Source organism: Brevibacillus sp. SIMBA_040, assembly GCF_046535075.1.
In the GTDB taxonomy this organism is placed as follows: Bacteria; Bacillota; Bacilli; order Brevibacillales; family Brevibacillaceae; genus Brevibacillus.
On sequence record NZ_JAWRXI010000027.1, the window covers coordinates 1 to 57,671 of the forward strand.

The following is a 57,671-nucleotide window of genomic DNA, read 5'->3' on the forward strand; positions in this document are numbered from 1 at the left end:
CCCTGTTCAATACAGAGATCATCTTCTTGGAGCTGCCTAGACTTTTTAAAAGTGTCCTTTACAAAGGGTACATTTTACTGAGTCCATGCCTTTTTTCATCCCTGTGCGAATCAATGATGCTCCTTCAAGCTGTTTACAGGGACATCTTGTTCGTTTTCGGGTTCGCCGATCGGATAGATTCTCGCCATATCCGTTGCTTCATCCACATGCTGAATATAGATGGGCAAGCCGTTGCACGTTACATTTGCCATGACAGGGGAAGCTGCAATCTCTTTTGCACGTTCATTTGTCATTTGAGAGACCTCCTGTGAAATGGATAACGGCTATAATATGTACCCCATGCCAAGCACCTATGCGAATGATAGAGAACGAAAAAGAACGCCAGCACCTGAAAGCTAAGGTCCTGGCGTATTTGCTCTATTTCAATAATCGCTTGATGACTTCGTCAGTTACAGAGGGGACGACTTCTGTGGAATAGGCGATCTCCATTCGTTCAAAGCGGTTATGCGCATCGTATCCGTAGGGGCCGATGTTGATACAGGGCACATTGATGTCGCGGATATCCTGATACTCTACATAATGCTTGCTGCCCCAGCTCGGATTGTTTTCCTCAATGGCCAGAATGCCCTCCTCATCGTCAGAGAGGGCTACACAGCTCATATCACAGACGTACGGGAAGAAATTGCGAGTCACGATCGGATGCGGGTAGTGTTGCTGGACGCTTTCCACTGCCTCCTCCAGCGCGGCAATCAGGTTTTGCTCCCGCTCATCCTTGCCCACAAGCTCGATACGAGGCGAATAAAGCGAGGAATAGAACAGAATAATGGCCGGGCTTCTGTCCTTCATCCACTTCACTTCTTCCTCGACGACACGGGCAGAGAACATCCGTACATCCAGATTCTTGTCTTGCAAAAGCTGCTCTTTGAACTGTCTCATATGCGAGAGGAAGACTTCGCCATGTTCTGCAACCAGCTCTTTTTTCATGTCCTCGTAAATCAAAATGCGCGTCTTCCAAGGGAGAGGAGTCCAGGCTTGACCGCTCTTTTCGCAGAAGCGGCGATGTCGGTCACGCAGCAGCGTCAGGGCGTTTTCAAAAGCGATCTCAGCCTGTTCCTTCAGCATACCGAGGACCTGTTTCGGTGACCATGTATGAATGAAAAAATTGTAGTATACATAGGCAGACAGTGCAGTTTGGATCGTGTAGGTCGGTTTGAAATCGGTCTGTTTCAAGGAAACGGGAGGAACAGGCGTTTCCCCATATGCTTCGTCACATAAATCAGGATTATAGCTGATTTGGCGTGTCAGCTCAGCAGCGATAAAGTTGGGATCGAGACCCTCAAAGGCAGAGCCTGCATGCGTTTCGTAGCCAGTGATATAAAAGGACGGCAGCAGCTTGCCCACTGTTCCTTTGTAAATATAGCGATTCGGGTCGCCATCGTAACGCGGCGCAACGAAGTCAGAGTTAATGAGCGCAATATATTCAAAACCGTGCTCCTCCCGCCATTTTTTCAAATCCTTCAAGGAAGAAAGAACGCCGTGCGAGCTATCTTCTTCGTCGCACTCGGCCAGAAGCAGCAAATTGCCCACCAGCTCTTCCGGGTGCTCGGAATAGTACTGCAACAAAAAGACGTGGCTGGCTACGCCGCTTTTCATATCGAGCACACCGCGGCCAAAATGCCAGTCGCCAGACTCTAGCTGCTGTTTGACCAGCTCCGGCAGCGGTTCTTCTTTCAGCGCTTCCATGAGTGAAGTGGGATAGCAGGCTTTGTCCTTTAAGTGATTGTAGTCCTCGATGCCCACTGTATCGGTGTGGCCCATCAAAATGACAGTTTTACCGCTAGGTCGCTTCGTGCCTTTGACGAACGCAAGCACGTTGTAGCGTTCTACCTCGTCATTTACGGTTCGCGAGATGATCAATTGATCAGGATTTTGCTGAAAATACGGGAACGATTTCAGGTGCTCGTAAAGATGAGTGGCAACATTGATTTCACCCGTTGTGTTGACTACGCTTTCTATTTGTACTAGGTCATCGGTTAATTTTATGATTGCGTCACGGCTTTGCAGCATTGCATCCACCTCGTTTAGTTTATAGGATTTGTTGGAGGAATCGTCGTGTCCGATCGTGCTGCGGGTTGGAAAAAAGAACGCTTGGATGGGCATCTTCGACCATTTCTCCGTCAGCAAGCATGATGACGCGGTCCGCAACTTCGCGGGCAAAGCCCATCTCATGCGTAACGACGACCATCGTCATGCCTTCGCGGGCCAAATCCTTCATCGTCGCTAGCACCTCTCCCACCAGCTCAGGATCGAGGGCAGAAGTAGGCTCGTCAAACAGCATGACGTCTGGTTCGATTGCGAGAGCCCGTGCAATCGCCACCCGCTGCTTCTGTCCGCCAGAGAGCTGCTCAGGGTAGACGTGTGCCTTGTCGGTCAGTCCCACGCGTGCCAATAGCTGCATCGCTTTTTCCGTTGCCTCGGCCTTCGTTTTTCGTTTTACATGGACCGGGGCTTCGATGACATTTTCCAGAACAGTCATATGCGGGAACAGATTGAAATGCTGAAACACCATACCTACATGTTCGCGCACCTTGTTCAGATCGGTGTTTTTGACATTAATCAGCTGATTGTTGATCTCGATTTCGCCTGAGTCCTTCATCTCCAGGAAGTTCAGGCAGCGCAGCAGCGTGCTTTTCCCTGAGCCGCTTGCCCCGATCAGTACCACGACTTCTGATTTTTTAATCTCCAGTGAGATGCTTTTTAACACCTGCAGGCTACCAAATGATTTCGCCAGATTACGCACCTTAATCATGCTGCCACCTCTTTATGCTTGCGAGTAGGGAGGGGAGTTTTACTGGTATCGAGCCGTTTTTCCAAGCGATTCAAAATAAACGAAAAAATAGCGACGAGCGCCAGATAGTAAAGCCCGACGACAAAATATGTTTCAAAGGGCATGAAGTTGTCTGCTTGTGCGGACAGTGCACGGTTAAACAGCTCGGTCACGGCGATGTAGGCAACGAGGGAAGAATCCTTCAAGCCGATGATAAACTGGTTGCCAAGAGGTGGGATCGCCCGCTTGAACGCTTGCGGCAGGACAATACGCCGCATCGCCAAACCATAAGGCATCCCGAGAGAACGTGCCGCTTCCATCTGTCCGCGATCAATCGACTGGATTGACCCGCGGAAGATTTCCGCAATATAAGCTCCGGAGTGGATGCCGAGCGCGAGAGCACCCGCAGTAAAGTCAGAGAGCACGATGACACTGGAAATACCGTAGTAGAGGAACATGAGCTGTACAATCAGCGGCATGCCTCGTACGACGAAGATGTATGTGTCTGCCATTTTTTGTAAAACAAAAACACCGGATACCTTGAAAAAAGCAAAGACGAGTCCAATTACAGAAGCCATGACGAGAGAAACGGCGGTCAGAGAAACGGTGACCCAGGCCGCCTCGAGAAACGCTTTTCCGTGATGCGTGATAATGTCCGTGATATTCATGAAAAAATCCATTGTTGACATACCCCCGTAGCAAGTATGGAAGGTGCGCCAGAAATCCCGGCGCACCAGCTTTTACAAACGTGTTACTTCAACAGGTTTGCACCAAACCATTTCATGCTGATTTGCTCATACGTGCCGTCGTCAATCATGGATTTGATGGCTTCATTGATTTTTTTGGTCAAAACGGGATTGTCTTTGGTAACAGCAATCGCGATGTTCTCTTTGTTTAACACCTCGTCGATAGGCTTGATTTTCAGCCCTTGGTTTTTAATCGCCGAAGTACCGACGACGCGGTCCGTGATAACAGCCGCGACACGACCTGGGACCAGATCCTGCAAGGCGTAGATATCCGTTGGGTAGCCTTTTACTTTTTCCTTGTCCGTTAACGTTTCAGCGACATCCTTATGTGTGCTTGCTTGTACGACACCGATGATTTGACCTTTCAAGTCATCTTTGGATTTGATCGTGTCGTTTGACTCAGCGATGAAAATTTGTCCGCCGGAAATGTAGTAGGGCTCGGTGAAGTCTACCTGCTTGGCGCGTTCCTCCGTATGGGTCATACTGCCGATGATGGCATCGTACTTGCTTCCTTTTAGCCCTTGGAGGATGGTTTCCCATGGATTCGTGACCGGATTTGCCTCCAGGCCGACGCGCTTGGCTATTTCTTTGCCGATTTCGACATCGAATCCGGTCAGTACATTATTTTCGTCCTTGTAATTGAGCGGTTTGAGCAAGCCACTCATCGCAAACGTCAGCTTTCCTTCGTGTACGAGCTTCATTTTTTCTTCGGAAGCAGGCTGCGCAGATGTCGAGGAGCTGTTATTCGTGGAAGCGCTTGCATCAGTTGGCGCAGCTTGCGGTGTATTGCTATTTGATGACGGAGCTGCATTGGAGCCGCAGCCAGCTAGAAGAGAGAGCACGAGAGAGCCTACCAGCAGTGCGACAGGAAACAATCTTTGTTTCTTCATACGAGAATCCCCCAGACAGATATGGATTAAAAAGCGCCTTGCTTGGTTTGCCTGTGCTGCGTATGAAAGAGGAGAGGGCTTTATGTTTCTATGCCCTCTTCTCGAATCACTTGTGCAGTGCTATTCATTTATCGCGGTTTTTTTCAGGTAGGCTCTCCATGTGATGGCCCACTGGTCGGGATCATCGAGCACCGACTCTTCTACGCGGTGGCCTGTGCTGTTGTGTGGCGCTGTTTTTACGATTTCGGGCGTTGCGTATGCTTCCTCCGAGATTTGTGTGAGAGCAGCAATGTATTCGTCCAGCTCTGCTTTGGAGTAAGATTCGGTCGGCTCCAGCGTGAACGGCTCGGGAACGACATAAGGGTGATGACTGGTCCAATAGTGGTGCGCAAAATCACTCATGCGGCGCTGAACATCGTACGTGGTGACACCTGTCTCTTCTTTTAGCTGCTGCCAGCTATAGCGCACCTGTTCGAGACGGCGGCCTTGTATATACGGGGCGCTTGCTCCGCGAATTTGCAAGATTTTATGATACAAATAGTTGTTGTTGAGGCACGCGATTTGGGCGACCTCCGTCAAGCCGTCTGCACCGAGCGCACGAACCCACGCATATGCACGCAGGACTGCTGGTGGAACCCCGTAAAAGCTCCGCACCTTGCCGATGGAGCTTTTCAGCTCGCGGCGGTAGAAATACTTGTCTCCATCGAAGTCGACTAATGGACTAGGGAGGAACTCCTCCAATGCTTTCGTAACCCCGATGGCACCAGTCGCCGGACCTCCGCAGGCGTGCGGAATGGAGAAGGTTTTGTGGAGGTTAAAGAAGCACATGTCAAAGCCTGCTTCCAGTGCGCGCGTAATACCTAGCAGGCCGTTGGCATTCGCCTGATCGTAGCAGCAAAGACCACCGGCAGCGTGCACGATGTCCGTAAACTCCTTGATCCGGGAATTGTAGATGCCAGTATCCTCGGGATTTGCAACGGCAAAGGCGGCTGTTCGCTCCGATACGAGTCCTTTTAATGCTTCCAAATCAGGGTAGCCGTTTTCGTCCACGGGTACATAAATGATCTTGAACCCTTTGACCGCGGCTGTCGCAGCTTGGGATGGATGGGAAAAATGGGTGGTAATGAATTCGTTGCGCTGCGCTCCTTCGCCACGTGCCTCATGGTATTTGCGGACGATGGAGGCTTGGGTAAACAAAGCTTGGGTGCCACTGCCCGGCTGAAACGAGAATTTGTCCATGCCTGATACTTCGCGCAGGAACAGATCGAGCTTGTAGGTCATTTCCAGCATGCCTTGCACAGTGGATTCATCCTGCAGCGGATGCAGCTCAGCCATTTTCGGCGAACGGGCAAAGCGCTCGTTGATTTTTGGAGAGTATTTCATCGTGCAGGTGCCTTGGCCCATCTCTACGTTAAAATCTGCACCCAGCACCTCCTGCGAGAGGCGAGAGTAGTGGCGAATGACGCGAAACTGGCTGATCTGAGGGAGGTTCGGGCGTTTTTTGCGGCGCAGGCCATCCGGTAATTGCGACACGCCATCGCCTACGATGGCGGTAATTTCTCGTTCTACTGGCGGTACTTCCACGCCGCGTTCCCCGGGCTGGCTGAGCTCAAAAATGACTGGTTCATCCCATTTGGCTTGATGGAAGCGTCTTACTTTATGGTCTCTTGGAATTCGTTTCATCTCGTCGATCGTCTCCTTCGCTGATTGTGGTGATTACACTTTTTGAACGTATAAGAATTTATAAGCGAGACGCTTATGAATTCTGGAGCGCATGAAAACTTTCCGCTAAACGCGGTCGCTCCTCATTGAAGAAGCAGCGATAGAGGTTTTCTTAACTTGCATGACACTCTGAATGGCAGCTGCTAGCTTGTCGATTTCTTCTTGGGTATGCACCTCGGTTACACAATAGAGTGCGCATTGTCCCAGCTCTGGGAAGTGCTCTGTCAAATCGACACCCCCGAAGATGTCTTTGGCAAGCAGTGCCGCATTGATTTCTTTTACGGTTTTGCCTGTTTGCGTGAAATCGACGACAAACTCTTTGAAAAAGGGAGCAGTGAATTTGATAGCGACTCCGGGAATGGATGAGAGCTGCTTGGCTGCATACTGGGAGCGCTGCATAATGCCTTGGCCCACTTCTTCCATTCCATCTGGTCCCATCGTAGCCAGGTACACGCCTGCGGTGATGCCCCAAAGCGCCGTTTGCGTACCGACGGATTCCTTGCCGTTTTCTCGTTTGGCAAAGGAGGTACGGTCGTAGGCCACATCTCCGAAGCCATATTCACCCTCGACGACTGTTGGTGCAATTCCGAACAGACGGGATGGATATTCCATGACGTAGGTAGGGTCGTCATGTGTGGCGATAAAGCCCGATTGTCCCCCGCCGTAATGCATGTGCACACCTAGAGGCTGCAAATCGCCGCAAACGATATCTGCTCCGTAATTAGCGGGTGCTTCCATGACGCCGAGCGAGATGGGATCTACACCAACGACACAAATAGCGCCCGCAGCATGAGCCAAATCTGCGATAAGCTGACCGTTTGCTTCCACTGATCCGAGGAAAGTCGGGTTTTCAAAGTAGACGGCAGCTGTGTTGGCACTGAGCTTGGCTTTGAGATCACTCAGGTCCAGAGCGCCCGTTTCGTTTTCAAAGTCAACCAACGTAACACTCAGATCGGGAGACGTATAGTTCTTGATAATTAAAAGCTTGTCAGGGTTTATGTTTTTCGGAATTAACAACTCGGTGCGTTTGGTGATGCGAGCAGCCATGCGCAGCGCGGTAGAGGCTGCCTGCGCCCAGTCAAATGTCGGAACGTTTACGACATCCATGTCTACAAGCTCAGCCACCAAGCTCTGGTATTCAAATAGTGCCTGGAAACGACCCTTGTCTTCGTAAGGCTCCCCTGCATAGGCTGTCAAAAATTCTGCTCGTGAATTGACCTCGTCACATACGACAGGAACGAAGTGCGGCCAGCAGCCTGCGCCGAGGAAGCTGATATTTTCTTTGGTCGTTTGATTTTTGTTCAGGAGCGAGTTTACGTGTCGATCCAGCTCATACTCAGTGAGTGCTGGTGGAATGTTCATCTTTTCTTGCAGGCGCAGCTCCTGGGGGATATCCGCAAAAATATCCTCAATGCTGGAAAAGCCGATTTCACGCAGCATCTGTTCCTTTACTTCGGGAGCAGAATTGGGAATATAGGGGTGAGCAAAACGTTTTACACTCATTTTTTCGTACCCTCCGTCTGTTGTTTGTTCAAAAAATTCAGTCATAATAATTGTTGGGAAATGCTAGGCGAGTCCCCCGCCATCAACCACTAACACGGAACCGGTTACCCAAGCGGACAGGTCGCTGGCAAAGAAGAGAACGGCATTGGCGATGTCCTGCGGCGTGCCGAGACGCTCCAAAGGACGTCCCTGAGCGGATGATACGAGGAACGCGCTTTCCTCTTTGTTCAGTTGACGGGCTTCCTCACGCAAAAGTGGCGTATCCGTATCGCCTGGCGAGACGCAGTTGACACGAATATTCTCGGGTCCGTGATCAATCGCCATGGCGCGTGTCAGATTGACGACGCCGGCTTTGGCTGCGCAGTAAGCTGCTGCTTTGTCGCCGCCCTTGATTCCCCAGCCAGAGCCTGTATTGATGATACTGCCGCCGCCCGATTTTGCCATGATGGGAATCACAAATTTGGAGAGGTTGTACGCACCTTTGAGGGAGACGTTTATCACCAGGTCCCAATCCTGCTCCTCCAGCTCTACCACCGTTTTGCGGCGAATGACACCCGCGTTGTTAAAAAGGATATCGATACGGCCGCAGGCTTCCTCGATGGCTTCAGTCACGTGGCGGCAGTCTTCCTGCGACACGACGTTACATTTGAAAAACCGTGCGGCACCACCTAGATCTTGTATATGACGAGCAGCTGTTTCACCAAGCTCGTCGTTGATATCAAGCAGCATGACGTTCGCGCCAAATTCGGCTAATCGCTTTGCTGTCGCAAATCCGATTCCAGAAGCGCCACCTGTGATTAAAGCTACTTTTCCTTCTAATTTGAACAGGTCGTTGGTACGTAGCAAGTAGGATCATTCCCTTCGTGAAATGAATCTTTTTGTGATAGTGATGGTGATGCTTTGCTTTTTGAATAATGCAAGCACTGTGCCAAATCAGTTATGTTTCGCCCGGAAGCTGTTGTATTACGTGATTGTGCAACTAAATCACTGTTTTGCAGGTTCATTTTCAGAGAGGAAATCCCACAGTTATTGCCATTGTTGTCAAACTATTTGTCTGTTTTGGCAAGCCAGCATCCCTTTTTTCCAAAATCATTGACATCATTGGCAAACAATTTGTCAGATGTCAAAATATTTAATAAACTTTAGAGGGAAGATGCGGAAAGGATGGATTTCCATGGTCTCGTTGGAACGATGCAAGCCAGCTATCGAAAAAGTCATTACGGGCATCTCGGATATATTGAATGTGGATGCTGCTGTGATCAACGAGAGTGGCTTATTGGTTGTGAGCACCGAGCGTTATCTGAAGCAGAAAGGGGAAAACGTACATATCCCGTCCATCGAGTTCGTCTTGTCACGGGGAGATTTTCTGGTTGATAAACCAGGCTCCATGGAGATGTGCGTCGGATGCAGGTTCCTGGAAAGCTGTCCAGCCAAGGTGGAACTGCTGTCATCCATAAAGGTAGCGAATCATGCCATCGGCGTTGTCTCGCTCACATCCTTTACAAAGGAAGGACAACATCGTCTCTCGAAGCATACCGAAAAATATCAGCAAATTTTGACAAAAGTAAGTGGGATGATTACAACGATCATTCAAACCCAGACAGTGAAGCACGAGCCGTACCATCCATACGACCAGCTGCTGGAGGGAGTGCTCGATACTGTATCTGATGCTTATCTCACCTTTGATCCAAGCGGCAATGTCATACACGCTAATGCAAGTGCCCGTTCACTTTTGGCACAAAAAGACCTGCTGCCAGCAGATATCTCCCAGATGTTTATGCCATCGTTGTCCTCTCTGTCTACTCAGTCCTTGCCTGTCGCGAACTGTCTGATTGAAAAACTGAATGCTCCGGTAGAAGCGACACCGATTGTAGTTAATGATCAGTTCATTGGAGGTACGCTGCGTGTTACGAGTGAATGGCTGACGCCATCTATGCGGTCGATGACACAGGCAGGGGGGAGTCTGGATCAGATTGTAGGCAAGAGCAGTGCGATCAGACAGCTAAAGGAAAAGGCCGAGCGAATCAAGAACAGCAGCTCCACCGTACTCATTACGGGTGCAACGGGCACGGGCAAGGGACATCTGGCAAAAGCGATCCATGAAGCAAGTACTCGTGCCTACTATCCGTTTGTTGCGATTAACTGTGCAAGCATTCCAGAGAGCTTGTTCGAGAGTGAATTGTTCGGGTATGAGGAAGGCGCTTTTACGGGGGCAAAAAAGGGAGGCAAGCCAGGACGATTTGAAATGGCCAACAATGGTACGCTTTTCCTGGACGAGATTGGGGATATGCCCCTACCCTTGCAAGCAAAGCTTTTACGGGTATTGCAGGATATGGTGATCGAACGGGTTGGGGGTACTCGCTCGATCCCGATCAATGTCAGGGTCATTGCTGCGACCAATCAAAATCTGGAGGAGCTAATCGAGCAGAAAGCTTTTCGGGCAGATCTTTTTTACCGATTGAATGTCATCCCGATCCATGTCCCAGCACTTTCCGAGCGAAAGGAGGATATCGAGCTGCTCGCTTTGTCTTATTTACAAAAATGCAGGGAAAAGACAGGGCGTGCCTTTGCTGGTATCGCTCCGAAAACGATGGAGATATTGGGCGCTTACCAGTGGCCGGGTAATGTGAGGGAACTGGAGAACGTCATCGAGTACGCGATGAACATGGAGACAGGAACGTCGATTACGCCGGACAGCTTGCCACCCAGGTTATTGGCAGGAACGGGTAGCGCGTCCAGTGGTTCAGCGATCAGGGAACGCCTAGCGGATGTGCAGGCTGATGCCATTCGTGCATCTCTAGCGAGGCATGGCACGGATTTGAAGGGGAAGATGGAGGTTGCCAGTGAGCTCGGGATAGGCATTCGAACCTTGTATCGAAAGCTGAAGGCATTAGGCATTTCGTGATCGACAGGAACGGGATCGTCGTATGTATAAAAGGACAGCCTGAGCATGGGCTGTCCTTTTTCTGCTTTGAGAAAAGAGCAATGAAAAAGCTAGTTGCTTGCAGCTATGTCTGCCAACACTGCCAGGGGATCGACAGCTGTACCATCTTTTATCAATTCAAAAAAGAGATGGGGGCCGGTGCTTTGTCCGGTGCTTCCCAACAAGCCGATGAGCTGTCCCTGCGATACAGTGGCGCCGGGAGCGACCTCCAGTTTTTCCAGATGAGAATACACGGTCTGATAGCCGCCCTCATGCGACACGATGACCTGATTACCTGCTTTTCTGTCGTAATCTGCAGCGATGACGGTGCCTGCTGCGGCTGCATGAACAGGGGTGTTCAGGGCGTTGACGATGGTAATTCCTTTCGCTGTAGGGGAGCTGTTAATCGTTCCCTCAACAGGTGCGATAAAGGCTGGCTGTTTGCCGAAAACCTGCTTGGCATCAGTCAGAGTGAATACACCTAGCGCCAAAACAACGATGATCCCGGAAGTAGTCCACGTATAAGCCTTCTTCTTAAAGCTACTGATCATTTTGATTCTCCTTTTCAAATGGTTTCGGGAGCTGGAAAAGCTGGCAGTGAGCGCAGTAGTCCTTTGCCTGCTGCAGAGCTCCAGCAGCTTGATCATGGTAAACCCGTATTTTTGTACCTCTGCTTCTTTCATGTAGGTAAGGGCCAAAGCGTCACACGCAATTTCCTGATCCCGGCGCATACGGGATGCTGCATACCAGAGCAGCGGATTAAACCAGTTGAGGATGAGTAAAAAGCTCATCAGGCTGTTTACAGCGATATCGTGTCTTTTCCAATGAGATAATTCGTGGAGGAAGATATGGCGTAGCTCTTGCTCGTCTAATATATCGATGAGTCGATCCGGCAGCAAAATGCGCGGCCGCCAGATTCCTGCCAACGTGGGACTCGCAAGGGTTTTGCTCCGCAATAAGGGCAGTTTTTGGGAAATGCCCATCTGCTCCTTGCAGTGAGCTAAGATCGTAAGAACACGCTGCTCCAGAACAAGGGCTTCATCTTTGAGCGTTTGGCTCAATTTGTACATGGTGCGTATGGTTGTGATCAGGAGCACGATAACACCGCAGAGCCAGAGCGCTGCAAGCAGATGAAGCCAGGAAACCATCGAGCCATCAGACTGGGTAGCTTTTGGTTCGCTAGCCAGATCACCTGTAGGGTGAGCAACGGCAGCTGCTGTGTATGTGTAGCTAGATGTACTGGCTGCGGGTTGCCCTTGAACGGTTTCCCAACCCAGTGGAGGCAGCCAATTGTACAAGCTGATGGAGCTGTCTGGCGACCATGGAATAGCCAATTTCATGATCAGTAGAAACCAGACGGTATAGTGCCATCTTGCGGTCAGATGCTTTTTGCCAGCCAGCTTGCACAGCAAAATGAGGATGACGAGGATGCTGGCTTGCAGGGAATTGTTTAGCACCCAGGAAAAAGAATGAGTGAGAAGATATAGAAGTGTCTCTACCACATTACTTCTCCTTGTCTGACAGGATTTTCTTGAGCTCAGCTATCTCTTGGGAGGAAAGCTTTTCTTCCTGTAAGAAGTGCACCAGCATAGGCTTGAGTGCCCCACCATAGACGCGTTGCAAAAAGGACTCTCGCTCCGTCCGTTTACATTCCTCCTCACTGATGGTAGGGCTGTAATAATAGACACGGTTGACTTGCTCGTATGTAAGAATCCCTTTTTGCAGCAAGCGGCTAATCAATGTTTTGATCGTTTTTTCTTTCCAGCTCTTGTTGTCTCGCAAGGCGTGAATGACATCAGCGGCAGTTGCAGGTGATTTCGCCCAGATGACCTTCATGATTTCCCACTCGGAATCCGAAATGCGCGGGAGCTCGTCCAAGGTGATGTACCTCCTTTGATTATCGATTACAATTGTAGTCGTTTATGCTTTTTAGATTACAACTGTAATCGTCAGTTGTCAACCATGTTTTTACAAAAATACAAAAAGCCCTCAGCCGAGGGGGGTATCTTCACTGAGGGAATTCTTCCGAGATTGTCAAACAGCTCTTTGGGTGATTTGAATAGCGTTGCAGAAAATGCTCGATGAAAAATGGAATCTCTACTTTTCGTTCACGCAGTGGAGGAATCCCTTTGCCCGCTTGCTTCAGTGGTGGATGTCCTTGTCAGTAATAATGACGCCGTCGAAAAAAAGCTCCAGGAGACTGTCTAGGTTGTTCAGGGCAAACATAGGGATGACCCCCTTTCTAGCAGGTAGACGCTAAATGCCACTAGTATAGCATGTTAGAATGAGAAAAAAACAAAGGCAGGGATCGAACATGAGTCTCGCTGAGCAGTTTGGCAATATCGATATTTATTTGTTTGATCAGTTGTTAAAAGGGCGAATTACAAAGGATATGCGCATTCTCGATGCCGGCTGTGGCAGTGGACGCAATCTGGTCTATTTTTTGCGCAATGGCTATACGGTACACGCCGTAGATCGCTCGGAGGAAGCAATACGTGCGGTTCGGGAGCTTGGAGCGGCGCTTGCTCCAGACTGGTCAGAGGAGCAGGCGCGTGTAGAGGCGGTTGAGCGTATGAGCTTTTCCTCCGAGAGCTTTGATTTTGTCATAAGCAATGCGGTGCTACATTTTGCCGAGGATAAAGCTCACTTTCTACAAATGATTCAGGAGCTGTGGCGGGTTCTTGCACCAGGGGGAATGTTGTTTATCCGTTTGGCTTCATCGATTGGTATAGAAGATAGGATCAAACCGCTGGGAGAGGAACGCTATTTGTTACCTGACGGCAGCACCCGTTTTCTAGTGAACGAAGAAACGATGCTGGAGACTACGGCGGCACTCAAGGGTACGCTGTTTGAGCCGATTAAAACGGTAAATGTCGCTGGACAGCGTTGTATGAGTACGTGGTGCCTGAAAAAGCCCGTCACCTGACAGAGGGATGCGCAGTTCATCAAATTCTGTGAACATACTTTTGCCGACTACCGAGTCCTGCCTGATCACATACGTAGTCTACTGGTTGTAGGTGTTGGGCGATTCTCCTATAATGAAGAAAATATATGTAAAAGCGATGGGGATACAGCGGCAGTCTTGTGTCCCCTTTTTAGATAGAAAGACCGAATCACCAACCTTGACTCAGGAGGGGAGGCAGCAGGATGAAGAGCAATGAGAGCCAGGATAAATGGATGAGCCGCGTATTGGAAGGGATTATTGACACCTCTCGTGACCACCTGTTGATTACCGATGGGGAAGGGTATATTCAGCTGGTCGGTGATTCCTGCTACGAGATGTACGGTCTGGAAAAAGAGCAGCTGCTGGGCAGAAACGTCATTCAGCTCGAAAAAGAAAAGGTATTCTCTCCCTCTGTAACACGTAAAGTAATCGAGGCGAGGACACCACAAACAACGATGCAGGAAATCACCGGCGGGAAAAAGCTGATGGTAACAGCCTATCCTGTATGGAACGAGGACGGCTCCCTGCATTCGGTCATTAGCTACTCCCATGATTTGACAGAGATTTTGGAGCTAAAGCATCGTTACGAGAGTCTGACAGAACAGCTGAAGCAATTTGAAACCGAGATCGAGGAGCTGCGCGAAAAAAACAACGAGGGCTTCGTAGCTGTCAGTCAGCCGATGCAGGTCATCGAGCGTTTGATCAAAAAGGTCGCGGTAGTTGATTCCACAGTGCTGATCCTGGGCGAGTCAGGAGTCGGAAAAAATGTCATTGCCAAAGAAATACACCGTCACAGCCGACGCGCAGGTGGTCAGTTCGTAGAGATAAATTGCGGTTCGATCCCCGAGGGCTTGCTGGAGTCGGAGTTGTTTGGCTATGAAGCAGGTTCTTTTACAGGGGCTGGAAAGAATGGAAAGCCTGGCATTATTGAACTGGCGAATCAAGGAACACTGCTCCTGGACGAGCTGGGAGAGCTGCCGCTGCCGCTGCAAGCAAAGCTTTTAAAGGTCATACAGGAAAAACGGCTGCAGCGAGTAGGCAGTATGCAGTACCGGGATGTGGATTTTCGCTTGATTGCTGCCACCAACCGCGATCTGGAGAAGATGGTGAAGGATGGCAAGTTTAGACAGGACCTTTATTTTCGCTTGAATGTCGTGCCGATTCAGGTGCCAGCGCTGCGCAACAGGCCGGAGGATATCGCTGCCCTGATCAAGCTCGTCATACGCACACTCAACGAGCGGTACGGCATGGATAAGCGGTTAGACCCCCCGGCGACACACGCTTTGATGCACTATTCCTGGCCGGGAAACGTTCGAGAGCTGGAAAATGTGTTGGAGCGAATGGTCGTAACGGCTGATGAGGATGTGATTACACCGCAGCATCTACCTGCCGAAATTAGTGTCGCAGGTGAGGAGCAAGCGATGTTGGAGCCGGGGATCGCTTCGATATCATTAAAGGAAGCGCTGGAGCAGGTAGAGGAAAAATGGCTCCGCTACGCGTCAGAGCGTTGTCGGACGACGGCAGAAATGGCTCAGCTTTTAGGGATTAGCCAGCCATCGGTCGTCAGGAAGCTGCAAAAATATCAGGTCAGGTCAACTTGATTCAAAAGTAAATAATCAATTCAAAAATGAATCGAGATTTCCTGCGTATTTGATTCATTTTTGAATTTTGAGGGTAAAACACCAACTAAAAATGCAGATAAAATCAGGCTTTTTTCGTTGGCACAGGTATTGCTATATTTACGTAGCTGAAGGCATAACTCTTACAATAAACCATTCATTTATAGAAGGAGAGATACGATATGTCCAAACAGCGTAAATTCGTAAATGTAGCTGCAGGTGTACCTGGTCCAAAAGGAGCGGCTCTGATTGAAAAAAGAAAGCAGTACGTTCCAAAGGGCGTTGGCAACAATTCGCCAATCTTTGTAGAAACAGCTTCTGGTGCACTGGTTAATGACGTGGATGGCAATACCTACATTGATTTCGCCGGGGCGATCGGTACGCTGAATGCAGGCCACTGTCCAAAAGAAGTGGTAGATGCACTCAAAGAACAGCTCGACAAGTATATTCACCCATGCTTCCACGTAGGCATGTATGAGCCATATGTAGCACTTGCTGAAAAGCTGACGCAAATCACTCCTGGCAGCTTTGAAAAGAAAACGATGCTGGCAAACAGCGGTGCGGAAGCAGTAGAAAACGCGGTGAAAATTGCTCGCAAATATACAGGGCGCCCAGGAATCATCTCCTTTAGCCGTGGCTTCCATGGACGTACGCTGCTCGGCATGTCGCTCACCTCTAAAGTAAAGCCGTACAAATTCCAGATGGGTCCATTTGCTCCGGCTACGTATAAAGCACAGTTCCCATATCCGATGAACAAGCCAGCTTCTATGACGGATGATGAGTACGCGCAATTTTGCGTTCGTCAATTTGAAGACTTCCTGCTAACAGAAGTAGCTCCTGAAGAAGTAGCTGCGGTCATCATGGAGCCAATTCAGGGCGAGGGCGGATTCATCGTACCACCTGTATCCTTCGTGCAAGCGGTCTATGAAATTTGCAAAAAGCACGGTATTTTGTTCATCGCCGACGAGATTCAAACAGGCTTCTGCCGCACAGGCTCGATGTTTGCTTCTACACAGTTCGGAATCGAACCAGACATTATCACCATGTCAAAATCGATCGCAGCTGGTCTGCCAATCTCGGCTGTTACAGGTCGCGCTGAAATTATGGACGCTCCGAATGCAGGTGAAATCGGCGGTACCTATGGAGGAAGCCCGCTTGGCTGCGTAGCGGCACTCGCTGTTATCGAGAAAATGGAGCGCGAAAACCTGGCAGCACGTGCGCAATACATCGGCGACACCATTAAACAGCATTTCACTGCACTGCAAAAAGATTTCCCTGTGATTGCAGAGGTTCGCGGTCTTGGTGCGATGTGCGCAGTAGAATTTGTCGATCCACAAACAAAAGCACCTGCAAAAGAGCTGGTAGCTGGTCTGACAAAAGGCTGCTACGAGTCCGGTGTTATCGTGCTTTCCGCTGGTGTACACAGCAACGTGCTTCGTTTCTTGTCTCCACTGGTCATTACCGACGAGCAGCTGGAGGAAGCGCTTGATATTATGACGGATGTACTGAAAAGCCAATACGTAACGAACTAATTTGCGCGGGAGGTCACTATGAAAAAGCATCTCTACATCAATGGACAATGGAAAGAAGCAAAAGAATATGCACCTCTCTACTCCCCTTTTTCTGGCGAGCTGCTGGCGGAGATTGCTCAAGCGGACGAACGCGATGTAGATGAAGCAATCGAGGCAGCGAAGGCAGCGAGTAAAGTGATGGCGAAGATGCCTGCTAGCCAGCGTGCACTGATTTTGGAAAAAGCAGTTGCCATCATGGAGGAACGCAAGGAGGAGCTGGCGGTCATTCTGGCGCAGGAAGCTGCGAAGCCAGTGCGTACAGGACGCGGAGAAATCGCCCGTACGATCCAAACCTACAAATTCGCTGCGGAGGAAGCCAAGCGCATTCACGGAGAAACCGTACCACTCGATGCGGCTCCGGGTGGCGAAGGACGTCTGGCCTTTACCGTTCGCAAGCCGATCGGTGTCGTGGGAGCGATCACTCCGTTTAACTTCCCGTTCAATCTGGTTGCACACAAAGTAGGACCAGCGATTGCGGCTGGAAATACAGTGGTTTTGAAGCCAGCTAGCCAGACGCCACTCAGCTCGCTGATATTGGCGGACATTTTTGCCGAAGCTGGTTTGCCGGCGGGTGCTCTCAATATTTTGCCTGGAAAAGGTGCCGTTGTGGGTGAAAAGCTGGTGGGCGACAGTCGCATCGCCGCCATTACGTTTACAGGCAGCCCTGCGGTCGGTATCGCGATGAAAAACAAGGCAGGACTCAAGCGCGTGACTCTGGAGCTCGGCTCCAACTCGGCTGTTATCATCGATCACAATGTAGAAATTACGCAAGCGCTGATTGACCGCTGCGTGATGGGGGCGTTTTCTTTTAGCGGTCAGGTGTGCATTTCGCTCCAACGCGTCTACATTCACCAAAGCAAGTACGAGGAATTCCTGAATAAGTTCAAGGCAGCCACAGAGAAATTGGTGCTGGGTGATCCGCTGAAAGAGGAAACAGACATGTCCTCGCTCATCTCTTTGAAGGATCATGAGCGGATGGGTGCATGGGTACAGGAAGCAGTCGATGCAGGGGCACATGTCGTAACCGGAGGCAAAGCTGTTTCGGATCGCCTCTATGCACCTACGATTCTGACCAACGTAGGAGCACATGTTTCTTGCTCTTGCCAGGAGGTATTCGGTCCAATCGTAGTCGTAACACCATTTGAGACCATCGACGAGGCGATCGAAGCCGTCAACGATTCCCGTTTTGGCCTGCAGGCAGGGATCTATACGAGTGATATTCACGCAGCTATGCGCGCAGCCGAGGAGCTGGAAGTGGGCGGCGTGATGATCAATGATATCCCAACCTTCCGTGTAGATAATATGCCATACGGTGGAGTAAAAGATAGCGGCTTCGGCCGTGAAGGCATCAAATATGCAGTAGAGGAATTAACGGAGCTGAAATTAATCGCAATCAAGCTATAACCATTTATTGACGAGTCCTTGGAGGCTCGTCTTTTTGTTTCCCAAAATAAACCAAGTAACGTTCTTTTGAGACGTTCGTCCTATTTACAGGATTGCTTTGTTCAGAAATGGTATATTTCCTTATCGTAAAATAGAGAGTGTTATATAACGCGCTAGATATGGAGATCCCTTATTCTGGTTGTTGTTTATATGACATTCTCTTCTTATGCTAATCAGTAGATAAGTAGGTTCACGGTTACGGAAAGAAGGAGCAAAAAAGATGACAGAATGCAATAAGGCAGCCAGGAAAAAAGGCTTCTTTATGAACGGAATCTGGCTGGTATGTATGTTGGCCTTGCTGGCAGGGTGTGCTCCATATGGGCGAAGTGACACCCCGCAGGAAAACGATGACAACCAAGCACCTGCCCAAAAAATTGTTCGCTACGAAGGGGAAAAGAGTAAGGCAGTATCGCTTGTGTATACGACGAAAAGGCAGCTGTCTCTCACCTTTAATGGCATGGGTGACAAAGAGACCATGCTGAAGCTCTTGGATGAGCTGGATCGGTATCATATTCAGGCTACTTTTTTTCTGCCGGGTATGCGCGTAGCGGAGGAGCCTGATATTGCCAGAACCATTTTATCCAGAGGCCATGAAATTGAGAACAATACGCTTAGTCGGGTGGATTTGACCAGGCTGCCGTATGAAAAGCTGTATTCGGAAATTCAATTAGCGAACGAAGTCATTGAGAAAGAAACAGGAGTAGTGCCGCGGTATGTCAGGACCAAGCTGGGTGACTACAATGACGATATTCGTCTGGCAACCGCTCAGAATGGACAAGCAGCTGTGATTTCGTATAGTTTGTTTTTGCACAATTGGCAGAAGGAGACAGAGGAAGAAAAACGACACTACCTGCGGAAATACATAAATCGCGGCGGGATTATTGCCATCGATACGGAGGAAAACAAGCAGCTAGTGGGAGATATTCCACTCATCGCTGAAGCCGCGGCAGATGTCGGGTACAAATTTGTCACTGTGCACCAATTGATTGAGCAGGGCGGCGAGCGCAAGCCATTGGAAGCCATTCCTGGATACGATGCGGCCAAGATTAATGAAAAAATCGATGGCACTCCCTACAGGCTGATTTATCGCAAAGAAACGAATAAAAAAGAAGTGGCGCTATCTTTTGACGATTGGGGAACGGACGCTGCGGTTACGAAAATACTTGATATTTTGGAGCTAAAGGGCGTCAAGGCTTCGTTCTTTTTGCGAGCCGACGGCGTAGAGCGAAATCCCAATCTGGCACGAGCCATTGCCGAGGGTGGCCACGATGTTGCCAATCATACGTATTCCCATCCGGTGAATACAAAGATTACGCCAGAGCAGCTACAGGAGGAAATTGTAAAAGCCCATCGGATCATTACAGAAGCCATTCAAGAAAAGCCTACGATGTATTTCCGCCCGCCTACAGGTGAATTCGATGAGCTTACCTTACAGGCAGTAGCTGCGACCGGCTACCACACCGTCGCGATCTACGATGTCACACCTTCCGATTTTGTAAAAAGCAACAGTGCGGATGATATCGTAGCGGCTATCATGGAGCAGACGAAAAACGGAAGTGTGGTGTTGCTGCATCTGCTAGATGATATCCACACAGTGGAGGCGCTCCCAACTGTCATCGATAAGCTCAGAAGCAAGGGCTACACGTTTGTGAGAATGACAGATATGTTTGGTTAATTTTTATACAAAGCGAGGAAAAACAATATGGATTTATTCGAAGCCATTGTGGACAGGCAGGAAAAGATTGCGGTAGTAGGTCTTGGTTATGTGGGGTTTCCCATTGCAGCGGCATTATCGAAACGGGCAAATGTAATTGGCTTCGATGTGAATCGAAATAAGATAGAGGCTTATCAGAATGGCAAGTTTTTAAGCGAGGATGTGGGTGAGGAAGATTTGGCGAGTGGGTGCACGGTAGAGTTTACCGCTGACGAAGCCCGGCTTGGCGAAGCGGGCTTTTTTATCGTCGCCGTTCCCACCCCTGTGAAAAGCGGAAATGTACCGGATCTCCACTTTGTGAAAAACGCCACAAGGATGGTGGGAAGGCAGCTCAGAAAAGGGGCGGTCGTTGTTTTTGAATCGACGGTGTATCCAGGAGTAACGGAGGATATCTGCATCCCCATTTTGGAAGCCGAGTCTGGACTGCGCTGCCCGGACGATTTCAAGGTTGGTTACTCCCCAGAAAGAATTAATCCAGGTGACAAGGTCAATCGCTTGGAAAACATCGTGAAGATCGTGTCCGGGATTGACCAGGAAGCACTTGAAACGATTGCCAGAGTGTACGAGCTGGCAATTAAAGCGGGTGTGTACAAAGCCGATAGCATTAAGGTTGCCGAAGCAGCAAAAGTGATCGAAAATGCACAGCGTGATATTAATATTGCCTTCATGAATGAGCTGTCGATGCTGTTTCACCAAATGGGAATTGAGACAAAAGCCGTGCTTGAGGCTGCTGGAACAAAATGGAATTTTCTTCCTTTTACACCTGGACTGGTAGGCGGGCATTGCATTGGCATCGATCCCTACTACTTAACTTATAAGGCAGAGGACAGTGGCTATCATTCCAAGATCATTTTGGCGGGAAGACATATTAACGATGGGATGGGCGTCTATGTTGCCCAGCAGATTATTAAGCTTCTCGTCCGCTTGAAGCTGGATCTTCCAAATGTTCGAATCGGACTTTTGGGATTGTCTTACAAGGAAAATTGCAGCGACATCCGAAATACAAAGGTAACCGATATTATCGAAGAGCTGAACGATTATGGCATTGTACCGCTTGTAGTAGATCCTTTGGTAGACCCGAAGGAAGCTTATGAAGAGTATGGAATTGAGCTTACAGACATGTCAACACTAAGTCATTTGGATATCGTAGTTGTCGCGGTTCCCCATGCTCCATTCGCTGAAATGAGAATAGAGGATTTTCAAAAATGGTACGGGGAGAAGCAGACAAAAGTGATGATAGATATCAAAGGGATATATAAGAAAAAAGAGTTTGAGAACAACGGTTTTTATTACTGGAGCTTGTAATAAATAGATTGGAGAGAGCGACAGTGATGAAGAAGAAAAAGAAAATCGTAGAGATACTGACGGTTTCCAGAGCGGATAGGCGCATACTCTCAAATGTGCCCGACCCGGAGAACATCCGTGTTCAGGTGGATCGCAGGGGTGTGAAGGATGACCCAGAAAATAGTGATCAGGAGGACCCAGAATACATCAACCGATTGCGGTTGCTTAGTCTGCGCTATATGGCTGATTTTGAGGTGCTGCTTGTGCCCAGAAGAGAAAAAGCGAAGAGCGGGATCAAGGCAAAAGCAGTCGACATTTCCTCATCAGGTCTTTTGGTCGAGCTGAGTGCTCCTATAGACAGCCTGCAAGTCGGGAGTGTCGTCAATATTCAATGCAATATCCCACCTGGTACGATGCCGGAAGGATTTGAATCGTCCGTTAAGCTGGATGCCACAGTGGTACGCATTTTCACCCGTCAGCAGGACGATCAGGAAATACTGATGATGGCGTTTGAATTTTCCAAGCCGCTCACCGATTATTTCCAGAAGAAGCGGTGGGGTTACGCGATTTATATGGCGAGTGCTTCCTTGTTCGTAGCAGCACTTTTCGTTATGCTCATGCGCGCCGAGAGCATTATTTATTTCAAATACAATATTTATTTGTACTTATACAGTCTCATTGCGGCGGCTTTTTTGCTGACGCGGTACTTATTCGGAGCTTTGTACCGGGACGTGCCTGTCAATCCGGATTATACGCCAGGTGTGAGCATTATTATCCCCTGCTTCAATGAAGAAGAGTGGATTCACCGGACGATCTTGAGCTGTGTGAATCAGAACTATCCGATCGACAAGCTGGAGGTTATCGTCGTGGATGACCGGTCGACGGATAAGTCTGTGGAACAGATCGAAAAAGTCATCGCGATGGTCCACAACGAGGCAGGACGGTATTTAACAAAAGAACGCGTGAAAATGCATGTACTGCCTGAAAACGGTGGTAAACGGGTCGCACTGGTACGAGGGGTAGAGATGGCGAAGCATGATCTGGTCGTTTTCGTAGACTCAGACAGCTTTTTGGAGCCTACTGCGATCAGAAACCTGGTGCAACCATTCCAAGATCCGCGCATGGGCGGTGTCGCGGGACGTACAGACGTGGAGAACAAATTCACGAATACGATCACCAAGCTGCAAACGGTCCGTTACTACATTGCCTTTCGGATCATGAAGGCAGCGGAATCGTGGTTTGATAGCGTAACTTGCTTGTCGGGACCATTATCCTGCTACCGGAAAGAGCTCATTCTCGAGCATTCCGAAGCGTGGTTAAACCAAAAGTTTCTCGGACAACCAGCTACCTTCGGGGACGACCGAAGCATGACGAACTTTATTTTGAAAACCCATCGCACGGGCTATCAGGACTCAGCGATTTGCTCCACGATTGTTCCCTCAGATATGGGTGTATTTTTGAAGCAGCAGATGCGTTGGAAGCGCTCCTGGTTACGGGAATCACTACGCGCGAGCTCGTTCATTTGGCGTAAAGAGCCCTTCATGGCTCTGTTCTTCTACATTGGACTGATCGTACCTATCGCTGCACCTGTTATCGTTCTCTACAATTTAGGCTATGTACCGCTTGTTCATCATGTGTTCCCGGGCACCTTTTTGATGGGGCTATTATTGATGGCGCTACTGATGAGTCTGGCGCATCTGTTTTTCCGCAAAAGCAAGCTATGGCTATTCGGAATCGTCTTCTGTGTCTTCTATGAGTTCGTTTTGCTCTGGCAAATGCCTGTCGCTTGGGTAACCTTCTGGAAATCGACGTGGGGTACTCGCGAAACGCCGCAGGATGTTGAGGCAAGGCTGAAAAAAGAAGCGCGCAAACAAAAGAAAAAGGGGATCAGCTTACCTTTTTAATGCGTAGAAACGGTTACGTACGTGGCATAGGGATCGAAAGACACAGGGAGTGAGGGTGGCAGGAGTTATGAATAAGAAACAAAATACTGCCCTTGACTATCGTAAGAAAAATCGCAGGAAAATCATCAGAACGATTATGCAAACCGCGATCTTGCTGGCCTTGGGTATAATGCTATACACCGTGATTTTTGATGTCGTGAAATACAAGGAACCGGATCAAGCGAGCTGGAACAACGATAAAGGCTTTATTGCGCTCTCTTATTTTGGCGTAGGTCGGTCCGGTACTCCTAAATTAATTGCCAAAAAGCAATTGGATGAGCAGCTTCAGGCGCTCTATGATCAAGGCTACGTTACGATTTCTCAGCAGGATATCATTGATTTTTATGAGAAAAAGAAGTCGCTTCCTGACAAGGCCTTATTTTTATCCTTTGAGGACGGACGTAATGATTCGAGCTTGTTTGCCCAGCCAGCTCTAGAAAAATACAATTACAAGGCAACGATCCTCTCTTATGCCAACAAGATGGGGAACAGCGAAAATAAATTCCTTCAGCCCAAGGATATGCTGAAAATGATGAGGTCCGGCTTTTGGGAAATGGGCACTAATGGCTACCGTCTTACTTACATTAACGTCTTTGATAACGAAGGGCATTTTATTGGAGTCAAGGATGAGGGTGAGCTGTCGAACAAAACAAAGGTCGGCTATTACAATCACTACTTGATGGATTTTATCCGGGATCACAACATGATTCCGATAGAAGATCGAAGCAAAATGGAAGAGCGGATTCACTACGATTACAAACAAATCAAAGACATCTATTCTAGCCAGCTGGGATTCGTACCGGGAGTCTATATGATCATGCATGCCAATACGCTGTATGACGGGATGAACCGCTTGGTATCCGATGCAAATGACGTGAACATCAAAGAGCTGTTCAAGATGCATTTTAATCGGGAAGGCAATGCTTACAACGATAGCAAAAGCAATCTGTACGATCTGACTAGGGTGCAGCCAGCCCCTTACTGGTATACCAACCATCTGTTGATGAGAATACAACATGATACCGGGCAAAAAATGAAATTCGTACGTGGTGATGAAGAGCTCGCTGGGAAATGGGATCGGTATAGCGGGACAGCGGAATTTATGGAAAACAAAATTGCGTTAACCTCCCCTCCTGGGGCAGCTGGGATGTTATATTTAAAGAATAGTGCGAGCCACCGTGATTTGAACATTTCGGCCAAGCTGGAAGGAAATGTGATCGGCAAGCAGACTATTTATGTTCGGTACGACCGTCTCAAGGACAGCTTTATTCGAATTGTTCTGCATGATAATAAGCTGACCGTAGAGCAAAAGCAGCCCAAGGGTGAAGTAAAGCAATTGTTCACAACTAAATTAAGTGATGTAGTGTGGAACCCGTTGGACCTGTCTTTTGATCGGGCGTCGGTCTATACGCGGGAGCAGGGCGAAGCAGGTGCTCCCAAATTGGAAGAGTATCCGATCAATATTCAGAACTCACGTCAGATGGAGATTGCTTTAAAAGGAGACTCCTTACGTGTAACGGTTGACAAGGAAGTACTGCTGGACAGCCAGAAGATCGACAGTACCATTGAAGGCGGCGTCGCACTTGAAGCTGAATACAGCGAAGTGAACAAAAAAGATGATATTTATGATGGCGTCTTTACGGATGTAAAGGTGGCTTCACCAGGAGCCGAGGGAGCCGAAGAAACGGTATTGTTCACGAATATTTACACCGGGTTCCAGGCTGTAGTGGCACGAGTCGAGAATGCGATTGATGCTTCTATCGATTGGGTGATCGACACCTTCTAAATTAAGCAGCAAAGGGGATTCGTTCCAGGTGTCAAAAACTAATCTGGTAGGCAGGCGAGGCGTGATCCTGACGGCAATGCTGCTGATCTTTGGTGGTATGGTCGCCTGGTATTTGCAGAACGGGGATAATGGCGATAGCCTGAAAAAGGTCGATGCAGCGGAACAAAAGAAAAACCTGGAGCTGACTGCGTGGGTCGTTGATTGGCAGTGGCAGGAAGCGACAGCGGACTTCGATCGTATGACAGACGGCTTGTCCAGTGTTCAGGCGTTTGCCGCGTATTTTGATGAATCGGACAAGCTGTTGTTTACGGATCAATTTCAGAAGGCACTGCCGGTGATTCATGATATTTCCAAGCAAGGCAGCTTTGTGAATGTCGATTTGACGATTGTAAACGACCGAATAAATAAAGACGGGACCGAGGTACAAAAGGACTCTGCTATCGTCTCGAGGCTTCTGGCAACGGATGAGAGCCGTGAGAAGCATATCAAGGAAATAATGGATGCTGTCATCTCGAATAATTTTCATGGTGTCGAGATTGATTACGAAAAGATTGATCGAAAAGACTGGTACAATGTCATCGTGTTTTATCGGGAGCTGTACTACAAGCTGCATGCGGCCGGTAAAACATTGCGGGTCGTACTGGAGCCGCGTACGCCGATCGAGGAGATTTCGCTGCCAGAGGGGCCTACTTACGTGATGATGGCCTATAATTTGCACGGCACGAAGACGGGACCAGGACCAAAAGCCGATCCTGCTTTTATCGAGAAGCTGGCCAATCGCTTAAAAAAGGTCCCAGGCAAAAACATGATTGCATTGGCGCTTGGCGGGTTTGACTGGTCAGAGTCAGGCAAAGTAACGTCTGTAACCGAAAAGCAGGCTGTACAGCTGGCACAAACCAGCTTGGAGCCTGCAAAGCGCGATGAAGCAAGTGGCAGTCTCTCTTTTCAATACGTGGACAAAGAAGGAATCACACATACGGTGTGGTATGCGGATGAGGTCACGTTGTCACAATGGATTGGCGTGGCGAGAAAATCGGGATACGACAAGATCGCCTTATGGAGACTTGGCGATCTTGGACAAGGCGTACTAGACTATGTCAATGAATAAACAACGATCTGGCTGGAGCATGTAATCAAAGAAAAAGAATCAGAGGACACGCAGAAAAAGCGTCGTTCTCTTTTTTTATGTTGGTCACACATACTAATGTTCGAATTATGGCGAGTGTAATTGAAATCATCAGATTGGCATTTAATAAAACAGAACAAAACACGAACATTATCAAATTAACATTTGAAAAAGATCGGTTTTTGTGTTAATTTAACACTTGTGAAAAATGATCGTTCAAAATGATTTTTGAAATGAAGGAGAAGAGAAACATGGAATGGAAAGACATCATTGCGGCTCTCAGTGTCGTATTAAACGGCCTGCCGCAAGGTCTGCTTGCGCTATCTTTGGGCTTTGCATCTGTACCTACTGCCTTGGCTTTCCTTGTTGGTGCGGCTGGTAATGCCCTCACTGGCTCAGTGGCAGTCGTGTCCTATCAGGCGGAGACGATTGCTCTGGCTGGAACGATTGGCAAAAGCATGAGAGAAAGACTGTCGATGATTTTTGTTGGCGGAATTATTATGACGATTATTGGTTTGTTCGGCTTTTTGGAGAAAATCGTAGACTTCATTGGCCCGGTTATTACGAACGGGATGATGGCGGGCGTAGGGATCATGTTGGCACGCGTGTCCTGGGACATGGCCCGGAACAACATGCCTGTCGGTGCTACCTCGATGGCTACAGGCTTGCTCACGTATTTCATGACCAAGGATTTGGTTTATACCGTTACTGTATCTGTGCTGGTATCCAGTGTCGTAGCGATTGTGCTGAAGCAAGACGGTGCGATCAAGCCACTCGCTAATGATCGCCTCGTGCTACAAAAGCTGACGTTTTCCCCGGCTATTCTGCGTGGAGCGATGGCGATGGTCTGCTTGAACATCGGTGCAAATATCGCTTTTGGCCAAATTAATGGGGAGATTGCGAAATCGGATGTAAACATTGATACACTCAGTGTCATTAGCAGCGTAGCGGATATGGTGTCAGCCTTGTTCGGGGGTGCCCCGGTAGAAGCGATTATTTCTGCGACTGCTGGCGCGCCAAATCCGGTAGCTTCTGGGGTATTGATGATGGTACTGATGGCTGCAATCCTGTTCGCTGGTTTGCTGCCAAAGATCGGCCGCTATATTCCGAGTGAATCGATTTCCGGATTTTTGTTTGTGCTCGGGGCTATTGTAACTGTGCCTGGAAACGCTACTGCTGCCCTGACCTCAGGAGATCCTTCGTCTGGACTGGTTGGGGGCATGACCATGGTGGTTACAGCGATTTCCGATCCGTTCTTCGGAATGCTGGCAGGCTTGCTGATGAGAGTATTGATAAGCTTCTTTGGAATGTAGAATGGAAACAGGAGGGAGTACCATGGAAAAAACGTATTCGCTAGAAGTAGCAGGAGTGACACGTGAACTTCCGATCATGCCGATTGCAGATAATTTGAGCATCGCCAGCTTCGTCATTTTAGGAGACACTGAGCTCGTAACAGCCGCTGCTCCACTGCTAGCTGAAAAGCTGCCAGAGGTAGACGTACTAATTACCGCTGAAGCAAAAGGCATTCCCCTCATTTTCGAGGTTTCGCGTGTGCTTCACATGAAAAAATACTATGTAGCGCGGAAGAGCACCAAGCCGTACATGGATGCGCCGCTGATTAACGAAGTAGAGTCGATCACCACACAGAAAAAACAAATCCTTTGTCTCGATGGGGCAGATGCCAGAGAGATCGCGGGCAAGCGGGTTGCGATCATCGATGACGTGATCAGCACAGGCAAATCGTTGCAGGCGATTGAGGATCTGGTCGTACAGGCGGGCGGCAATGTTGTTGCGAGAGCAGCTATCTTGGCTGAGGGCGACGCTGCCAAGCGTACCGACATCTTGTTTTTGCAGGAGCTTCCACTGTTCCCACATGAGTAACGATCAAAATAAAACTCCCCTTCTGAATGCTCGGAAGGGGAGTTTTTCGCAATTATTTCAAGAGATAGACCGCTCGGGAAGCCACAATCCCCTTCGCATTCTTATCCTCAATCTTTTGCTCCACAAACGGAATCCCTGCTTCCTGCAGGCGGATGCGGATCGCAGTAAAGTGATGAAAATCTACCGTCAGCGTCTTGTTGCTATTCTTGATATCCTGTAGCTGCTGCTTCGCATAGCCATTGATGATTACCTGCCCTACAGTATGTGCTGTACCGACAAGCAGCATGTTTACTGTCAGGACCACAACCATCGCTGTAGTTATCGTGCGGGTCAGGCGTTTGTCAGCTCCCCAGCCAGCAATCGCAATCAGAAGGGGAATCAGCCATAGCTGTGGAACATAACGTGCCCACCAGCTCTCGGGATTGACGATCACCGTAAGCAGCAGGAGTGCGCTGATAACCAAGAACGGCTTTGACTTCGCTCTGTCAGTCGTAAGCAGCAAAAATAGTAGCAAGCAGCTGAGGAGCAGAACCCCGCCAAAAAGAGGTCCCATTCCGGAAACACGCACATCCGGTCCGTAAAATACCATTAGTTCATCAAGCGTAACGGTAAACGGCCATTTGAAGGTGGTGTCATTCGGCGTTGCGATGTTTGCAGACTTGCTAAACAGAGAAGTCCCCAGCTTTTGCAGCGCATTGATCTCTTTAAAATTATGAGGGCTGTTCGAGGTCATGATATCGACCGCGCCTTTTCCCGACAGTGGATAAAAAGGATGCCCTTTGGAAAGCGTGTTGGTGACGTACGGATTGAAGCCGACGATCACCACGGTGATAAGCAAGCTGACGGAGAGCCATCCAAGCAGGCTCTTCCATTTTCTTTGGCGATCGTAGAAAAAGAAGAGAACCAATAGCCCGCACCCAAGCAACACAGCGTACACCAAAGCAGTAAACTTGATTTGGGCGAGCAGCATGAGTGCTGCGCAAAGCGTCAATAAAACCCAGCTGCGGTAATTCTTAAATAGCAAGTAACCAAGCGCACAAATGATGAGGATGAGCGATCCGAGCTGACCATCGATATAGTAGGAGGTCGCCTGTGTTACGACAACAGGGTTGAAAGCAGCCAAGAGTGAGACGAGCACTGCTCTCCCCTTTTTGGTAGGAAAGGCTGTCAGCATGGCAGCTACGCTAAGGAAAAAGGAAGCTGCAAGCAAGAGCAGGTTAAACATTTTTCCGATTTCAATCTGATCGGTCAGCTTGTACATGACCGCATCGAGCATCCACGGTCCTTTGGCGTAATGATTAATCCAGAGATGAAAAGCAGTCAAAATTTCTTTGTTGTCCATTTGCTCGATCGCCTTGGTGCTGACTGGGGCGACCGGGCTGTCATGAACCGGGTTCCAGCCTTCCTTTAACAGGATAATCGCTTCCTGATGATACGTTTGTCCGTCAAAGGAGAGATCAAACGTATTTGCACTGATGTACCAGCTGACTCCGACAATCACAGCTAAACCAACGAGAAGTGAGCCGAGCCAAGCAACATACCGAGCCTCTACGAGCTTCATCAGTCCGCCAACGAGGCAAGCCAGTGCAGCGATTGCCGCTAGCCAAAAGCTGATGGCGGATACGGAGATCCCAAACAAAAACAAAATCGATGTGCTAAGCACGATGCCTGCCACAAACAACAGCAAGGTCATCCCTATTAAAAATGAATACGTGCCTGTACGGCTTTTCATATGCTTTGTCTCCTGTCTACGTGCCGAGAATTCCAGGGATAAGCTGAGACAGCAGATGGAGCAGTGTTGCGAGCAGGATGCCGAGAACCAGTCCTCCGGCAATTTCCCAACGTGTATGTCCCATGCTTTCGCGGAAAGGCTTTGCTCCAGCCCCATCCGGGCGTTTGTCTGCAAGCTGATTAAGCGCCGCAGCATGCTTTCCCACCGCCCTGCGCAAACCAGTCGCATCAATGATGATAATAAAGGTCACGGCCACACCAAGTCCGAATATCGGGTGCGTAAACCCTTCCTGCAAGCCAATCAGAAAAACAGTCGTCACCATAACGGTGGTATGTGTACTGGGAAAGCCCCCATTGCCGACCATTTTTCTGGCTTCTTTACCGAAGCGCAGGTAGTTAATCAAAAACTTGGTTACGCCTGACACGAACCAGCCAATAAACGGCGCCAATGCATATAACATGATAAAACTCCTTTAGTGGGTATTACGATTGGGCAATGACGATGACGCCAACGACGATGATTGCTAGACCAGCCATTCGCGTAAGGGAGATCGGTTCTTGAAAAATGAGAAACGAGAGGCCGGCAACGAGTACATATCCCAAAGCAGCCATCGGATACGCATAGGAAAGCTGTACTTTTTCCAGTGCTGCAATCCAAATAAACGCAGAAATTCCGTACAGCGCAAGGCCCGCCATGATCGGCAGATTCGTAAAGTAGTGCAGAAACTTCATCAACAGCATTTCATTTTTTCCGCCCAGCGAGGATGCGCCCATCTTCATGGCAATTTGCCCGCATGCACTGAGAACCACGGAGATGATGATAAGAACGAGTGATGGCATAGCTAGATCCACAACCTATCTGTGCAATTATGTTTCAAAAACGTAAATAATTCCTGCTACCGTGATGACATAAAGCAACACGGTAATGAGAATCGGCTTGTCCTGAATTAATACTTTTTCAGGGCTGCCTCCTTTGTCCGTGATCGTAATTAAATAGAGATAGCGGAATATACCAAAGATCACAAAAGGAATCGTCCACATCAGCTGAATGGTACGACCCGATGTAAAGGTAAACAAAGAGTAGCTAATGATCGTCGCCGAGGTGACAATTGTATTGAGCTGATTCAACAATTCCGACGAATAGCTGTCCAGCACTTTGCGATGCGTTCCTTTTTCCGTCTGCAGCAGGTGAAGCTCATGACGCCTTTTACTGATGGCGAGGAACAGCGCGAGCAGCATCGTGCATAGCAAAAACCACGGAGTAAACGGTGTTTGAATCATGAGACTGCCACCAATGGCGCGTAGTACAAATCCTGCAGAGATAATCATGACGTCCAAAATGACGACATGCTTCAGCTTCAGTGAATAGGCGATGTTAATCAAAAAATAAATCGTTAGTACAACTCCAAACAGTAGATCAAAATAAAATGCGGAAACGAGCGAACCCGTTAGCAGGACGACACCAAATCCGAGGGCCAAATAAGGCGGCAAGGCTCCTGAAGCCATCGGCCGGAACTGCTTTTCAGGATGATTGCGATCGTTTTTGATATCGACAAAGTCATTTAGAATATAGACACAGCCCGATACAAAACAAAAAAGCAAGAAGGCGACTGTCGATTCAACGATCAACCCGGGACTTACTTTGTGGAGGGAAAATAGCAATGCGGCAAAAACGAGTAAATTTTTGGTCCATTGATGTGGCCGAAGTTGGCGAATTAAGAGAAATACGATATTATGCGCGGCCGGTGATTTGGCTTTGACGTCTACTTTAACAGAATTAGATGTTGCCCCCATATGTCGCTCCAATCAATAAGAATCTTGTCCGTAAAGAATGACGGAAAATGTAAAAAGAATGTTACACCTGATATATGGTAACACAAAATGTCGACCAGAAAAGAGTGGCAAAAAGGATTCATCTAAAATAACTAAACTTCCATAAATGGCAGAATCATGAAAAACGCAGCTGTATGCATCAAACATGCACGAGCTGCGTTTTTGTTTTGAGATTGAATTTAGTTAATCTGCGGAATCGGTTTGACGGTCTTTTTCCGCGTAGTAAAGAAGAAGTTGAAAATGACAATGGCCAGTACAATAATCTGTGGTACTGTCGTTTCCCAGTTTGCGTAGATGCCCAGAGTAGGTATGTGCACCAAGAAATCAGAGCTGTGCGCCGAGAGATGTCCTGTAACCTGAAGCGCATGTACACTGACGCCCACAAATTTAAAGGCCATATAGTAAAGCAAAAGACCAGCAACGAGAAAAAACGGGCGAACCGGAATCCGTGTGCTAAGTCGGATGATGGCGTAGCCGATCACGGCCAGGACGACGAGAGCTCCGACAATCCCTACAAGCAGATCGGTCATCGAGATCGTAGCTGCCATCCCCATGTAAAAGATGATCGTTTCCGCGCCTTCGCGGACAACAGCGAGAAAGGCGGTAAATGAGAGCGACCACAGGGCTCCTTTTGCCAAGGAAGCACCAATGGACTGTTCGACAAAGCGGTTCCATGCCTGTAGGTTCGATTTTCTGTGCAGCCAGGCGCCGATTGTGATCATGAACAAGACAGCGATGAGTCCAGTCACACCCTCGATTGTTTCACGCGAGCTGCCGGTCGACAGGTTGGAAAAGACGATACTTAGGACTACGGCCAGGATAGCAGAAGCGACAATGCCAACAGCTGCACCAGACCAAATCCATTTGCGTTTGTGAGCATTGCCCGATTTGTTCAGGAAGGTGAGCAGCGACACAATAATTAAGATGGCTTCGAGACCTTCACGAAATAAAATCAGTCCGGCATCCCACGCGGTGTAGGAGGAAGCTGTCGCGTACGGCTCCAGCTCTGTTTTCATCTCTGCGAGCAAACCTGCTGCCTTTTCCCACTTCGGTGGATTGGACAATATCAAGGTCGGAATGGAAACCATTTTCGCTTCGACACTGCTATACGTTTCAGGTGACTTGGTCATCACGACGCCCTCTACAGATGGCCATGTGGAAATAAAGGTGTCCATTTTGCTTGAAGCGCTATCGGCATCCTGGTTGGCAAGATCAGCCTCGACGGATTCCAATAGCTGCAAGAGCGAAGAAATCGATGGCTGGTCCGCAGACACGGGAGCTGTTTCAGCGTTTTGGACGGCTTTTCCGGAAAGGTAGTCCTCGACGGCTGTGAGCAGTGCTTGCATCTTTTCCGTACTTTTTTGCTGATTGGGCGGCTCCGTGTTCAGAGCAATCCGAGCTCCACTGATTTTGATTTCCATATCGCCGTACACAGCAGCGTTTTCATTGCGGACAAGGCCCTCTGCCTTGTACCACCCTGTAACAAAGCTGTTGTAGGCTTGCTTTGCTTCATCCCAATTTTGCTTGGTGATAGCCGTCATGCTTTTTTGCAGGTGGGGAAGCAGTGCCGCAATTTGCTTATGGGCTTTTTCCTTTGGCAGTCCCGTGTCTTCCTTAGCTGTTACATAGCGGTCTGCTGCTTTAGCCAGTTTGGAAATGGCAGTGCTAGCAGCCTGTGGATTTGCAGTTACTTCTAGGAGGGCCTGCTGCGCATCGGAAATTGCCGTTCCCAGAGTCGTAGCTTCCGCAGAAGTGTCGTCTGTAATCTGGTCCCACAGTGTTTTCATATCGGCTACAGCTTGCCCTGCTTCGTCCCAATTTTGGTCTCCGCTGCTAATCAAAGCGTCACTGGACAGGGCGATCAGTTGTTTAAGCTGATCGGGCTGCAGAGATGCAGCCAGAGCAGCCTGCAGGCCGGACGTCACCAGCAGGAAGCACATACAGATGATGAACAAATAGCGTTTCAAGGTGTGTTCACTCCATCCCCGATTGTGGGTTTAAAATAACGTGTCGCCAATGTATCCGCCCTCGCTTGCACCAGGCAAGCATGCGTACAGGCCACTGCCAACATGAGTGATGTATTCATTGAGCTGATCGACAGTTGCCAGCTTTTGCTGCATCGGTATGAACTGCTTGCGCGGATCACGGTTAAAGCAGATGAACAATAGTCCGGCGTCGAGCTGTCCTGTTTTGACGTCCATCCCACTGGAGTAGGAGTAGCCACGGCGAAGAATTTTTACTTTGCCTTCCATGTGTGCGAGCGCAACGTGAGAAGTGGCTGGAATGACTGGCTTTCCGGCAGAGTCTTTTCGATCCAGCTCAAGCTCGTCGAATTCACCTGATTTGCCAAGCGGTGCGCCAGACTGGCGATGTCTGCCAAATGTGCTTTCCTGATCGTCCAGAGAGGAGCGGTCCCAGACCTCGATCCTCATACGAATCCGCCGCATCACCATGTAGCTGCCGCCTGCCATCCAGGCTGGATTATCTTCAGACTGTGCCCATACAATTTCGTCAGCTACCTTGGCGTCGCTGACTTGCGGATTGTTGGAACCATCCTTGAAGCCCATGAGATTGCGTGGAGTCGAACCAGAAGGATCTGCAGCGCTGGTACGCTGAAAACCATCCTGCAGCCAGTGCAATACTGCTTTTCCACGAGCAATTCGTGCCAGATTGCGCAATGCATGAAAAGCAACCTGCGGATCGTTGGCACAGACCTGTACGACAATATCTCCGCCAGACCATTCCTTGCGAATCTCGTCACTGTTAAAGCGCGGTAAATCTACCAATGGAGCAGGCCGCTTGGCAGCCAGACCAAAGCGCTCATCAAAAAAGCTGGCACCAAGGCCAAAGGTAATCGTCATACGCATGGAACCAAGCCCCATGCTCTCTCCTGTATCTACTGGCGGGAGGTGAGGGTTTTCGCTCTCATCGTCGACGCTCTTGCCTTCTGTTAGGCGCGCCGCTGCGCTCGTCCAGCTCTGAAACAGCTTGCGTACATCATCAATGGAAGTCGTTGTTAAATCAAAAGCACCCATGCAAATAAAATCCTGCATAGGTGTAGTGATACCCGACTGATGCTTTCCATAAAAGGGAATAGTCCCATCAACAGACGATGGAGCAGGGGGAGTCTGCTTTGCTGTGGATGTGGCTGGAAGAAAGGTCTTCATTCCCCCAGCCCCCAGCAGCAAACCAATTCCGCCGACCCCTGCAAGCTTCAGAGCGTCCCGACGAGTCATTTTCTTGTTGGCGGCTTCCTCGAGACGTTTTGTATCCATCCTAGTTATCCCCCTACGATTGTTCCCATTTTGGACAATGGTTCAGCCAAGGCATCGATTGCCTGGCTCAGCTTTTTCACCTGGTCTTCCTTCAGCTCGGTGTACAGAACATAACCACCGTCTTTCCGATAAGGTGCGAGAGCCTTGTCGAGATCGCTGAAGCGTGTCTCGATTTCTTTTGCGAGTGCTGCATCCTTCGCTTCTACGGAAGATTTGAGAACCTTAAAGATTTCATTGGCACCCTCAACGTTAGCAGCGAAGTCATATAGGTCGGTGTGAGAATAACGCTCTTCTTCACCGGTTACTTTGCTGGAGGAAACCTCGTTTAATAGTTCGACTGCCCCAGTAACGAGCATTTTAACATCAATCTCTACGCCCTCTACCTTCACGCGCAACTGTTTCACGTCTTGAAGGAGCTGGTCAGCTACTTTTTCTTGGTCAGCAACGGACTTTGTTTCCCACAAAGCTTTTTCTAGCTTGTGGTAGCCGCGCCATTCGTTATCAGGGACATCGCCTTCGCGGGCGTCAATCCACGGGTCAAAATCGCCAAGAGATTCCGCAATCGGTTCGATTTTTTCAAAGTAGGTGCGCGCTGGAGCGTACTCTTTTTTTGCCTTTTCGATATCTCCGGCTTTGACTGCATTAGTGAAGCTTTCTGTTGCTTTCACAAATTGGTCTGTCTGGGAGATTACCCATTTTTGATATTCATCAATAGAGGCTTGCAGCTCAGGACTAACTGCAGCTGACGTAGCAGGCTGTTCAGTAGTGGCAGGCTTGTCAGGCTGCGCTGCTTCCGGTTTTTTCTCTTCTTTTTGTGTTTCTGTATTTCCGCATGCGGATAGTAGCAGGGAAGAAGTCAGTACCACTGCTGAGAATGGATAAACCCAATGCTTACTCATTTTGAAAACATCCCCTTATAACATATAAGTGCTTGTTTATATATCGAGAATAAAAATCATTATCAGTCAGAAATTAACTTACTCCTTTCTTGGAAGGTTTGCAATCTTTTTTTGGAAAAGGATTTGATGATATTTTTGGAAACCTAAAAATGGCGTAAAAACAGAAAAAACCGTCGAAATGCGACGGCTTTTAATCGGTAGGTCTGCTGGCTTGGGGTGTTGGTTTGCCTTGTTGTCATGCGGGTGCTAGTTATTGAGCAGAATAGCCGCCATCTACTGGTAGTTCAATGCCGGTAATAAAAGAAGAAGCGTCGGAAGCCAGGAACAGCACCCCTTCGGCTACATCGCGAGCTTTGCCCAGACGAGGCAGCGGAGTGAGGGAGCGGAACCATTGATTCATTTGGTCGTTTTCAAACATATCCGTTGTCATCGGGGTTTCAATGAAGCCTGGATGAACGGAGTTGACGCGAATGTTTTCCTTTGCATATTGAATGGCGGTTCCTTTGGTCAGCAGGCGAACGCCACCTTTGGATGCGGTGTAGGCACTTGCGCCGCTTCCGCCTGTCAGGCCTGCGATGGAGGAGATGTTAACGATCGAGCCGCCCTTGTTTTCCAGCATGACCGGGATGACATGCTTCATCCCGAGGAAGGTGCCTGTCAGGTTGATGTCCATTGTGCGATTCCAGCTTTCGAGTGTGGATTCATGCAGGGGAGTCGCTGAGCTTGGAATACCTGCGTTGTTCACGAGGACATCTACTTTTCCGTAAGCCTTCACAGCTTGTTCTACTATTTGTACCCAGTTTTCCTCGGAAGTGACGTTGTGGAACAATCCAATCGCCTCGCCGCCTTGCTCCTTGATTTCAGCTACGACCTGATTCACTTTTTCTTCCTGAATGTCGGTAACGACGACTTTAGCGCCTTCCTGGGCAAAAAGCAGTGCTTCCTCTTTGCCCATGCCGCTACCTGCCCCTGTAATAATCGCAACTTTATTTTGCAGACGTTTCATATGATATCTCTCCTTTTTCGGTCGTTTAGTTGGCCTTGCGTATTTGCCAGTGAGAGGAAATCAGGCACGGTAGGGTTTCCTATATAATGTCCACCCTCGACCTGAATGGTTTGACCTGTAATGAATTTCGCTTCATCGGAAGCCAAAAAGAGTACCGTATAGCCGATATCTTCCGGCTCGCCATGATAAGGCAGTGCATTGTACTTGGAGAAAATGTCCATTACCTCAGGTGAAATATGAGCCTTGGCAGCCGGGGTCAAGATCAGTCCAGGTGCTACGGCATTACAGCGGATGCGCTGGTGTCCATATTGGGTCGCCACGTATCTGGTCAGATTAACTACGGCTGCCTTGGTTGCACCATAAGCAGTACGAACGGCATCCCCGGCAAAGGCTGCCATCGATGCTGTGTTGATAATAGAGCCACCGCCTGCTGCAATCATGTGGGGAATGGCGTACTTGCAGCCGAGCATCACGCTTTTTGTGTTCACATTCATCTGCCTGTCCCATTCCTCGATATCCAGATTAACGACATCCAAATCCTTTTGCGGATTGTTTCCGCCCACGTTGTTTACGAGAATATGCAGGGAGCCGAATTTCTTCGGCAACCTTTTGAGCGGCTTCGAGGTTGAAATCAGCGACGACCACCTTTGCGCCTTCACTTGCGAGCAGCTTGGAAGAAGCAAGACCAATGCCGGAAGCACCTCCGGTTACGATCGCTTCTTTGTCACGTACACGGTTCATTGCTACGTCTCCTTTCAGAAGGAATACTGTAAGTATAAAAGGTGACGTAACGTCACTATCAAGAGCGACAAGACAGTCACCTTTTCCTTTTAGTAAAAGAAAGCAAGTTCCACAGCCAGACGAAGAGGAGCAGTACGAGGGGTTGAGGTTATCTAGAAGCTTGTGTAAACTGTTCCTAATTGAGAATCGTCGTATTAAGTGAGCAAAGAGGGCGTAGCGAATGGCGAGGCAAAAATTACATATAGATGAGCTTTATGAGGTGACGGGTAAAATCCTGATTGAAAAAGGTTACGCGGGCTTTCACTTCAAATTGGTGTCTGATCAACTAAATGTGAGCCGAAGCACGATTTACGAATACTTTTCCAATAAGGATGAGCTGATTGCGTCCTTGATGGTTCATCTGATGGATACGATTATGGCGGAATATGAGGGCTTGGAGCATGTCGAGACTCCCATGCAAAAGCTCCGGCACATTTTTGATTCATTTATGAAGTACGCGCATATCCACCAAATTTTGTTGTTTGCGCCGTTCGTAAACGGGGACGCGTCAGACAATGTTAAAAAGTCGATGGCGACATTGCGGCAGCAGCATCATACGTTGAATCGGATGCTGACGGATGTGATTGAAACCTGCAAAGAAGTCGGCTCGATACGTGCGGATGTCCCGAGTTCACTTGTGGCCAGCCTGTTGTTTCAAGCCATCCAAATCCCAAAAAGCCGTGAGACCTCTGAGACGGATTGGAACAGCCTGATTTTTAACGTGCTATTGGAAGGCTATGGGGTGCCAAACGGTCATAATGCTGCTACAACGTAGAAATTGACACTAGTGTCGAGAGTGTGGTAATTGCACTGACATTCGTGTCTTTATTTTTTTTATTCGATCCGACACAAGTGTCAGTGAAAAATTTTTTATACAGGACAAAGTTGACACAAGTAGGACATAGACTTTTGAGGAAGGAATCCTATACTTTACATATATAAAATGAAGCATATCCTGCAAAAGATGTCGAAATGAACAAGTTATTTCGGGAGATGAGCTGTTCAGGCCGCTCGCCGTAACGATCATTTCCGGCCTCTTTTTCTCAACCATGTTTACGCTGGTCGTTGTCCCGTCGTTCTACACCGTCATGGAGCAAAGGCGAATGAAGAAAAAAGCGAAGCGGAATCAAAAGCTGGCGAAAAAATAAGTGGATAATAAGGATGATGAAAGAAGTCTGGACAAAACAATGTCCGGGTTTTTTATTTATCAATAATATAATTCTATTAAATGTCCGGCAGAGTTCACTCCAAGATTCCCGCCTGATTCTCCCTCAAAAAGGACCTGAGGTGCGAGCACCAAAGCTCGCTGAGGAAACCGGAGAAAAAAGCGAAGCTCTTTGGAACACAGCCGAAGCGCAATGAAAAAAGCGAAACACGATTTTAAGCGTCCACCCCTGAAAAACTTCTCGAATCAGCTACTTTGGACGCGGTTTCGCTTTTTTCATGGAGCTGTGCAGGTATGACCTCCCAGCAAGTGTTCCAAGAAGCTGGAGCGTTTTCTCCAGTTTCCTCCCCACCACTACAGCCAGCCCGCCACATGTTTTTTCTTGATTCCTTTTTCCCAGGTAAATGCTAGAATCAGATTCGTTGGGATCGCCAGTGGAAGTTGTCTGTTTTTCACCGTAGGCATTTTTCCTTAAACAAAGTAAAATAATTCTGATAGAAGGCATCGAAGGGAGGATTTCACCATGGGCGTAAGAAATGACGAAACTATTTTTTGTACAGGCTATTCCCGCTTGCCCGATGGAATGGCTGCTAAGAATTTGTATGGAGTCATGGGCGTCGGTTTTGAGATTGACCCCGAATCAGACAAAATCGTGAACGCTTCTTGTACCTTTGTCACCAACATGTGCAATGATTTTATCAAAAGCATTCTTGTGGGGCACGATTTGAAAAACGGCGTTGATCTTCCCATTCAAAAGTTTGAGCGGCGGTATTTTGGGCTCGGGAAAAAAGCCATCGTTTCTGCGATTCGCGATGCCTATAATCAGTTCGAAATCTATAAATCCATGACGTATGCAGAAGCGTCGTCTGAATAAAAACAGAGTATATTGAAAATTTGGTCGAGTGCGTATATAATGACCCCTAACAGATAAAACCAGCAAGTCGTTGTTCCAGTGGACAGGCATCCCCTGTTCATACCAGCGGGACGTACGGACCAAGCTGAATGATCCAGACGCTTTTATGTGCGTCGGATTGTTTTGGCTTGGTCTTTTTGCGTTTGACTGTACCTACGAAAAACAGGAAATGAGGGACCACGCATGCTATTGGCGATTCCAACAGCCGAAATTTTGCAGCGGCAAAAAGCTTTTTTGACACGACTTGAGAAGCATGGAGTAGAGGGTGCCATCTTGTTTGGAGTCACCGACATCTTTTATTTGACCGGTTTTCATTTTCATCCCACAGAACGTCCCATTGGACTGTTCTTTGCTCCGAATGGAAAGTCCTATCTGTTTGTTCCAGCTCTGGAGCATGAGCATGCAGAGATGTTTGCGCAGGTAGACGAGGTACACTCCTATCCAGAGTATCCGGGTTTGCGTCATCCGCTGGAGTATCTGAAGGAAGCACTGATCGCTGCGGGTTTTGAGGGCAAAACGATCGGTTTGGATGCGGACGGGTATGGCTCAGCGATGGGGTATCGCGGACCGAGAGTGAGTGAATTACTGGATGCGAAAGCGTTCGTCTCCCTGCGAGGTTGGGTAGAAGAAGCGCGTGCGGTAAAGTCGGCAAATGAGCTCGAGCTGATCAAAGAATCATTGCGTTGGTCTCACCTGGCCCACCGGCTTCTGCAAAAGTATTCGAAAGCAGGTATCAATGCGATGGAAATCGAGGGGCGTGCCAGTCACGAGGCGTCGATGATGATGCTCGATGCGCTTGGGCCAGATTACAAGCCGTATGGCGGATATGGGCACAATGTGATCGCGGTGTTTCGAGGACAGGTAGGTCCGATGTCGGCTGTGCCGCACGCAGTGACACAAAGCATCATGCTCAAGCATGGGGATACGCTGGTGACCGGGGCAGATGCTGCGGTATGGGGTTATCATAGCGAGCTGGAGAGAACGATGTTTGTCGGAGAAGCGAGCAAGGAGCAGGAGAAGTATTTTCAGCTCATGCTAGGGGCACAGGACACGGCATTTGCCACGATACGTTCAGGAATCCCCGCGCGCCGCGTAGAGGAAGAAGTGCAGCGCTATTTCCGCGAAAATGATGTAACCCATTTGACTCGTCACCATACAGGACATGCTCTTGGATTGATGAATCACGAAGCGCCGTTTTTTGACCTCGGGGAAGAAACCATTTTGCAAGCTGGGATGGTCATGTCGGTCGAGCCAGGCATTTACGTGAATGGCCTTGGCGGCTTCCGTCATGCAGAGACGATTGTAGTAACGGAAAATGGAATGGACATGCTGACATACTATCCAAGAGATTTGGAGTCATTGATTTGCTAGGACGTGGGCGAAGGTGTTTAACAATGAAGTGCGTAAACTTACCTACACGATAAGATTATTTTTAATGAAACTAAATAGTTGCACTTTTGTTAAAAATGCGATAACATAAAAGAGTAAGAATATTTATAACCGATCGACAACAGATGTACACAGCAAGCCTAAATTCCTGTGGATAGGCAGCCCCTATTCATACACCCGGAGTTTACGACCAAGCTGATCATTTGTCTCCCAGCCATGTTTGGGGACGAGTGTTTGGCTTGGTCTTTTTCGTGCATGCGTGTGGCAGCAAAAGAAAGGAGCATCCCTTTATGAAACCCTTCACAGGACGACTTCAACGTTGCATCCTGTCCATGCAGTCAGAGCGGATGAGCCGATTACTCGTCAGTTCCACAGCGAATTTGTACTACCTTACCGGTCAACACATCTCCACGGGAGAGAGACTCAGCTGTCTTTACTTTGATGGGGAGAACAAGCCGAAGCTGTTTATCCACCAAATGTTCGCAGGTCAACTTACTTTGCCGGAAGAGATTGAGGTCGTTCTCTGGTCAGATGAAAACGATCCTGTCACTCTTTTCGCGGAGCATGTGGGAACGAGAGGGAGAATTGGAATTGACCAAAGTTGGTCTAGCTCCTATTTGATTGATCTGCTGCGCACCCGTCCCGAGCTCCAGCCAATTAAAAGCTACGTCGTAGAAAAGCTGCGCGAAATTAAGGATGAGTGCGAGATCAATATTCTGCGTCAATCCGCGCGTATAGCCGATGCCGTCATGCACCAGGTAGTCGAGCTGCAGTATTATCCGGCAACCGAGCGCGAAATGGCAGAGACGATCCGCAGCTTTTTCGGGGAGCATTCGGTGCATGATTTATCCTTTCAACCGATTATCGGCTTCGGGAAAAACAGCGCCAACCCTCATCATGAGATCGGTATGACCAGTCTGATACCAGAGCAGGCAGTCGTGATTGATATGGGAGGGATTTACCATAGCTATTGTTCCGACATTACCCGAACACTTTACTATGGCAAGCCAAACCAACGCTTCGAGGAAATTTACAAAATCGTACGCGCTGCACAGGAAAAGGCGATTGCGATGATCAAGCCGGGAATCAGGTTCGCAGATGTAGACCGCATGATTCGAAGCGAATTTGCCAAAGTCGGCTATGATCGCTATTTCACACATCGGACTGGTCATGGCTTGGGACTGGAATTGCACGAAGGACCATTCCTGCACCAAAACAATGAGGATGAAATGCAGGCAGGGATGGTGTTCAGCATCGAGCCGGGAATTTATTTGCCGGGCGAGTTCGGAGTCCGTATTGAGGATATCGTCGTAGTGACAGAGGGTGGCTGTGAGGTACTGACGCAAAGCCCAAAAGAGATTAGCTACATCGACATTCGTGAGGGGTAACAAGCAAGAGAGAAATAGATTGTCCATTTAGAAAGGGGATCTCATGAGATGAAAAAGAAAGGCTTATGCGCACTGGTTTCCATCGCTTTTTTAGTCACAGCAGCGATGACTGGGTGCAGCTACAAAGCACCAGAGAACAGCAGCAGCTCCCAAGCAGGTACACCGCAAACAGCAACAGAAGGCCAAGGCGAGCAAGCAGTCAAGTCAGATGAGTTGAAAATTGGACTGGATGTAGACGCCGGAACGATGGACCCAAGACTCTCACGTGATACGACAGCGGCTCGGGTAACGGATCTTGTCTTCGATGGCTTGATCCGACTCTCCGACAAAATGGAAGCGCTGCCTTCCTTGGCAGAGAAATGGGAAAATCCTGATCCGACTACATGGGTGTTTACACTGCGCAAGGGAGTAACCTTCCATGACGGTACGCCTTTTACCGCGCAAGATGTGAAATTCACCTATGATTCGCTGCTTGACCCGAGCTTCAAGGCACCGTATGCAAAGCTGTACGCTCCGATCGCCAGCGTAGATGTGATTGATGATTCAACCGTCAAATTTACGCTGAAGCAGCCATATGGTCCACTGCTGAGCTACCTCGATCTGGGCATCGTTCCGAAGCATTTGGCGGAGAAGGACCCGCAAGCCTTTTCTTTCAATCCCGTGGGAACCGGCCCTTACAAAATGGTGAAATGGGACAAAAACAGCAAGATCGCCTTTGAAGCAAATGAGCAGTACTGGGGAGGCCCTGCCAAAACCAAAAAGCTGACCTACTTCATCATTCCGGACAATACGACACGCGTATCCGCTCTGGAAGCAGGTGATGTCGATCTCGTTCATTCGCCGCTCTCGCCACAGGACATCACCAAACTCAAAAACAATAACAACTTTACCGTGGTCGAAACAGAGGGACTGGGCTTTACTTACCTCAACTACAACACGACCAATCCGATTCTGTCTGATGTAAAAGTACGCCAAGCCTTTGCCCATCTGGTAGACAAAAAGCTGATTTCCGAAAGTCTCTACGCAGGAATGGATAAACCGGGCGAAACGCCGTTGATTCCCCCATCCTGGGCATTTGATCCGAGCATCAAAGGCTTCTCCCATGATCCAGTTGAGGCAAAAAGACTGTTCGCTGAAGCGGGCTGGAAGGATACCAACAGCGATGGCTTCCTGGACAAGGATGGCCAAAAGCTGACCGTAACCTTGTCTACACATACAGAAGACCCGAACCGGATTCAAACTGTAGAATTCCTGCAAAACGAGTTCACAAAGGCAGGAGTGGACGCGAAGGTTTCCACAACAGAGTGGCCGACATTCTCCGCAAACATGATGTCGCAAAAATTTGATATCGCCCTGCTCGGCTGGCTCAGCCTGGTTGATCCTGATCGCGCTATGTACGGACAATTCCAGTCGCAAAGTGAAAATAACTACGGCAAGTACAACAATCCAAAGGTTGACGAGCTTTTGGATAAAGGACGCGCTTCACTAGATCAGGCAGAGCGTGCCAAGATTTATCAGGAAATAGCAAAAACGGTTACGGAGGAAGTAGCCTACGATGTTGTTTTGTATCAGGGCTACATAGCAATGTACTCCAACAAGCTCACTGGCTTCAAGGAACACCCGAAAGGTAGCCTGTACAACCTCAAAGATGTGGAAGTGAATAAATAAGTGGCTGGGGAGATTTCCTCCCCCGCTTCACTTATAGCGTAAGGAGCGATCCTTTTGGTCACGTATCTCATAAAACGATTGTTCCAAATGGTGCCGGTTGTCATTGGTATCTCCATCATTGTCTTTTTCCTTTTGCACATGATTCCGGGTGATCCGGCGATGGTGCTGCTTGGGCAGGATGCCAGCCAGAGCGAGATTGAGCGGCTGCGCAACCTGATGGGGCTTAATGAGCCACTGTATGTCCAACTCTTTACCTTTTTGAAAAACGTGGCGATGGGTGATCTGGGGCATTCCATTTTTCAGAATGAATCTGTCCTGTCACTGATTGCGAAGCATCTTCCTGCCACTTTGGAGCTGGCATTTCTCGCGATGATTATCGCACTCGTCATTGCCATTCCGCTTGGGATCTTGTCTGCGGTAAAGCAGTTTTCCTGGGTCGATTACATCAGCATGTTTTTTGCGCAGCTGGGAGTGTCGATTCCGGTTTTCTGGATGGGCATGCTGCTCATCATCGGATTGTCCGTGAATCTGGGCTGGTTCCCTTCCTTTGGACGTGGCGAGCCTCTTACCGACGCATTATGGACGGCAATTACGACAGGAAACATTTACGATCTGATCCAAAGCTTACGCAGCTTATTCTTGCCGGCCTTGACGCTTGGGGTCATGAGCGCAGCGCTGATTACCCGGATGGTTCGTTCTACCATGCTTGAGGTGCTCAAAGAGGATTATGTGCGAACGGCTGAAGCAAAAGGTGTAAGCGGATTCATGGTGATCGTCAAGCATGCGTTTCGCAATGCTTTGATTCCGGTCATTACGATTGTAGGACTCCAATTTGGAAACCTGCTGGGTGGCGCGATTGTCACAGAGACGGTCTTCGCATGGCCTGGCATCGGTCGATTAGTGATTACAGCGATCAGCCAACGCGATTTTCCAGTGGTACAGGGCAGTGTCTTTATTATCGCTTTCCTGTTTGCGCTCACGAATCTGATCGTCGATATTCTGTACGCTGTCGTCAACCCCAAGATACAGCAGAGATAAGGAGGGAGGCTGATGAACGTCAATCTGCTTCGCACCGCAGCCAAAAGCAAGGCTGTGTTGATTGGGGGAATCATCGTGCTTGCCGTTGTGGTGGCGGCGATTCTCGCACCACTGTTGTCCACGCATGACCCCTATGAAATGAATGTTAGAGAGAGATTACTTGATCCGCTAGAAGGCGGCCATTTGCTGGGAACCGATCAGTTCGGGCGCGATCTGTACACGCGTATTTTGTACGGGGCGCAGGTTTCGTTGGAGGTAGGGATCGTCTCTGTCAGTTTGGCGCTGGTCATCGGCGTGACGCTCGGATTGATTTCCGGCTACTATGGCGGCTGGATTGATACCGTGATCATGCGCTTTGTCGATATCGTCTTGTCCTTTCCGGTGCTGCTGCTTGCTATTGCCTTCGTCGCGGCCCTCGGTCCAGGAATAGAAAATGTCATCATCGCGTTAGCTCTCGTGTATTGGACGAGCTATGCGAGACTTGTACGGGCAACCGTCCTCTCCATTAAGGAAGAAGAGTACGTCCAGGCTGCACGCACCATTGGTTCCAGCGATTTTCGCATCATCGTGTACAACATTTTGCCTAACTGCTTGGCGCCAATTATCGTCGTTGCGACGCTGGGGCTCGGACAGGCGATTGTGGCAGAAGCGACACTCAGCTTTTTGGGGCTCGGGATTCAACCGCCCGAATCCAGCTGGGGCTGGACCTTGGCATTTGGCATGAAATTTTTACAGGATGCGCCTCATCTATCCATTTACCCGGGTGTGGCGATCATGCTCACGGTGCTCGGCTTCAATCTCTTGGGCGATGGCATCCGTGACCTGACAGATACCAAATTGAAACGAAAATAATGAGGAGGCTTAACCCATGAACCAAGTAAAACGCGAATACAACGAAATCCCGGTTACTCACTTGTCCAACGGAGCCAAAGTAACACTGCCGCTGCATACGATCTACGGTAAGCAAGAAGGACCTGTGCTCGGTCTGTCCGCTGTCATCCACGGTGATGAAATCATTGGGGCAGAAATCCTGCGCCGCGTCTATGATCGTCTGAACGAAGAGGAGTTGTCCGGTACGGTTCTGATCATGCCGGTAGCGAATCCACTTGCATTTGAATCGTTGACACGCAACACGCCGCTGGACATGAACAACCTCAATCGCGTATTCCCGGGCGATCCAGAGGGCTGGGTGACCGATCAAATGGCACATGCGATCGTGACCAATTTCCTCGATAAGATCGACGCCTATATTGACCTGCATGCTGGTGGAGCAGTACCGATCGTTGATTATGTGTACATCCAAAATGATGAAGCATTGTCCCGTGCCTTTAACTTTCCGGTGCTGTACCGTCCGGCTCATCCATACGAGGGAACGACAGCTACGTATACATCGGCAAAGGGCATACCTAGCGTGACCGTAGAGGTAGGCGGAGGTCCTAACTACGAGCAAGCGGTAGAGCGCGGCGTAGAAGGTATTTTCAACTGCATGCGTCATCTGAAAATGCTGCCGGGTGAAGTCGTGCCTGCACCGAAGCAAGTCGTCATGACCGAAATCCAGATCATTCGTCCGACACAAGGCGGCCTTTTGGTGCCAGGCTTCGATTTCAGCGCAGTAGGCTCTGTGATTGAGGGCAAGCAGGTGTTGTCTCGTACGTACAACCCGCAAACCTTTGAGGAGCTGGAAGTCATTCATACTCCTTTTGAGCGTAATCTGGTGATTCTGATGCGCGGCAATCTGCACAAGGTAAATCCCGGCGACTATGGATTCATGATCGGAAATCTGGATACTGCCGAGGAGGCGTAAACACAAGTGACTTTGCGAAATGAGCGGGATATGCAGTTGTCCGAAACCTACTGCCGTATCGTGCTGGGGATGGACAATCTGTATCGAAATGGAAATGGCGCAACGAACGAGGCTTCCTTTGACCGAGAAGGGCTCGTGCCGATTAATTTGACGGATGTTACTCCCCATTCCTATACGAGCTGGACTGAGGTGCGCGAGGATTTGCGCGGGCTGCTTGCCGATTATGCCAAAATCACTGACGAGGTGCGCCGAAATTACATGCAGCAGCAGATTGGCTCGCTCGATGCACTTGCATACTGGTGCGCGGGTGCAGACATCGCCTTCAGGGAAAAAGTGCGATACTTCTTGTATGTAAATGAAAATCCCGTGACGAGTGCAGAGCAAAAAACGCTTCATAAGCGTTTGGACAGAGTGTTGTCACAGCGTGGGTACCAAGGAACACTTGCCCAAAAGGTAGCAGCATGGGAGGCAGATCGACGCGTTCCGGCAAAAGAGCTTGATTCGGTCTTGCGAGAAATGCTGGTGACAGCGCGGGCGCTCGTAGCAGAGCGGATGTTTCCGCAAATGGCAGATGTAGAAGTGACGCCTGAAATCGTTTACGGCGTTCCTTACAATGCCTACTGCGACTACGTAAACGGCAAGATGTATCTCAATGGCGATCTGGCCTACACGTACGAGGGACTTAAGCATCTCGTCACGCACGAGTGCTTCCCTGGTCATACGACACATATGTACATTCGCGAGCTCGGGGTAAAAGCAGGCGAGCTGCCGCTGGATGCCGGACTCGTCATCACCAATACCGCCTCCAGCTCTGTATTCGAAGGAATCGCAGACAACGGCATGCGCTTTATTAGCTGGGGCTACACTGTCGATGATCATATTTATGAAATCTATCAGCAGATACGCTCTATTTCCGGAATGAATGCGGCCCATATGATTCACGCCGAGGGCAAGACCTCCGAGGAGGCAGGTCACTATCTGAAAGAATTTGCTTTTGGCGAAGACAACTGGATCGCTTCTCGCCTGCGCTTTGTGACCCATACACTAAGAGCACCCTTCATTTACAGCTACTGGCGCGGCAACGAAGCAGTATACGAAGCATACAGCCGACTGGCTCCAAGTGAGCATAACCAGTTCTATCAGTTCCTATATAAAAGCATGCTGTCGGCTGACACAGTAAAACAATATGTCTAAAGAGGTGGTCAACATGGATTTCACAAAATCAAAGGAACTATACGAAGCAGCAAACCGATCGGTACCTGGCGGCGTTCATTCCAACTCCCGTTTTCGTTCTCCGCACCCGCTCTATTATAAAAAAGGCGATGGAGCCTACATCTGGGACCTCGACAACAACCGTTATCTTGATGTAGTCATGGGCAATGGCGCTGTCATCTTTGGGCATAACGACAAAGATTTCAATGAGCGCATGGCTTCCTATATGACGAGTGGCATCGTGACTGGACTGGAAACCGAGTTGAGTGTAAAAGCAGCGGAATCCTTCCTCTCCCTGGTGAAAACAGCGGAGCAGGTGCGCTACACGAATACAGGCACCGAGGCGACTATGCACACGATGACGATGGCGCGTACCTATACAGGAAAACCGCATGTGGCAGTCATCGAGGGTGCTTATAACGGCTGGCATGATGCGGTGTACGTGAGCACGTGGCCGGATATGACCAAAGCTGGAGATCATTCGGCACCGAATTCACTGCCAGGTACGAGCGGATTGATGAAAGAGATCGTAGAAACTACATTGGTTCTGCCATTTAACGACCTGGATGCAGCCGAGAAGCTCCTGAAAGCCAACCAGCACCGAATTGCGGCTCTGATTATTGAGCCGACGATGATTGATATTGGATACATCCCGGCGAAAAAAGAATATCTGCAAGGGCTGCGCCGCTTGTGCGACCAACTGAATATCGTGCTTGTCTTTGACGAGCTGTTGACGGGCTTCCGCGACAGCGAGGGTGGAGCTCAGCAGCATTATGGGGTCGTACCGGACTTGGCTACTTTTGGAAAAGCGATTGCCAACGGGTACATGCTGGCAGCCGTCGCAGGAAAAGCCAAAATCTTTGAAACCGTCACTCCGGGCAAAGGAACCTGCTCCTTTATCGGAACCTACAATGGGCATCAAGTATCACTGGCTGCATCCATGGCATTCATGGAGCTGTACAAGGAAAAACGCGTTTTTGATACGTTGCAGGCACGGACTGCGCAGTTGATCAGTGAATTTGATCGCTTGGCGCAAAAGCACGGGGTAGCGGCGAGAATGCAGGGACGCGGAGGACATTTCCACTGGTACTTTACCAATGAATCCATTGCCAACTACCGGGAAGCACAAGCGTCTGACAAAGCAGATTATGCTCGTTTCATCAGTCATTTGAGCAGCAAGCAGGTGTACTGCCTGCCAAACTATCTCTTGCATCATGCCATCTCGATGGCACATGATGACGCGATTTTGGAACAGTTTGTTGCGGATATGGACGAGAGCCTGGAGCAAGTAGCGATCGCAAAAGCAGCGAAGTAAAAGGGGGAGGACTATGGAGCGCCAACAACCTGTTTTGGAAGTCAGGGACCTGAGAACCACCTTCCGTTCGCAGGGGCAATCGTTTCATGCCATAGATGGGGTATCCTTTACAATCGGACAGGGCGAGACGATTGGCGTGGTCGGCGAGTCGGGATGTGGCAAAAGTGTCACGTCCCTCTCCATCATGGGACTGATCAAGCCGCCAGGTCAGGTGAGCGGCGGACAGATTTTGTTCAAGGGCAAGGACCTGCTCTCCCTCGGTAAAAAGGAGCTGCGTGAGATTCGCGGAAACCGGATTTCCATGATTTTTCAGGAGCCGATGACATCGCTCAATCCGGTGTATACGGTAGGTAATCAAATTATGGAAGCGCTGAAAATTCATACGAAGCTGCGCAAATCCGAGCAAAAGGCGAGAGCAGTTGAGCTGCTGAAAATGGTAGGGATTCCCCGTGCAGAGGATATCATCTCAGATTATCCCCATCAGCTCTCAGGGGGTATGCGGCAGCGTGTCATGATCGCGATGGCAATGGCCTGCGATCCGGAGCTGTTGATTGCTGATGAACCGACGACTGCATTGGACGTGACGATCCAGGCGCAAATTTTGGAGCTGATGAAAGAGCTGCAGCACAAGCACAGCATGTCGATGATGCTGATCACGCATGATTTGGGCGTCGTATCCGAAGTGTGCGATCAGGTCATCGTCATGTATGCAGGGATGATTGTGGAGAAGGGACCCGTCCGAGAAATATTGGACAATCCCCAGCATCCTTACACCCAGGGGCTGCTCGCCTCTCTGCCTAAAAATGCGAAAACCACTCATCGCCTGAATTATATCCCGGGTCAGGTACCACCTCCGTTGCAATGGGGCAAGGGCTGCCGTTTTGCGGATCGCTGCCTGCATGTAACCGATCGTTGTCGTGAGGAATTGCCGGGACTGTTTGCCGCAGGACCAGCTTCAGAGGCTGCTTGCTGGCTCGTAAGCGAGGGAGGAGGAGCGCAGCATGCATGATCAGCCAAAAGCAACCACAAGCAATGAAACTTTGCTCGAAGTAAGCGGACTGAAAAAGCACTACCCGATCAAAAAGGGAGTTTTCTCCACCACCGTTGGCACGGTAAAGGCAGTGGACGGTGTCAGCTTTTCTGTTTCGCGAGGGGAAACGCTCGGTATCGTCGGGGAGTCAGGCTGCGGCAAATCGACAACAGCCCGTTTGGTAATTCGGCTGTTGCAGGAGACCGAGGGCTCGATTCGTTTTGCTGGCAAGGAGCTGACCTCCCTGTCTAAAGGAGAACTGCGAAGTGTTCGCCGGGACATGCAGATGATCTTCCAGGACCCGTACGCTTCGCTGCATCCGCGCTGGACGATTGAGCGCACGTTGATGGAACCGATGCTGGTTTATGGCATGGGCTCGCGGGGGGAGCAACGCGACCGGATACTGGAGCTGCTGAACAATGTGGGACTGAATCCGAGCTACGCCAAGCGGTATCCGCATGAATTTTCCGGTGGACAACGGCAGCGTATCGGGATCGCACGGGCACTCGTTCTGCAGCCGCAGCTAATCATCGCGGATGAGCCTGTATCTGCCCTGGATATTTCCATTCAAGCACAGGTCATTAACCTTTTGCAGGACTTGCAGGAGCAGTACAAGCTCACCTATATGTTTATTTCCCATGATTTATCGGTGGTGCGCCATATTTCGGATCGGGTAGCTGTCATGTATTTGGGCAGAATCGTTGAGCTTGCGGAGAAGGAGAAGCTTTTTGAAACACCCTTGCACCCTTACACGCAAGCATTGATGTCTGCTGTACCTGAGGTAGCTGGTGAGAAGCGGGAGAGGATCATTTTGCGCGGGGACGTGCCGAGCCCTGCGAAGCCACCATCGGGCTGCACGTTTCACACACGCTGCTCCAGCTGCATGGATATCTGCAAAACAGAAGTGCCTGTGCTCAAAACGGCATCGGACGGTCAGCTGGTAGCGTGCCACTTGTACGCATAGTGTTTCGTGTAATCGCTAAGAAAAAAAGGAGTGCTGTGTATGTTGATCGCTCGTGGACAGGAAGTACAGGCAGAAGCTGTACCTGATGTCGTGCTCAAAACGATGCTGCCCTTTAACATCATGGAGGGTGGCAAAACTCGCTTTGGCATCGTAACCATCCCTCCAGGCTCCCGAATTCCCGTCTCTGGCCTCGCGCCACATGATGAAGACGAGTATTCGATCCTGGTCAAAGGCTCGATGCTTACAACCATTGGAGAAACAATGCATCGCATTCATGCCGGGGACTCGACGCTCATACCCGCGGGAGAAGCGCACGCCGTTTACAACGATGGAGAGGAAGATTGCGTATTGGTTTGGGCGTTAGTCAAACGGTCGTAGAAACCTAAATAGAACCTTGTTTGTTTCCTCGGTAGTATGAAAGGAAGTATCGCACGTAGAGAAGTGGCCTTTTGCGGGCCACTTTTTGTTTTACTTATTGTAACGGCCGTTACAGAATTGCGCTGAGCATCCGCTTATACTTCTAAATAGACCGAGAGTCTCAGCGTAATCTCATCTTTGTCTCAATGTTTTTACGTACAGATAAATTGGGGAATGGTACAATTATTCGGATTAGACAAAATTAAATGAAAAATGGTGGGAAGAAATGAATCCAACACAAGAGGTTCGATCAGGGGTAAGCAGGAAGCTATTCATCGGCAGAATAGAAGAACGCGATTCACTGAATGAGTGGTTAGATGACCCTGAGGCGCCATTGCGCATATTCTCCGTAACGGGGATCGGCGGGATCGGAAAAAGCAGCTTGCTTGCAGAATTGCTGCACAGTGCAAGACAGCGAAATGCCAAATGCTTGTGGCTGGATGGGCGCTCTTGCGCACAGACGCCAGTTGGCTTCCTCGAATATATATCGGCGGCGGTTTCCCTGGAATTTTGGGACCGGACCTACTCCCATCCGCTTGAACCTCTTTTGCAGACAAGTCCGCAGCAACGGATCATGCTATGCATCGATAATTTTGATAACCTCTCCTTATTGGAAGGTTGGCTGCTCGAAGCTTTCTTGCCCAAGCTGCAATCTACCGGCATTGTAGTGATTCTAGCATCACGATCAATCTTATCTACGGCATGGCAAACCCATTCCCAGTGGGGGAAGCATCTGCAGGAGCTGCCGCTTGTCCATTTTTCCCATAAAGAAGCGATTGACTTCATTTTATCAGCAGGTCCTATTCAAAAGGACATGGCAAGAGAACTGGCTCATTCGACTGACGGGCACCCGCTTGCTTTGGCATTATCCGTGGAAGCGCTGATTCAGCAAAAACGTCTATCAGCTGAGGATAAGCAGATTGTTTCACAAACGATTAGCGCCCATATCTTACGCGAGCTGACGCTTGCGAAATTGCAGCCACTCGTTGATGTGCTGGTCGTCCTGCAATATGCCAATCAGGAGATCCTTTCTCTTGTTCTGGGTGAGACCGTAGCATTAGCAGACTATCAGCTGTTGAAGGGGATGTCCTTTGTCCGTTCTACACCCGAGGGGTTGTCTCTGCATGATCTGGCCCGGATGCATCTGCTGCGTGATTTCCGGCAGCGCGAGCCTTTGCGCCTGCATCTGCTACGAGCCAAAGCCGCGTCGATTTTATATCAGCAATTACAACAGGCGAAGCCGCAAAATAAGAGGATCATCACCTCTCAGATGCTGCAGCTTACCAAGGATTCGTTTCCGCTCCATCGACTATATGCCGATTTGACGGTTGACTCCCTGATCTCGCCTCTGGAATCGATTCGTGCTGAGGAGGATTTGCCCGTGCTGCACGAGTTATTGCGTCAATGGTGCGAGTACAGCGTAGATCCATGGCAGAGTGAGAACTACCATGAATTTCTAAGTGAGTTGGCTGATCGTTTCCCAGAAAGTATTGCCGTCCTGCGTGGAGCAGATGGACTACCGATTGGAATGTTCATCGGGGTAATGATCCATAAAGATACAGGGGAGTTTATGAGCAAATATTTTCCGGCTGAAATGGCGGAATGTTGTGAACCACATGAATTGCTGTGTGAACACGACCAGGCAGATACGTATTATGCGGTACTTGGAGCGGCGACCAACCAGCTTCCCGGATTCAGCCGAGAGGAACTGGTGGGCCTGCTCACATTAGATCGCTTGTCCCTAATTGGAGAAGGTGCGAGAGTCATGCTAGTGGCGACCAACTCTGATTTGAAAGTGTTTCTGCAGCAGCTCGGCTTTCTGATACGGGCGACAAAAACCAGAAGCTGTGATACTTCCTATGCGAGAGCAGATGTGTTGGAGCTGGATTTTCGCCATGGACAGTTTGGTGATTGGATCATGTCATTCTTCTCGGAGAAAACCAAGTCGCCTGCCCAGCTGACACCCACCTCTGATTTGACGAAAAAGAGGGTCCGCAAGCTGCTTTCTTCTTTGCACGAACCTGCTGATTTACAAGCTTTTGTATCTGAATTTCACGACGTAGAGAATGTGACGGACTTATATGAGAGAATTGTAGCTCTTTTCTCTACTGAATCGACTTGGTTGTCTAGTAAAGACCGTGAGCTGCTAAACGCCGCTTATCTGGTTCATCCGGATAATCCGATTGCAGCCGCCCGGTCGTGCAATATGAGCAGAGCTACCTTTTACCGTCATCTGAACATCGCGATAGCAAACTTTATGGGAATTTTTCTAAATGTTGGGACACGAATGGCTGAACAGGACTAAAGGGATAAGGATAGAGGCCTATGACAGGTCTCTTTTTTCTATGAGGAAAAACCTGTGTAAGAAGTCCTGGTAATCGCTTATAATCAGAGCGTGAAACGTGAAAACAGCAGCTTTTGGTTAGGTCTAACATGCGTCTACTAGACTAGCATCCTGGTTCACAAGATAGAGTCAAGATGGGATGAGGATGAGACATGAATGAAGTATGGAGAACGAATGCAACCTTTCTGATTGTTGATGACCAGGAATATAATCTTAGTTTGCTAGAACGTATACTTCGGCGATCAGGTTTTACTGATTTGCACTGTACGACTGACCCGAAGCAGATGGAGCCGCTGTACAATGAGCTCCAGCCAGATATTATCCTGATTGATTTACATATGCCTGAAATCGACGGGTTTACTCTTTTGAAAAGATTGCAGGAGCTCAAACCAGAGGGTGACTACTTGCCAACTCTGGTGCTGACTGCCGATGTGACACAGGAGGCGAAGAAAGAGGCCCTTCATTTGGGAGCGAATGATTTCCTGACCAAGCCACTGGATAAAACGGAGGTAGTGCTCAGGATTAACAACTTGCTGCGCACGAGATTCTACCATATGCAGTTGCAGGATCAAAATCACCGCTTGGAGCAGCGTGTACAGGAACGAACAATGGAGCTTGAGAAAGCAAAGAATGAAATTTTACAGTTGCTGGCTCGCTCATCAGAATTCCGCGATGATGATACGGGTCAACATACGATTCGTGTGGCTCAGATGGCAGAAGAAATCGCAGTAGCTCTTGGTTTGTCGCCACAGGACGTACGGTTAATTAAACGGGCGACACCGCTGCACGATATCGGAAAAATCGGAATCCCTGATGAGATTTTGCTGAAGCCCGGCAGATTTACTCCTGAGGAATTCCAGCGAATGAAGGAACATACGACCATTGGTGCAAGCATTTTGGAAGGAAGCCAGTTTTCGGTGCTACAGCTGGCGCAGACGATCGCGATGACCCATCACGAAAAGTGGGATGGAACGGGGTATCCAAATGGGCTAAAGGGAGAAGATATCCCGCTGGCTGGCAGAATCGTTGCATTGGCAGATTTCTACGATGCGCTGACGAATGAGCGCCCATATAAACGAGCCTGGACGCGACAAGAAGCGTTAGCGGAAATAAAGAAGCAGCGTGGAGCGCATTTTGATCCGCACGTGGTTGATGCTTTCCTCCAGATCGTAGGGGAAGAAGAACAGTCCTCGGTCCTAGAGGTAGAAGGGACGATGTACCGATGAAGGAACGGCCGCTCGGTTTATCCTCACAGAACGGAAGTGACGGGATGCAGGAAATAGACCTTCTGCGCAGGCAGCTTGAACGTGAGAAAAAAGCCCGCAAGGAAGCAGAAGAAATCGCTGAACAGAAGACGCGGGAGATTTATTACGTCAATCAGGAACTGCGAGAATTAAATGATCAATTGGAAGAGTTGGTCAAGGAGCGTACGGCAGAGCTGTCGAAAGCGCGTGATGAAGCGGTTGCGGCAAGTCACATCAAAAGCCAGTTTCTAGCCAATATGAGTCATGAATTACGAACGCCATTAAACGCGATTCTCGGCTACAGTGAAATGCTGAGGGAAGAAGCAGAGGATATGAACGAACAGAGCTTTGCAGATGACCTGGGCAAAATCCACCACGCGGGAAAGCATCTGCTTTCTCTCATTAATGACATACTCGATCTTTCCAAGATTGAGGCAGGCAAAATGGACTTGTTTTTGGAGAACGTCGATATTCCCGAGATGATTGAAGAGGTGCTGGCCACGGTTACGCCATTAGTGGAGGCAAATCACAATCATCTGGAAGTGGAGTATCCAGAGGGAACGATCGAGACAGATATAACAAAGTTCAGGCAAATCTTATTCAATCTGCTGAGCAATGCGAGTAAATTCACCCAAAACGGAACGATCTCACTGACTGTCAGACATGAGGCCCAAGCAGAAAATCCAGGAATCAGTATAGCCGTAATGGATTCAGGGATTGGTATGTCTCAGGAGCAGATCGAGCACATTTTTTTAGCATTCAAGCAAGCTGACTCATCTACCACCCGTAAATATGGCGGCACGGGATTGGGTCTGGCTATCAGCAAAAGACTGTGCGAATACATGGGTGGGACCATTACAGTCGATAGTGAGCTCGGAAAAGGAACTATGTTTATCGTCTGGCTGCCGACTCGAAGTAAGTATCGAGACGAAGCGTTACCCATTGCTACCCAATTCGCGACACAGGTACAGGCAGGGAGCCAAATCGTGCTAGTAATCGATGACGATCCGGCGATGCTCCAACTGATGCAACGCTTTTTGAGCAAGGAAGACTGCTCTGTCGTGCTTGCGTCAAATGGGCAAGAAGGTATTCGCTTGGCAAGAGAGCTGCGACCTACCCTGATTTCACTCGACGTACTGATGCCGGGAATGGACGGCTGGAGCGTCTTGACTGCATTAAAAAATGATCCGGAGCTGGCGAGCATCCCGGTTATCATGATTTCCATGACCGACGACAAAAATTTAGGATATGCTTTGGGTGCCTCAGAATTTTTGGTTAAACCGGTTTATCGTGACAAGCTCGTGTCCGTTTTGGACAAGCATCTGCCAGAGCGCCACACCAAGACAGTGCTGGTGATCGAGGATGATGATGCGACCAGTCACATGATGACCAAAATGCTCGAAAAAGAAGGCTATCGGGTAAAGCGGGCTGCAGATGGACGGATTGCTTTGGAAAGTGTAGCTGAAGCGCTTCCCCAGTTGATCCTGCTAGATTTAATGATGCCGAAAATGGATGGCTTCGAATTCGTAACGGAGCTGCGCAAACGTGAAGAATGGCGCTCCATTCCGGTTGTGGTCGTGACAGCCAAGAACATTTCGGCGGAGGATCGACTGCGACTAAATGGATACGTAGAGAGAATCGTACAAAAGGGGAGCTTTCAGCGTGAAGCTTTGCTCCATGAAATTCGTGCTTTGATGATCGCTTCTCTAGAGGGCAAAAAACGAAAAACCGAGGTTAAAGATGCGTAAAATACTGCTTGTAGAAGATAACGAAATGAATCGTGACATGCTCTCACGCAGGTTGATGCGAAAGGGCTACGAGGTGATTATCGCGGTGGATGGTCAAGAAGGAGTGGAAGCAGCAAAATACGAGCTGCCGGACCTGATCCTGATGGATTTGAGCCTGCCAGTACTGGATGGGTGGGACGCGACACGTCAGTTAAAAGCATGTCCACAAACGAAGCATATCCCGATCATCGCTCTGACAGCACATGCGATGGCAAGCGATCGTGAAACAGCGTTAGCCGCAGGCTGTGACGACTTTGATACAAAGCCGGTAGAGTGGAGTCGGTTGCTGGAAAAGCTGCAGCATCACTTAAAAGAAGAGTAGTGTCAACACAATGGAGGCAGGCGCATATTATGGCACCCGCCTCTTTTTTGTTTTCGATTTATCCTCTGCGTGTTTGCAATTGCCTCTAGCCGCAACATACTATGAATCCAAAAAGGGGAGAATCTGTGACCAAATGTATGGGAGATTGGTAATAGCTGTTCGGTATTCTATAATGAGGGTACATCTGATAGGGCGAAAACAGTGAGGCACCTTTTAGTGGGAAAA

48 protein-coding genes and 1 pseudogene are annotated in these 57,671 nt (G+C 49.1%); 30 read left to right on the forward strand and 19 right to left on the reverse strand.

From position 1 onward, the window contains the following. Window positions 1-110 precede the first annotated feature (110 nt). From SB752_RS29345 to SB752_RS29380, 8 genes are all read right to left on the reverse strand, one after another. Complete coding sequence (locus SB752_RS29345; protein WP_410718996.1) at window positions 111-293, reverse strand: small acid-soluble spore protein H; 183 nt, start codon at window positions 291-293, stop codon at window positions 111-113. Window positions 294-417: 124 nt separating this feature from the next. Continuing rightward, window positions 418-2,067 (reverse strand): M20/M25/M40 family metallo-hydrolase, encoded by a 1,650-nt coding sequence (locus tag SB752_RS29350; RefSeq protein WP_410718997.1) that lies wholly within the window; start codon window positions 2,065-2,067, stop codon window positions 418-420. A gap of 19 nt (window positions 2,068-2,086) precedes the next feature. Next, a complete protein-coding gene (locus SB752_RS29355) occupies window positions 2,087-2,809 on the reverse strand; it encodes an amino acid ABC transporter ATP-binding protein (protein ID WP_410718998.1) in 723 nt (240 codons plus the stop codon). Continuing rightward, the gene (locus SB752_RS29360; protein WP_410718999.1) at window positions 2,806-3,507 is read right to left on the reverse strand and encodes an amino acid ABC transporter permease; all 702 of its coding nucleotides are present in this window, start codon (window positions 3,505-3,507) and stop codon (window positions 2,806-2,808) included. The genes SB752_RS29355 and SB752_RS29360 overlap by 4 nt, the downstream gene beginning before the upstream one ends. 71 nt (window positions 3,508-3,578) lie before the next feature. After that, the gene (locus SB752_RS29365) at window positions 3,579-4,463 is read right to left on the reverse strand and encodes an ABC transporter substrate-binding protein (RefSeq protein ID WP_410719000.1); all 885 of its coding nucleotides are present in this window, start codon (window positions 4,461-4,463) and stop codon (window positions 3,579-3,581) included. 120 nt (window positions 4,464-4,583) lie between these two features. Further along, complete coding sequence (gene gcvPB, locus SB752_RS29370; RefSeq protein WP_410719001.1) at window positions 4,584-6,146, reverse strand: aminomethyl-transferring glycine dehydrogenase subunit GcvPB; 1,563 nt, start codon at window positions 6,144-6,146, stop codon at window positions 4,584-4,586. A gap of 105 nt (window positions 6,147-6,251) precedes the next feature. Beyond that, window positions 6,252-7,688, reverse strand: coding sequence for an aminomethyl-transferring glycine dehydrogenase subunit GcvPA (gcvPA, locus tag SB752_RS29375; RefSeq protein WP_410719002.1), 1,437 nt, complete (start codon window positions 7,686-7,688; stop codon window positions 6,252-6,254). Between the two features lie 63 nt (window positions 7,689-7,751). Next, window positions 7,752-8,534, reverse strand: a complete 783-nt coding sequence (locus tag SB752_RS29380) for an SDR family NAD(P)-dependent oxidoreductase (protein WP_410719003.1) — start codon at window positions 8,532-8,534, stop codon at window positions 7,752-7,754. Window positions 8,535-8,862: 328 nt separating this feature from the next. Between SB752_RS29380 and SB752_RS29385 the strand changes: the two genes are divergently transcribed. Next, a complete protein-coding gene (locus SB752_RS29385; RefSeq protein ID WP_410719004.1) occupies window positions 8,863-10,593 on the forward strand; it encodes a sigma-54 interaction domain-containing protein in 1,731 nt (576 codons plus the stop codon). Between the two features lie 89 nt (window positions 10,594-10,682). Here SB752_RS29385 and SB752_RS29390 read toward each other — a convergent pair whose 3' ends face one another. Together SB752_RS29390 and SB752_RS29395 are read right to left on the reverse strand one after the other, a co-directional pair. Continuing rightward, complete coding sequence (locus tag SB752_RS29390) at window positions 10,683-12,113, reverse strand: M56 family metallopeptidase (RefSeq protein ID WP_410719005.1); 1,431 nt, start codon at window positions 12,111-12,113, stop codon at window positions 10,683-10,685. Between the two features lies 1 nt (window position 12,114). Next, complete coding sequence (locus SB752_RS29395) at window positions 12,115-12,489, reverse strand: BlaI/MecI/CopY family transcriptional regulator (protein ID WP_410719006.1); 375 nt, start codon at window positions 12,487-12,489, stop codon at window positions 12,115-12,117. A gap of 436 nt (window positions 12,490-12,925) precedes the next feature. Here SB752_RS29395 and SB752_RS29400 point away from each other — a divergent pair, with 436 nt between their 5' ends. The 11 genes from SB752_RS29400 to SB752_RS29450 all read left to right on the forward strand — a co-directional run bounded on the left by SB752_RS29400 (window position 12,926) and on the right by SB752_RS29450 (window position 27,922). After that, window positions 12,926-13,537 (forward strand): class I SAM-dependent methyltransferase, encoded by a 612-nt coding sequence (locus SB752_RS29400; RefSeq protein ID WP_410719007.1) that lies wholly within the window; start codon window positions 12,926-12,928, stop codon window positions 13,535-13,537. A 221-nt stretch (window positions 13,538-13,758) separates the two neighbouring features. Then, a complete protein-coding gene (locus SB752_RS29405; protein WP_410719008.1) occupies window positions 13,759-15,156 on the forward strand; it encodes a sigma-54 interaction domain-containing protein in 1,398 nt (465 codons plus the stop codon). 200 nt (window positions 15,157-15,356) lie between these two features. Next, entirely contained in the window at window positions 15,357-16,706 is a 1,350-nt protein-coding gene (gene gabT, locus SB752_RS29410; protein WP_410719009.1) for a 4-aminobutyrate--2-oxoglutarate transaminase, read from the forward strand. A gap of 18 nt (window positions 16,707-16,724) precedes the next feature. Beyond that, complete coding sequence (locus SB752_RS29415; protein ID WP_410719010.1) at window positions 16,725-18,149, forward strand: aldehyde dehydrogenase family protein; 1,425 nt, start codon at window positions 16,725-16,727, stop codon at window positions 18,147-18,149. A gap of 259 nt (window positions 18,150-18,408) precedes the next feature. Further along, window positions 18,409-19,863, forward strand: a complete 1,455-nt coding sequence (locus SB752_RS29420; RefSeq protein WP_410719011.1) for a polysaccharide deacetylase family protein — start codon at window positions 18,409-18,411, stop codon at window positions 19,861-19,863. Window positions 19,864-19,890: 27 nt separating this feature from the next. Then, on the forward strand, window positions 19,891-21,207 hold the full coding sequence (locus SB752_RS29425) for a nucleotide sugar dehydrogenase (RefSeq protein ID WP_410719012.1): 1,317 nt from the start codon (window positions 19,891-19,893) through the stop codon (window positions 21,205-21,207). A 26-nt stretch (window positions 21,208-21,233) separates the two neighbouring features. Next, window positions 21,234-23,090, forward strand: coding sequence for a glycosyltransferase family 2 protein (locus SB752_RS29430; RefSeq protein WP_410719051.1), 1,857 nt, complete (start codon window positions 21,234-21,236; stop codon window positions 23,088-23,090). Window positions 23,091-23,157: 67 nt separating this feature from the next. Then, complete coding sequence (locus SB752_RS29435; protein ID WP_410719013.1) at window positions 23,158-24,915, forward strand: polysaccharide deacetylase family protein; 1,758 nt, start codon at window positions 23,158-23,160, stop codon at window positions 24,913-24,915. A gap of 28 nt (window positions 24,916-24,943) precedes the next feature. Then, entirely contained in the window at window positions 24,944-26,023 is a 1,080-nt protein-coding gene (locus SB752_RS29440) for a glycosyl hydrolase family 18 protein (RefSeq protein ID WP_410719014.1), read from the forward strand. Window positions 26,024-26,292: 269 nt separating this feature from the next. Continuing rightward, on the forward strand, window positions 26,293-27,354 hold the full coding sequence (locus SB752_RS29445; RefSeq protein WP_410719015.1) for an NCS2 family permease: 1,062 nt from the start codon (window positions 26,293-26,295) through the stop codon (window positions 27,352-27,354). Window positions 27,355-27,376: 22 nt separating this feature from the next. After that, window positions 27,377-27,922, forward strand: coding sequence for a phosphoribosyltransferase family protein (locus SB752_RS29450; protein WP_410719016.1), 546 nt, complete (start codon window positions 27,377-27,379; stop codon window positions 27,920-27,922). Window positions 27,923-27,974: 52 nt separating this feature from the next. Here the strand turns inward: SB752_RS29450 and SB752_RS29455 are convergent, their stop codons facing one another. From SB752_RS29455 to SB752_RS29495, 9 genes and pseudogenes are all read right to left on the reverse strand, one after another. Next, window positions 27,975-29,654: a hypothetical protein gene (locus SB752_RS29455; RefSeq protein ID WP_410719017.1), complete on the reverse strand. Its 1,680-nt coding sequence runs from the start codon at window positions 29,652-29,654 to the stop codon at window positions 27,975-27,977. Between the two features lie 16 nt (window positions 29,655-29,670). Beyond that, a complete protein-coding gene (locus SB752_RS29460; protein ID WP_410719018.1) occupies window positions 29,671-30,114 on the reverse strand; it encodes a divergent PAP2 family protein in 444 nt (147 codons plus the stop codon). Between the two features lie 22 nt (window positions 30,115-30,136). After that, entirely contained in the window at window positions 30,137-30,493 is a 357-nt protein-coding gene (locus SB752_RS29465) for an SMR family transporter (RefSeq protein ID WP_410719019.1), read from the reverse strand. Between the two features lie 27 nt (window positions 30,494-30,520). Beyond that, window positions 30,521-31,447, reverse strand: coding sequence for a decaprenyl-phosphate phosphoribosyltransferase (locus SB752_RS29470; RefSeq protein WP_410719020.1), 927 nt, complete (start codon window positions 31,445-31,447; stop codon window positions 30,521-30,523). 218 nt (window positions 31,448-31,665) lie between these two features. Beyond that, the gene (locus SB752_RS29475) at window positions 31,666-33,453 is read right to left on the reverse strand and encodes an FTR1 family iron permease (RefSeq protein WP_410719021.1); all 1,788 of its coding nucleotides are present in this window, start codon (window positions 33,451-33,453) and stop codon (window positions 31,666-31,668) included. A gap of 30 nt (window positions 33,454-33,483) precedes the next feature. Further along, window positions 33,484-34,761 (reverse strand): iron uptake transporter deferrochelatase/peroxidase subunit, encoded by a 1,278-nt coding sequence (gene efeB / locus SB752_RS29480; protein WP_410719022.1) that lies wholly within the window; start codon window positions 34,759-34,761, stop codon window positions 33,484-33,486. Window positions 34,762-34,766: 5 nt separating this feature from the next. After that, complete coding sequence (efeO, locus tag SB752_RS29485) at window positions 34,767-35,660, reverse strand: iron uptake system protein EfeO (protein WP_410719023.1); 894 nt, start codon at window positions 35,658-35,660, stop codon at window positions 34,767-34,769. Between the two features lie 250 nt (window positions 35,661-35,910). After that, window positions 35,911-36,666: an SDR family NAD(P)-dependent oxidoreductase gene (locus SB752_RS29490; RefSeq protein ID WP_410719024.1), complete on the reverse strand. Its 756-nt coding sequence runs from the start codon at window positions 36,664-36,666 to the stop codon at window positions 35,911-35,913. Beyond that, a pseudogene (locus tag SB752_RS29495) lies at window positions 36,663-37,407 on the reverse strand (SDR family NAD(P)-dependent oxidoreductase). Before SB752_RS29495 ends, SB752_RS29490 begins: the two are co-directional and overlap by 4 nt. 220 nt (window positions 37,408-37,627) lie before the next feature. Here SB752_RS29495 and SB752_RS29500 point away from each other — a divergent pair. The 18 genes from SB752_RS29500 (at window position 37,628) to SB752_RS29585 (ending at window position 57,446) form a co-directional block, all read left to right on the forward strand. After that, window positions 37,628-38,221, forward strand: a complete 594-nt coding sequence (locus SB752_RS29500; RefSeq protein ID WP_410719025.1) for a TetR/AcrR family transcriptional regulator — start codon at window positions 37,628-37,630, stop codon at window positions 38,219-38,221. Between the two features lie 386 nt (window positions 38,222-38,607). Continuing rightward, the gene (locus SB752_RS29505) at window positions 38,608-38,808 is read left to right on the forward strand and encodes a hypothetical protein (protein ID WP_410719026.1); all 201 of its coding nucleotides are present in this window, start codon (window positions 38,608-38,610) and stop codon (window positions 38,806-38,808) included. Window positions 38,809-39,134: 326 nt separating this feature from the next. Further along, window positions 39,135-39,485, forward strand: a complete 351-nt coding sequence (locus tag SB752_RS29510) for a DUF3870 domain-containing protein (RefSeq protein WP_410719027.1) — start codon at window positions 39,135-39,137, stop codon at window positions 39,483-39,485. A gap of 222 nt (window positions 39,486-39,707) precedes the next feature. Then, window positions 39,708-40,895 carry a M24 family metallopeptidase gene (locus tag SB752_RS29515; protein WP_410719028.1) on the forward strand — a complete coding sequence of 396 codons (1,188 nt, stop codon included), beginning with the start codon at window positions 39,708-39,710 and terminating at the stop codon, window positions 40,893-40,895. Window positions 40,896-41,203: 308 nt separating this feature from the next. After that, window positions 41,204-42,301 (forward strand): M24 family metallopeptidase, encoded by a 1,098-nt coding sequence (locus SB752_RS29520; RefSeq protein ID WP_410719029.1) that lies wholly within the window; start codon window positions 41,204-41,206, stop codon window positions 42,299-42,301. A gap of 48 nt (window positions 42,302-42,349) precedes the next feature. Continuing rightward, window positions 42,350-43,969, forward strand: coding sequence for an ABC transporter substrate-binding protein (locus tag SB752_RS29525; RefSeq protein ID WP_410719030.1), 1,620 nt, complete (start codon window positions 42,350-42,352; stop codon window positions 43,967-43,969). A 54-nt stretch (window positions 43,970-44,023) separates the two neighbouring features. Then, window positions 44,024-45,007: an ABC transporter permease gene (locus SB752_RS29530; RefSeq protein WP_410719031.1), complete on the forward strand. Its 984-nt coding sequence runs from the start codon at window positions 44,024-44,026 to the stop codon at window positions 45,005-45,007. A gap of 12 nt (window positions 45,008-45,019) precedes the next feature. Then, window positions 45,020-45,859, forward strand: a complete 840-nt coding sequence (gene nikC / locus SB752_RS29535) for a nickel transporter permease (RefSeq protein WP_410719032.1) — start codon at window positions 45,020-45,022, stop codon at window positions 45,857-45,859. Between the two features lie 16 nt (window positions 45,860-45,875). Then, complete coding sequence (locus SB752_RS29540; protein WP_410719033.1) at window positions 45,876-46,811, forward strand: succinylglutamate desuccinylase/aspartoacylase family protein; 936 nt, start codon at window positions 45,876-45,878, stop codon at window positions 46,809-46,811. Between the two features lie 6 nt (window positions 46,812-46,817). Beyond that, window positions 46,818-48,005: a DUF885 domain-containing protein gene (locus SB752_RS29545; protein ID WP_410719034.1), complete on the forward strand. Its 1,188-nt coding sequence runs from the start codon at window positions 46,818-46,820 to the stop codon at window positions 48,003-48,005. 13 nt (window positions 48,006-48,018) lie between these two features. Next, on the forward strand, window positions 48,019-49,338 hold the full coding sequence (locus SB752_RS29550; protein ID WP_410719035.1) for an aspartate aminotransferase family protein: 1,320 nt from the start codon (window positions 48,019-48,021) through the stop codon (window positions 49,336-49,338). Between the two features lie 13 nt (window positions 49,339-49,351). Continuing rightward, complete coding sequence (locus SB752_RS29555; RefSeq protein WP_410719036.1) at window positions 49,352-50,347, forward strand: ABC transporter ATP-binding protein; 996 nt, start codon at window positions 49,352-49,354, stop codon at window positions 50,345-50,347. Further along, window positions 50,340-51,332 carry an ABC transporter ATP-binding protein gene (locus SB752_RS29560; protein ID WP_410719037.1) on the forward strand — a complete coding sequence of 331 codons (993 nt, stop codon included), beginning with the start codon at window positions 50,340-50,342 and terminating at the stop codon, window positions 51,330-51,332. Before SB752_RS29555 ends, SB752_RS29560 begins: the two co-directional genes overlap by 8 nt. A gap of 39 nt (window positions 51,333-51,371) precedes the next feature. After that, a complete protein-coding gene (locus SB752_RS29565) occupies window positions 51,372-51,710 on the forward strand; it encodes a cupin domain-containing protein (RefSeq protein ID WP_410719038.1) in 339 nt (112 codons plus the stop codon). A 265-nt stretch (window positions 51,711-51,975) separates the two neighbouring features. Next, on the forward strand, window positions 51,976-54,054 hold the full coding sequence (locus SB752_RS29570; protein ID WP_410719039.1) for an ATP-binding protein: 2,079 nt from the start codon (window positions 51,976-51,978) through the stop codon (window positions 54,052-54,054). A 191-nt stretch (window positions 54,055-54,245) separates the two neighbouring features. After that, a complete protein-coding gene (locus SB752_RS29575) occupies window positions 54,246-55,319 on the forward strand; it encodes an HD-GYP domain-containing protein (RefSeq protein ID WP_410719040.1) in 1,074 nt (357 codons plus the stop codon). Next, complete coding sequence (locus tag SB752_RS29580; protein ID WP_410719041.1) at window positions 55,316-57,085, forward strand: hybrid sensor histidine kinase/response regulator; 1,770 nt, start codon at window positions 55,316-55,318, stop codon at window positions 57,083-57,085. Before SB752_RS29575 ends, SB752_RS29580 begins: the two co-directional genes overlap by 4 nt. Then, window positions 57,078-57,446 (forward strand): response regulator, encoded by a 369-nt coding sequence (locus SB752_RS29585; protein ID WP_410719042.1) that lies wholly within the window; start codon window positions 57,078-57,080, stop codon window positions 57,444-57,446. The genes SB752_RS29580 and SB752_RS29585 overlap by 8 nt, the downstream gene beginning before the upstream one ends. The last annotated feature ends 225 nt before the right edge of the window (window positions 57,447-57,671 follow it).

Excerpts from the sequence above, each read along its gene's own strand:
- SB752_RS29345 (WP_410718996.1), bottom strand. The coding sequence starts at position 293 with ATGACAAATGAACGTGCAAAAGAGATTGCAGCTTCCCCTGTCATGGCA.
- SB752_RS29350 (WP_410718997.1), bottom strand. The coding sequence starts at position 2,067 with ATGCTGCAAAGCCGTGACGCAATCATAAAATTAACCGATGACCTAGTA.
- SB752_RS29355 (WP_410718998.1), bottom strand. The coding sequence starts at position 2,809 with ATGATTAAGGTGCGTAATCTGGCGAAATCATTTGGTAGCCTGCAGGTG.
- SB752_RS29360 (WP_410718999.1), bottom strand. The coding sequence starts at position 3,507 with ATGGATTTTTTCATGAATATCACGGACATTATCACGCATCACGGAAAA.
- SB752_RS29365 (WP_410719000.1), bottom strand. The coding sequence starts at position 4,463 with ATGAAGAAACAAAGATTGTTTCCTGTCGCACTGCTGGTAGGCTCTCTC.
- gcvPB (WP_410719001.1), bottom strand. The coding sequence starts at position 6,146 with ATGAAACGAATTCCAAGAGACCATAAAGTAAGACGCTTCCATCAAGCC.
- gcvPA (WP_410719002.1), bottom strand. The coding sequence starts at position 7,688 with ATGAGTGTAAAACGTTTTGCTCACCCCTATATTCCCAATTCTGCTCCC.
- SB752_RS29385 (WP_410719004.1), top strand. The coding sequence starts at position 8,863 with ATGGTCTCGTTGGAACGATGCAAGCCAGCTATCGAAAAAGTCATTACG.
- SB752_RS29400 (WP_410719007.1), top strand. The coding sequence starts at position 12,926 with ATGAGTCTCGCTGAGCAGTTTGGCAATATCGATATTTATTTGTTTGAT.
- SB752_RS29405 (WP_410719008.1), top strand. The coding sequence starts at position 13,759 with ATGAAGAGCAATGAGAGCCAGGATAAATGGATGAGCCGCGTATTGGAA.
- gabT (WP_410719009.1), top strand. The coding sequence starts at position 15,357 with ATGTCCAAACAGCGTAAATTCGTAAATGTAGCTGCAGGTGTACCTGGT.
- SB752_RS29415 (WP_410719010.1), top strand. The coding sequence starts at position 16,725 with ATGAAAAAGCATCTCTACATCAATGGACAATGGAAAGAAGCAAAAGAA.
- SB752_RS29420 (WP_410719011.1), top strand. The coding sequence starts at position 18,409 with ATGACAGAATGCAATAAGGCAGCCAGGAAAAAAGGCTTCTTTATGAAC.
- SB752_RS29425 (WP_410719012.1), top strand. The coding sequence starts at position 19,891 with ATGGATTTATTCGAAGCCATTGTGGACAGGCAGGAAAAGATTGCGGTA.
- SB752_RS29430 (WP_410719051.1), top strand. The coding sequence starts at position 21,234 with ATGAAGAAGAAAAAGAAAATCGTAGAGATACTGACGGTTTCCAGAGCG.
- SB752_RS29435 (WP_410719013.1), top strand. The coding sequence starts at position 23,158 with ATGAATAAGAAACAAAATACTGCCCTTGACTATCGTAAGAAAAATCGC.
- SB752_RS29445 (WP_410719015.1), top strand. The coding sequence starts at position 26,293 with ATGGAATGGAAAGACATCATTGCGGCTCTCAGTGTCGTATTAAACGGC.
- SB752_RS29450 (WP_410719016.1), top strand. The coding sequence starts at position 27,377 with ATGGAAAAAACGTATTCGCTAGAAGTAGCAGGAGTGACACGTGAACTT.
- SB752_RS29455 (WP_410719017.1), bottom strand. The coding sequence starts at position 29,654 with ATGAAAAGCCGTACAGGCACGTATTCATTTTTAATAGGGATGACCTTG.
- SB752_RS29460 (WP_410719018.1), bottom strand. The coding sequence starts at position 30,114 with ATGTTATATGCATTGGCGCCGTTTATTGGCTGGTTCGTGTCAGGCGTA.
- SB752_RS29465 (WP_410719019.1), bottom strand. The coding sequence starts at position 30,493 with ATGCCATCACTCGTTCTTATCATCATCTCCGTGGTTCTCAGTGCATGC.
- SB752_RS29470 (WP_410719020.1), bottom strand. The coding sequence starts at position 31,447 with ATGGGGGCAACATCTAATTCTGTTAAAGTAGACGTCAAAGCCAAATCA.
- efeB (WP_410719022.1), bottom strand. The coding sequence starts at position 34,761 with ATGGATACAAAACGTCTCGAGGAAGCCGCCAACAAGAAAATGACTCGT.
- efeO (WP_410719023.1), bottom strand. The coding sequence starts at position 35,660 with ATGAGTAAGCATTGGGTTTATCCATTCTCAGCAGTGGTACTGACTTCT.
- SB752_RS29490 (WP_410719024.1), bottom strand. The coding sequence starts at position 36,666 with ATGAAACGTCTGCAAAATAAAGTTGCGATTATTACAGGGGCAGGTAGC.
- SB752_RS29500 (WP_410719025.1), top strand. The coding sequence starts at position 37,628 with ATGGCGAGGCAAAAATTACATATAGATGAGCTTTATGAGGTGACGGGT.
- SB752_RS29505 (WP_410719026.1), top strand. The coding sequence starts at position 38,608 with ATGATGAAAGAAGTCTGGACAAAACAATGTCCGGGTTTTTTATTTATC.
- SB752_RS29510 (WP_410719027.1), top strand. The coding sequence starts at position 39,135 with ATGGGCGTAAGAAATGACGAAACTATTTTTTGTACAGGCTATTCCCGC.
- SB752_RS29515 (WP_410719028.1), top strand. The coding sequence starts at position 39,708 with ATGCTATTGGCGATTCCAACAGCCGAAATTTTGCAGCGGCAAAAAGCT.
- SB752_RS29520 (WP_410719029.1), top strand. The coding sequence starts at position 41,204 with ATGAAACCCTTCACAGGACGACTTCAACGTTGCATCCTGTCCATGCAG.
- SB752_RS29525 (WP_410719030.1), top strand. The coding sequence starts at position 42,350 with ATGAAAAAGAAAGGCTTATGCGCACTGGTTTCCATCGCTTTTTTAGTC.
- nikC (WP_410719032.1), top strand. The coding sequence starts at position 45,020 with ATGAACGTCAATCTGCTTCGCACCGCAGCCAAAAGCAAGGCTGTGTTG.
- SB752_RS29540 (WP_410719033.1), top strand. The coding sequence starts at position 45,876 with ATGAACCAAGTAAAACGCGAATACAACGAAATCCCGGTTACTCACTTG.
- SB752_RS29550 (WP_410719035.1), top strand. The coding sequence starts at position 48,019 with ATGGATTTCACAAAATCAAAGGAACTATACGAAGCAGCAAACCGATCG.
- SB752_RS29555 (WP_410719036.1), top strand. The coding sequence starts at position 49,352 with ATGGAGCGCCAACAACCTGTTTTGGAAGTCAGGGACCTGAGAACCACC.
- SB752_RS29560 (WP_410719037.1), top strand. The coding sequence starts at position 50,340 with ATGCATGATCAGCCAAAAGCAACCACAAGCAATGAAACTTTGCTCGAA.
- SB752_RS29565 (WP_410719038.1), top strand. The coding sequence starts at position 51,372 with ATGTTGATCGCTCGTGGACAGGAAGTACAGGCAGAAGCTGTACCTGAT.
- SB752_RS29570 (WP_410719039.1), top strand. The coding sequence starts at position 51,976 with ATGAATCCAACACAAGAGGTTCGATCAGGGGTAAGCAGGAAGCTATTC.
- SB752_RS29575 (WP_410719040.1), top strand. The coding sequence starts at position 54,246 with ATGAATGAAGTATGGAGAACGAATGCAACCTTTCTGATTGTTGATGAC.
- SB752_RS29580 (WP_410719041.1), top strand. The coding sequence starts at position 55,316 with ATGAAGGAACGGCCGCTCGGTTTATCCTCACAGAACGGAAGTGACGGG.
- SB752_RS29585 (WP_410719042.1), top strand. The coding sequence starts at position 57,078 with ATGCGTAAAATACTGCTTGTAGAAGATAACGAAATGAATCGTGACATG.